The 57,671-nt window shown below is 43.8% G+C and carries 57 protein-coding genes (2 of these 57 cut by a window edge); 1 reads left to right on the top strand and 56 read right to left on the bottom strand.

Annotated features, from left to right (window positions below; translation table 11 throughout):
• The 52 genes from codY to NQ095_RS09300 all read right to left on the bottom strand — a co-directional run.
• Positions 1-644: the 5' portion of a GTP-sensing pleiotropic transcriptional regulator CodY gene (codY, locus tag NQ095_RS09555; RefSeq protein ID WP_258263249.1), read on the bottom strand. It extends 136 nt beyond the left edge of the window; 644 of the gene's 780 nt are visible here — the first part of the coding sequence; its start codon is at positions 642-644; its stop codon lies beyond the left edge, outside the window.
• Between the two features lie 96 nt (positions 645-740).
• Positions 741-2,153 carry an ATP-dependent protease ATPase subunit HslU gene (hslU, locus tag NQ095_RS09550; protein ID WP_258263381.1) on the bottom strand — a complete coding sequence of 471 codons (1,413 nt, stop codon included), beginning with the start codon at positions 2,151-2,153 and terminating at the stop codon, positions 741-743.
• A 65-nt stretch (positions 2,154-2,218) separates the two neighbouring features.
• Positions 2,219-2,761 carry an ATP-dependent protease subunit HslV gene (gene hslV, locus NQ095_RS09545; RefSeq protein ID WP_060669750.1) on the bottom strand — a complete coding sequence of 181 codons (543 nt, stop codon included), beginning with the start codon at positions 2,759-2,761 and terminating at the stop codon, positions 2,219-2,221.
• A 20-nt stretch (positions 2,762-2,781) separates the two neighbouring features.
• On the bottom strand, positions 2,782-3,681 hold the full coding sequence (gene xerC, locus NQ095_RS09540; protein WP_258263248.1) for a tyrosine recombinase XerC: 900 nt from the start codon (positions 3,679-3,681) through the stop codon (positions 2,782-2,784).
• Between the two features lie 61 nt (positions 3,682-3,742).
• Positions 3,743-5,041, bottom strand: coding sequence for an FADH(2)-oxidizing methylenetetrahydrofolate--tRNA-(uracil(54)-C(5))-methyltransferase TrmFO (gene trmFO, locus NQ095_RS09535; protein WP_258263247.1), 1,299 nt, complete (start codon positions 5,039-5,041; stop codon positions 3,743-3,745).
• Between the two features lie 327 nt (positions 5,042-5,368).
• A complete protein-coding gene (gene topA / locus NQ095_RS09530; RefSeq protein WP_258263246.1) occupies positions 5,369-7,444 on the bottom strand; it encodes a type I DNA topoisomerase in 2,076 nt (691 codons plus the stop codon).
• Between the two features lie 299 nt (positions 7,445-7,743).
• The gene (gene dprA, locus NQ095_RS09525; RefSeq protein ID WP_258263245.1) at positions 7,744-8,619 is read right to left on the bottom strand and encodes a DNA-processing protein DprA; all 876 of its coding nucleotides are present in this window, start codon (positions 8,617-8,619) and stop codon (positions 7,744-7,746) included.
• A 73-nt stretch (positions 8,620-8,692) separates the two neighbouring features.
• Positions 8,693-9,595, bottom strand: coding sequence for a succinate--CoA ligase subunit alpha (gene sucD / locus NQ095_RS09520; protein WP_098351794.1), 903 nt, complete (start codon positions 9,593-9,595; stop codon positions 8,693-8,695).
• A 16-nt stretch (positions 9,596-9,611) separates the two neighbouring features.
• Entirely contained in the window at positions 9,612-10,772 is a 1,161-nt protein-coding gene (gene sucC, locus NQ095_RS09515; protein ID WP_258263244.1) for an ADP-forming succinate--CoA ligase subunit beta, read from the bottom strand.
• A gap of 246 nt (positions 10,773-11,018) precedes the next feature.
• On the bottom strand, positions 11,019-11,300 hold the full coding sequence (locus tag NQ095_RS09510; protein WP_258263243.1) for an EscU/YscU/HrcU family type III secretion system export apparatus switch protein: 282 nt from the start codon (positions 11,298-11,300) through the stop codon (positions 11,019-11,021).
• Positions 11,297-13,057 (bottom strand): hypothetical protein, encoded by a 1,761-nt coding sequence (locus NQ095_RS09505; RefSeq protein WP_258263242.1) that lies wholly within the window; start codon positions 13,055-13,057, stop codon positions 11,297-11,299. Before NQ095_RS09505 ends, NQ095_RS09510 begins: the two co-directional genes overlap by 4 nt.
• A 52-nt stretch (positions 13,058-13,109) precedes the next feature.
• The gene (locus tag NQ095_RS09500; RefSeq protein ID WP_258263241.1) at positions 13,110-13,892 is read right to left on the bottom strand and encodes a ribonuclease HII; all 783 of its coding nucleotides are present in this window, start codon (positions 13,890-13,892) and stop codon (positions 13,110-13,112) included.
• Positions 13,893-13,981: 89 nt separating this feature from the next.
• Positions 13,982-14,848 (bottom strand): ribosome biogenesis GTPase YlqF, encoded by an 867-nt coding sequence (gene ylqF, locus NQ095_RS09495; RefSeq protein WP_258263240.1) that lies wholly within the window; start codon positions 14,846-14,848, stop codon positions 13,982-13,984.
• Between the two features lie 27 nt (positions 14,849-14,875).
• Entirely contained in the window at positions 14,876-15,415 is a 540-nt protein-coding gene (gene lepB, locus NQ095_RS09490; RefSeq protein ID WP_098440792.1) for a signal peptidase I, read from the bottom strand.
• A 175-nt stretch (positions 15,416-15,590) separates the two neighbouring features.
• A complete protein-coding gene (gene rplS, locus NQ095_RS09485) occupies positions 15,591-15,935 on the bottom strand; it encodes a 50S ribosomal protein L19 (protein ID WP_032088854.1) in 345 nt (114 codons plus the stop codon).
• A gap of 137 nt (positions 15,936-16,072) precedes the next feature.
• Entirely contained in the window at positions 16,073-16,807 is a 735-nt protein-coding gene (gene trmD / locus NQ095_RS09480) for a tRNA (guanosine(37)-N1)-methyltransferase TrmD (RefSeq protein WP_258263380.1), read from the bottom strand.
• On the bottom strand, positions 16,807-17,322 hold the full coding sequence (gene rimM / locus NQ095_RS09475) for a ribosome maturation factor RimM (RefSeq protein ID WP_258263239.1): 516 nt from the start codon (positions 17,320-17,322) through the stop codon (positions 16,807-16,809). The genes trmD and rimM overlap by 1 nt, the downstream gene beginning before the upstream one ends.
• Positions 17,323-17,339: 17 nt before the next feature.
• Positions 17,340-17,726 carry a YlqD family protein gene (locus tag NQ095_RS09470; protein WP_258263238.1) on the bottom strand — a complete coding sequence of 129 codons (387 nt, stop codon included), beginning with the start codon at positions 17,724-17,726 and terminating at the stop codon, positions 17,340-17,342.
• Between the two features lie 228 nt (positions 17,727-17,954).
• Positions 17,955-18,188, bottom strand: a complete 234-nt coding sequence (locus NQ095_RS09465) for a KH domain-containing protein (RefSeq protein ID WP_034755686.1) — start codon at positions 18,186-18,188, stop codon at positions 17,955-17,957.
• 12 nt (positions 18,189-18,200) lie between these two features.
• Entirely contained in the window at positions 18,201-18,473 is a 273-nt protein-coding gene (gene rpsP / locus NQ095_RS09460; RefSeq protein ID WP_034755689.1) for a 30S ribosomal protein S16, read from the bottom strand.
• A gap of 118 nt (positions 18,474-18,591) precedes the next feature.
• On the bottom strand, positions 18,592-19,935 hold the full coding sequence (gene ffh / locus NQ095_RS09455) for a signal recognition particle protein (RefSeq protein WP_034755693.1): 1,344 nt from the start codon (positions 19,933-19,935) through the stop codon (positions 18,592-18,594).
• 12 nt (positions 19,936-19,947) lie between these two features.
• Positions 19,948-20,259, bottom strand: a complete 312-nt coding sequence (locus tag NQ095_RS09450; RefSeq protein WP_375162830.1) for a putative DNA-binding protein — start codon at positions 20,257-20,259, stop codon at positions 19,948-19,950.
• Between the two features lie 183 nt (positions 20,260-20,442).
• Positions 20,443-21,429 (bottom strand): signal recognition particle-docking protein FtsY, encoded by a 987-nt coding sequence (gene ftsY / locus NQ095_RS09445; RefSeq protein ID WP_258263235.1) that lies wholly within the window; start codon positions 21,427-21,429, stop codon positions 20,443-20,445.
• A 16-nt stretch (positions 21,430-21,445) separates the two neighbouring features.
• Positions 21,446-25,012 (bottom strand): chromosome segregation protein SMC, encoded by a 3,567-nt coding sequence (gene smc, locus NQ095_RS09440; RefSeq protein WP_258263234.1) that lies wholly within the window; start codon positions 25,010-25,012, stop codon positions 21,446-21,448.
• 11 nt (positions 25,013-25,023) lie between these two features.
• Positions 25,024-25,770 carry a ribonuclease III gene (rnc, locus tag NQ095_RS09435; RefSeq protein WP_258263233.1) on the bottom strand — a complete coding sequence of 249 codons (747 nt, stop codon included), beginning with the start codon at positions 25,768-25,770 and terminating at the stop codon, positions 25,024-25,026.
• 192 nt (positions 25,771-25,962) lie between these two features.
• Positions 25,963-26,196 carry an acyl carrier protein gene (acpP, locus tag NQ095_RS09430; protein WP_034755712.1) on the bottom strand — a complete coding sequence of 78 codons (234 nt, stop codon included), beginning with the start codon at positions 26,194-26,196 and terminating at the stop codon, positions 25,963-25,965.
• A 93-nt stretch (positions 26,197-26,289) separates the two neighbouring features.
• Positions 26,290-27,033 carry a 3-oxoacyl-[acyl-carrier-protein] reductase gene (gene fabG, locus NQ095_RS09425; RefSeq protein WP_258263232.1) on the bottom strand — a complete coding sequence of 248 codons (744 nt, stop codon included), beginning with the start codon at positions 27,031-27,033 and terminating at the stop codon, positions 26,290-26,292.
• On the bottom strand, positions 27,034-27,978 hold the full coding sequence (gene fabD / locus NQ095_RS09420; RefSeq protein ID WP_258263231.1) for an ACP S-malonyltransferase: 945 nt from the start codon (positions 27,976-27,978) through the stop codon (positions 27,034-27,036).
• 1 nt (position 27,979) lies between these two features.
• Entirely contained in the window at positions 27,980-28,969 is a 990-nt protein-coding gene (gene plsX / locus NQ095_RS09415; protein ID WP_258263230.1) for a phosphate acyltransferase PlsX, read from the bottom strand.
• On the bottom strand, positions 28,970-29,551 hold the full coding sequence (gene fapR, locus NQ095_RS09410) for a transcription factor FapR (RefSeq protein ID WP_060669794.1): 582 nt from the start codon (positions 29,549-29,551) through the stop codon (positions 28,970-28,972).
• 92 nt (positions 29,552-29,643) lie between these two features.
• Positions 29,644-31,695 carry an ATP-dependent DNA helicase RecG gene (gene recG, locus NQ095_RS09405; protein ID WP_258263229.1) on the bottom strand — a complete coding sequence of 684 codons (2,052 nt, stop codon included), beginning with the start codon at positions 31,693-31,695 and terminating at the stop codon, positions 29,644-29,646.
• Positions 31,682-32,575, bottom strand: a complete 894-nt coding sequence (gene sdaAA, locus NQ095_RS09400; RefSeq protein WP_258263228.1) for an L-serine ammonia-lyase, iron-sulfur-dependent, subunit alpha — start codon at positions 32,573-32,575, stop codon at positions 31,682-31,684. The genes recG and sdaAA overlap by 14 nt, the downstream gene beginning before the upstream one ends.
• A gap of 46 nt (positions 32,576-32,621) precedes the next feature.
• Complete coding sequence (gene sdaAB, locus NQ095_RS09395) at positions 32,622-33,284, bottom strand: L-serine ammonia-lyase, iron-sulfur-dependent subunit beta (RefSeq protein ID WP_258263227.1); 663 nt, start codon at positions 33,282-33,284, stop codon at positions 32,622-32,624.
• Between the two features lie 96 nt (positions 33,285-33,380).
• On the bottom strand, positions 33,381-35,045 hold the full coding sequence (locus tag NQ095_RS09390) for a DAK2 domain-containing protein (protein WP_258263226.1): 1,665 nt from the start codon (positions 35,043-35,045) through the stop codon (positions 33,381-33,383).
• Positions 35,046-35,060: 15 nt separating this feature from the next.
• Entirely contained in the window at positions 35,061-35,423 is a 363-nt protein-coding gene (locus tag NQ095_RS09385) for an Asp23/Gls24 family envelope stress response protein (RefSeq protein ID WP_034755738.1), read from the bottom strand.
• 209 nt (positions 35,424-35,632) lie between these two features.
• On the bottom strand, positions 35,633-35,821 hold the full coding sequence (gene rpmB / locus NQ095_RS09380; RefSeq protein ID WP_034755741.1) for a 50S ribosomal protein L28: 189 nt from the start codon (positions 35,819-35,821) through the stop codon (positions 35,633-35,635).
• A 607-nt stretch (positions 35,822-36,428) separates the two neighbouring features.
• Positions 36,429-36,509, bottom strand: a complete 81-nt coding sequence (gene spoVM / locus NQ095_RS09375; protein ID WP_032088878.1) for a stage V sporulation protein SpoVM — start codon at positions 36,507-36,509, stop codon at positions 36,429-36,431.
• A gap of 113 nt (positions 36,510-36,622) precedes the next feature.
• A complete protein-coding gene (locus tag NQ095_RS09370; protein WP_258263225.1) occupies positions 36,623-37,270 on the bottom strand; it encodes a thiamine diphosphokinase in 648 nt (215 codons plus the stop codon).
• A 57-nt stretch (positions 37,271-37,327) separates the two neighbouring features.
• The gene (rpe, locus tag NQ095_RS09365) at positions 37,328-37,978 is read right to left on the bottom strand and encodes a ribulose-phosphate 3-epimerase (RefSeq protein ID WP_258263224.1); all 651 of its coding nucleotides are present in this window, start codon (positions 37,976-37,978) and stop codon (positions 37,328-37,330) included.
• A 2-nt stretch (positions 37,979-37,980) separates the two neighbouring features.
• Positions 37,981-38,862: a ribosome small subunit-dependent GTPase A gene (gene rsgA / locus NQ095_RS09360; protein WP_258263223.1), complete on the bottom strand. Its 882-nt coding sequence runs from the start codon at positions 38,860-38,862 to the stop codon at positions 37,981-37,983.
• Positions 38,863-38,999: 137 nt separating this feature from the next.
• Positions 39,000-41,018 carry a Stk1 family PASTA domain-containing Ser/Thr kinase gene (gene pknB, locus NQ095_RS09355; protein WP_258263222.1) on the bottom strand — a complete coding sequence of 673 codons (2,019 nt, stop codon included), beginning with the start codon at positions 41,016-41,018 and terminating at the stop codon, positions 39,000-39,002.
• A 4-nt stretch (positions 41,019-41,022) separates the two neighbouring features.
• Complete coding sequence (locus tag NQ095_RS09350; protein WP_258263220.1) at positions 41,023-41,772, bottom strand: Stp1/IreP family PP2C-type Ser/Thr phosphatase; 750 nt, start codon at positions 41,770-41,772, stop codon at positions 41,023-41,025.
• A gap of 133 nt (positions 41,773-41,905) precedes the next feature.
• Entirely contained in the window at positions 41,906-43,240 is a 1,335-nt protein-coding gene (rsmB, locus tag NQ095_RS09345) for a 16S rRNA (cytosine(967)-C(5))-methyltransferase RsmB (protein ID WP_258263219.1), read from the bottom strand.
• On the bottom strand, positions 43,227-44,183 hold the full coding sequence (gene fmt, locus NQ095_RS09340) for a methionyl-tRNA formyltransferase (RefSeq protein WP_258263218.1): 957 nt from the start codon (positions 44,181-44,183) through the stop codon (positions 43,227-43,229). Before fmt ends, rsmB begins: the two co-directional genes overlap by 14 nt.
• Positions 44,183-44,665: a peptide deformylase gene (gene def / locus NQ095_RS09335; RefSeq protein ID WP_258263217.1), complete on the bottom strand. Its 483-nt coding sequence runs from the start codon at positions 44,663-44,665 to the stop codon at positions 44,183-44,185. Before def ends, fmt begins: the two co-directional genes overlap by 1 nt.
• A 31-nt stretch (positions 44,666-44,696) precedes the next feature.
• The gene (priA, locus tag NQ095_RS09330; protein WP_258263216.1) at positions 44,697-47,120 is read right to left on the bottom strand and encodes a primosomal protein N'; all 2,424 of its coding nucleotides are present in this window, start codon (positions 47,118-47,120) and stop codon (positions 44,697-44,699) included.
• On the bottom strand, positions 47,107-48,336 hold the full coding sequence (coaBC, locus tag NQ095_RS09325) for a bifunctional phosphopantothenoylcysteine decarboxylase/phosphopantothenate--cysteine ligase CoaBC (protein ID WP_258263379.1): 1,230 nt from the start codon (positions 48,334-48,336) through the stop codon (positions 47,107-47,109). Before coaBC ends, priA begins: the two co-directional genes overlap by 14 nt.
• A gap of 134 nt (positions 48,337-48,470) precedes the next feature.
• A complete protein-coding gene (rpoZ, locus tag NQ095_RS09320; protein ID WP_258263215.1) occupies positions 48,471-48,692 on the bottom strand; it encodes a DNA-directed RNA polymerase subunit omega in 222 nt (73 codons plus the stop codon).
• Positions 48,693-49,307, bottom strand: a complete 615-nt coding sequence (gene gmk, locus NQ095_RS09315; RefSeq protein WP_258263214.1) for a guanylate kinase — start codon at positions 49,305-49,307, stop codon at positions 48,693-48,695.
• On the bottom strand, positions 49,308-49,580 hold the full coding sequence (gene remA, locus NQ095_RS09310) for an extracellular matrix/biofilm regulator RemA (RefSeq protein WP_034755776.1): 273 nt from the start codon (positions 49,578-49,580) through the stop codon (positions 49,308-49,310).
• Between the two features lie 56 nt (positions 49,581-49,636).
• A complete protein-coding gene (locus NQ095_RS09305; protein ID WP_258263378.1) occupies positions 49,637-50,512 on the bottom strand; it encodes a YicC/YloC family endoribonuclease in 876 nt (291 codons plus the stop codon).
• Positions 50,513-50,670: 158 nt separating this feature from the next.
• A complete protein-coding gene (locus NQ095_RS09300; protein WP_258263213.1) occupies positions 50,671-53,352 on the bottom strand; it encodes a cation-translocating P-type ATPase in 2,682 nt (893 codons plus the stop codon).
• Between the two features lie 200 nt (positions 53,353-53,552).
• Between NQ095_RS09300 and NQ095_RS09295 the strand changes: the two genes are divergently transcribed.
• A complete protein-coding gene (locus NQ095_RS09295; RefSeq protein WP_258263212.1) occupies positions 53,553-55,256 on the top strand; it encodes an Rqc2 family fibronectin-binding protein in 1,704 nt (567 codons plus the stop codon).
• A gap of 104 nt (positions 55,257-55,360) precedes the next feature.
• Here NQ095_RS09295 and pyrE read toward each other — a convergent pair whose 3' ends face one another.
• The 4 genes in view from pyrE to NQ095_RS09275 are tightly spaced (each overlapping or abutting the next) and all read right to left on the bottom strand, a layout consistent with a single transcriptional unit that may run on beyond the window.
• On the bottom strand, positions 55,361-55,984 hold the full coding sequence (pyrE, locus tag NQ095_RS09290) for an orotate phosphoribosyltransferase (protein WP_258263211.1): 624 nt from the start codon (positions 55,982-55,984) through the stop codon (positions 55,361-55,363).
• A complete protein-coding gene (gene pyrF, locus NQ095_RS09285) occupies positions 55,981-56,691 on the bottom strand; it encodes an orotidine-5'-phosphate decarboxylase (protein WP_258263210.1) in 711 nt (236 codons plus the stop codon). The genes pyrE and pyrF overlap by 4 nt, the downstream gene beginning before the upstream one ends.
• Positions 56,663-57,604 (bottom strand): dihydroorotate dehydrogenase, encoded by a 942-nt coding sequence (locus NQ095_RS09280; RefSeq protein WP_258263209.1) that lies wholly within the window; start codon positions 57,602-57,604, stop codon positions 56,663-56,665. The genes pyrF and NQ095_RS09280 overlap by 29 nt, the downstream gene beginning before the upstream one ends.
• Positions 57,601-57,671, bottom strand: the final stretch of a protein-coding gene (locus NQ095_RS09275) for a dihydroorotate dehydrogenase electron transfer subunit (RefSeq protein WP_258263208.1). 703 nt of this gene lie beyond the right edge of the window; 71 of the gene's 774 nt are visible here — the last part of the coding sequence; the start codon falls outside the window, past its right edge; its stop codon occupies positions 57,601-57,603. The genes NQ095_RS09280 and NQ095_RS09275 overlap by 4 nt, the downstream gene beginning before the upstream one ends.

Below are 57,671 nucleotides of genomic sequence, written 5' to 3'. Positions count from 1 at the left end.
GAGCGCGTAATTCCGACTCTATCGGCAATTTTAGAAGCAACCAGAAGTCCTTCATTTCCATTTAGCTCTTCAAAGATGTGTTCAATGGCCTCTAACTCACTGTATGATAATGAGCTGATTGCCATTTGGACGACAGCCTTGCTTCTCGCTTCCACTTCGATTTCTTCGGCTTTTTCACGAAGGATCTCCATCCCTACTACCGTTGCACCATATTCAGCAAGAATCAGATCATCATCTTCAAAGCTTGCTTCAAGTCTTGCAAGGATTAATGTTCCCAATCTTTCCCCCCCACCGATGATAGGGACGATGGTCGTTAAACCATTCTTGAAGAACTCTCTATTTTCAACAGGGAAAGCCGTATATTGGCTATTCACATCCAGGTTGGGAGACGTTTCTTGTACATTGAATAAATTTTGAGTATATTCCTCAGGGAATTGACGGTCAGCAAGCATTTGCTTCATCCGCTCATTTTCAATTTGTTGATTGATGGCATAGCCAAGTAGTTTCCCACGACGGCTAACCACGAACACATTCGCTTCAATCACCTGACTTAACGTTTCTGACATTTCCTTAAAGTTCACCGGTTTCCCAGCTGCTTTTTGCAGCATGGCATTGATCGTTCTTGTTTTACCTAATAAATTCATTACGTTTCCTCCTACTACAACTAAAGTGTATCTATTATTTAATTTTATATAATCCTTAATCCATCTACCTATACCCTATAAAGGGTAAGGGAAAACTTAAAGAATGAACTGACTCAAATCTTTATCTTTTGAAATGGCGCCGAGTTTATCATCCACATATTGCGGTGTGATCTTTACCGTATCCAGGGTGATATCAGGAGCTTCAAAGGATAGGTCTTCAAGTAGTTTTTCCATGATCGTATGAAGCCTTCTTGCACCGATATTATCGGTATTTTGATTTACATCATAGGCGATTTCAGCGAGTCTACGAATAGCATCGTCAGAAAATTCAATTTGTATACCTTCTGTTTCCATTAAAGCGATATATTGTTTAATGATGGCATTATCCGGTTCAATGAGGATTCGCACGAAGTCGTCCGTAGACAACTTCTGAAGTTCCACCCTGATTGGAAAACGTCCCTGCAATTCAGGGATAAGATCCGAAGGTTTACTCATGTGGAAGGCACCGGCAGCAATGAATAGGACATGATCCGTCTTCACTGATCCATATTTCGTGACAATGGTCGATCCTTCTACCACTGGAAGGATATCCCTTTGAACGCCTTCCCTGGATACATCTGCAGAAGACTGGCCAGAGCTTTTGCTGGCAATTTTATCGATTTCATCAATGAAGATGATCCCGGATTGCTCTGCACGAATGATTGCCTCCTGGGTTACTTCATCCATGTCAATCAGCTTTTGAGCTTCCTCATTTGTCAGCACCACTCTTGCTTCCTTCACCTTCAATTTACGCTTTTTCTTTTTCTTCGGCATGAAATTACTTAGGGCATCCTGCATATTCATCCCCATTTGTTCCATTCCTGAACCTTGCAGCATATCAAACATGGATGCTTGCTGCTCCTCGACTTCAATCGTGATGAATTCCTCTTCCAATTCACCATTTTCGAGTCTTTTTTCCATTCTTCTTCTTTGCTCTTGTAGTGAAATCTCTTCCTGCTTTTCTTCCTCTTCTTCAGATGTACCTTGTGCCCCGTTGCCGCCGAAGATCATTTCGAATGGATTCTTATAAGAAGAGGATTTCTTTTTGGACGGCACCACAAGCTCTACCAGACGGCGACTTGCATTCTCAGCTGCTCTTTCCCTGACACCGACCATTTTTTCTTCTTTCACCAGACGTACGGATGTCTCAACCAGATCTCTGACCATCGATTCCACATCACGTCCAACATAACCCACTTCCGTAAACTTGGTAGCCTCCACTTTCACAAATGGAGCACGGACCAATTTTGCGATCCTTCTGGCTATTTCCGTTTTACCGACACCGGTCGGCCCCATCATCAGGATATTCTTTGGAATCACTTCATCTTTCAATTCATCGGACAGGAGGCTTCGTCTATAACGATTTCTCAGCGCAACGGCAACCGCTCTCTTGGCGTCCTTTTGGCCGACAATATATTGATCCAATCGTTCAACTATTTGCCTCGGAGTTAAGTGATCAGTACTCTTCATCAAATGGCACACTCCTTACTTTCTATAGTGTGAGAGAATATCAATTCTTACCTGGACTTCCTGGTTTAAAGCTCTTCAACGATAATTTGGTTATTCGTATATACACATATATCGGCAGCGATTTGAAGGGAAGAACGGGCGATTTCCTTAGCAGTCAAGTGGTCTCCGGCATACTGCTTTAATGCCCTGCCGGCAGATAATGCGTAATTCCCACCGGATCCGATGGCCAGAATTCCATCATCCGGTTCAATCACTTCACCAGTACCTGAAATTAAAAGAAGGTGGCTTTCATCCATCACAATCAACATCGCTTCAAGCTTTCTAAGGACTTTATCGCTCCTCCATTGTTTCGCGAGCTCGACTGCTGCTCTTGGAAGATTCCCGTTGAACTCCTGAAGCTTCCCTTCAAACATTTCAGACAAAGTAAACGCATCGGCAACAGATCCCGCGAACCCAGCCAATACCTTACCATTAAAAAGCTTCCGTACCTTTTTTGCTGTATGCTTCATGACAACTGAATTACCGAATGTTACCTGCCCGTCACCGGACATCGCACACTTGCCATTATGCTGTACAGCAAATATAGTGGTTGCGTGGAATTGTTCCATTTCCTATACCTCCAACTCTTCTAAGCACGTGGGTGATGTGCTAAATACGTTTTTCGTAACTGATCCTTGGTTACATGGGTATACAGCTGTGTGGATGAAAGCTGAGCGTGTCCAAGAAGTTCCTGAACCGTCCTTAAATCGGCGCCATTATTCAATAAATGGGTTGCAAAGGTGTGACGCAACATATGGGGGTGTATCTTCCCCGTCAAAGATGCTCTCTCGATAATCTTATTTAAAATGAGACGGATGCCTCTTTGGGTTAATGCTCCACCACGATGGTTGACCAGCAATTGAGTATGGGAGACATCCTTCGCAAGCTTCGGCCGGGAATGTAATATGTATTGTTCTAGGGCATCATGTGCAAAGCTTCCAAATGGGACATACCTCTCTTTTTTCCCTTTTCCTTTTACCAGGAGTGTAGACATCCCAAGGTCCACGTCACCCAACTGTATATTCGTACACTCACTTACACGGATTCCCGTCGCATAAAGAAGTTCGAATATGGCCAGGTTACGCATCTCTAATGGGGTGTCCCCGTCACAAGCATCCAGCAATGCCTGTATTTCCTCCTCATAAAAAAAGGCAGGCAATCGCTGTTCCTTCTTCGGAAGATTAACAAACGAAAAGGGGTTATCGAGCAGTTGTTTTTCCCGATTTAAATAACGGTAAAAGCTTCTTATGCTTGAAACCTTCCTTGAGACGGAAGACCTCTTTAAACCTTGATCATGCAGCTTAGTTAAAAAGAGTCGTGCATCAGAATACTCGACATCTTTTAATGAACGTAAACCTTGTTCTTTCATAAATACGTAAAACTCTTCAATATCATGACGATATTGTTCAAATGTATGAACAGAATAATGTTTTTCTATTTGTAAATATTCAGTAAAGGAATGTAATTGTTCATCTAATTGCTTATTCATGTTTAACACCTCACAAGGGCTACTAAATAGTAACACAACGGGGGGGTCCTTGCAATGAATTTTACACTTTTTTCACAAAGTTCTGAATTGTTTCCAAGGCCCTGTTTGCATGTTCCTCATTGCGTTCCTTCTTCCCTTTTACCTTTTTGGGCAATTCAGGGAAAAGACCGAAATTGGCATTCATCGGCTGAAAGTTATGTTTATTCGCTGTAGTGATATATCTTGCCATACTTCCCATGGCCGTCTCATAAGGAAACACAACCGGCTCTTCTCCTACTGCAAGTTTGGCTGCATTGATTCCTGCAATCAATCCGCTTGCAGCAGATTCCACATATCCTTCCACCCCTGTCATTTGTCCCGCAAAAAACAGGTTCTCATGATTCTTTAACTGATACGTATCTTTCAGGACATTAGGTGAATTGATGAAGGTATTCCTGTGCATGACGCCGTATCGGACAATATCGGCATTCTGGAGTCCAGGAATCAATTGAAGAACCTCTTTCTGTGGCCCCCACTTTAAATGGGTCTGGAATCCAACAATATTATAAAGGGTCCCCGCTGCATCATCCTGCCTTAATTGTACAACAGCATACGGACGTTTACCTGTTTTAGGATCTTCAAGTCCAACTGGCTTAAGGGGGCCGAATAACATCGTCTTCTTCCCTCGTGAAGCCATAACCTCAATTGGCATGCAACCTTCAAAGAATACTTCTTTCTCAAATTCCTTCAACGGAACCGTCTCCGCGGAAATAAGGGCTTCATAGAATCGATTGAACTCAGCCTCGGTCATCGGGCAATTTAAGTATGCAGCTTCTCCTTTGTCATATCGGGACTTTAAATATACTTTGTCCATATCGATGGAATCCTTCTCTATGATCGGGGCAGCCGCGTCATAGAAGTATAGATGTTCTTCCCCTGTCAATCGTTTGATTTGTTTCGAAAGACCTTCACTCGTCAAGGGACCGGTAGCAACAATGGTGATCCCCTCAGGTAAATCCGTTACTTCCTCATTAAATACGGTCACATTCGGGTGGTTTTTCACTTTATCTGTGACAAGCGCTGCAAATTCATGGCGATCCACGGCGAGAGCACCTCCAGCCGGCACAGAGCAGGCATCCGCCGCTGACATGATGACTGAATCCAAACGTCTCATTTCTTCTTTTAATACTCCGACTGCATTTGTAAGTGTATTCGCTCTAAGTGAATTGCTGCACACCAGTTCTGCAAATTTATCTGTATGGTGGGCAGGGGTTTTAATGATGGGTCGCATTTCAAAAAGGTTGACCTTTATCCCCCTTTTTGCAATCTGCCATGCCGCTTCACTTCCTGCCAACCCTGCTCCAATAACATTTACTGACATCTGTCTTTAAACCTCCTACATTCCGAACGCTTTATCCAATGTGCATTGTACACCAAGGGACAATGATAAGAAAGATAATTGTATATTGAAAATATGTATCGTTTGTTACAAAGTTTAAGAGAAAATACAAAAGGGCTGACCCACTAGGTAATAGAGAAATCACCTGTTGGGACAGTCCCTCGTTCCATTGTATTCGTTCATTGTTCAACAATCAATCGTTTTTTATTGCCATTATGCATAATGATCGGTTGTTAAGGGGGTTAAAGAGTAGTCCCTGACAATACTTCACAATAGCGGTAACAGGGGATTGGAACTCCCATCCCAGTACTATTTCTGAGGTTCTTCTTTATAATCACAGTTCGTACATTGGATTTGATTACCCTTTTTAAGCTTCTTCTCCACGAGCAACTCCGAACATTTCGGACATTTCCGTTCAATCGGTTTATCCCATGATAAGAAATCACATTCGGGATACTGGTCACATCCGTAGAAAATACGCTTCTTCTTGCTTTTACGCTCAATGATATTCCCTTTTTCACATTTAGGGCATTTCACACCGATCTCTTTTACGATCGGCTTGGTATTACGACAATCAGGAAAATTGCTGCAGGCCATGAACTTACCGTATCGTCCCATTTTGAATACCATTGCGTGACCGCATTCTTCACAGTCTTCCCCGGCAGGTTCATCGCGGATTTCAATTTTCTCCATTTCATTTTCCGCTTTTTCCAGATGTTTTTCAAAATCCTGATAAAATCGGTCAATGATTCTTTCCCACTTCACGTTGCCATCCTCGATGTCATCCAGGCTCCGCTCCATGTTCGCTGTGAACTCGACATCGATGATATCGGGGAAGAATTCCCTCACTAACTCTAACACGATTTCTCCAAGCTCCGTCGGGATAAATCGCTTGTTATCCAGAGTAACGTATCCTCTCCTTTGAATCGTATCAAGGGTCGGAGCGTATGTGGACGGCCTTCCGATACCGAGTTCTTCCAATGTTTTCACAAGTCTTGCCTCGGTATATCTTGGCGGCGGCTGGGTGAAATGCTGATTCGGGTCAATGTTTTCACTTTTCACTTTATCTTTTTCTTCCAATGCAGGAAGGAAATTGTCTTTTTCTTCTTTCTGATCATCCGATCCCTCAACATATACCTTCATGAAGCCGGGGAATTTCACTTTCGAACCAGATGCCCTGAACATGACGGATCCATTTACGAGATCTACGCTCATCGTGTCCATGATCGCAGGTGCCATTTCACTTGCCACGAATCGTTCCCAGATCAATTTATAAAGGCGATATTGGTCTCTTGAAAGGAACTGTTTAACCGATGAAGGATCCCTTAAGGTACTGGTCGGCCGGACAGCTTCATGGGCATCCTGAGCTTTTTGTTGTTTTTTCTCTTTACGCTCAGACTGCTTGATAAAATCCTCGCCATATTTATTTACGATATATTCATTGGCCTCTTTCTGAGCTACTTCAGAAATCCGGGTGGAGTCCGTTCTCATATATGTGATAAATCCGACGGTTCCCTGTTTCCCCATTTCGATTCCTTCGTATAATTGCTGTGCAAGCATCATCGTCTTCTTTGCCCGGAAATTTAATTTACGCGCTGCTTCCTGTTGAAGGGAAGAAGTGGTGAAAGGAGGTGCGGGATTTCTCTTTCTTTCCTTCTTTGTGACTTTATTCACTTCGAAAGACTTCCCTTTCACCATACCGAGAACATCTTTCACTTCTTCTTCCGTCTTCAATTCCACCTTTTTACCGTCAATTCCATAAAAAGATGCCTGGAATGTATCATTTCCCTTGGTGAATTCTGCTTCGATGGACCAATACTCTTCAGGAGTGAAGGCTTTGATTTCATTTTCCCTGTCAATGATCAACCGGACTGCGACGGATTGGACCCGTCCTGCACTTAGTCCCTTTTTAACCTTTTTCCATAATAACGGGCTGATGTTGTATCCAACTAACCGGTCTAAAATTCTACGTGCCTGCTGAGCATCAACCAGGTCCATATTGATTGCACGGGGGTGCTTAAATGATTCTTTGATAGCATCCTTCGTGATTTCGTTGAATACGACCCGGCATTCCGAAGTGGTATCCATATCAAGGCTGTGAGCCAAGTGCCACGCAATCGCTTCCCCTTCTCTGTCGGGGTCGGCTGCCAGAAATATTCTTTTCACTTTTTTTGCAGCGGTTTTTAATTCTTTTAATACGGGACCTTTACCGCGTATGGTGATATACTTCGGTTCGAATTCATTCTCAACATCCACGCCCATCTGACTTTTTGGCAAGTCCCTGACGTGGCCCATTGAGGCCCTGACCTTATATTTCTTCCCTAAATAACGTTCAATCGTTTTCGCCTTAGCCGGCGATTCCACTATTACTAAATAATCTGCCATCCAATAAGCCTCCTTAAAGAGGAAATAATCACTGTTTTATAGCACCTTGGAATGTTCTTTAACAAGCACAAACGGAAACGTTTACACTTACATTCACATAGGTGTAAGATTGATTTCAGTGTAGAGAAGTACTGCTCTTATCTAGTTATTTCTCATATATACAGTTTTTGATACCTGTTGCAAAATGTATAACAGTTTTACCATAAATGCAACCATTTTGTATGAATTACATGTGATATTCACCCTTTTATGTTCAAAAAACCCCTTTATTAATAGATTTTACATCTTATTTTTGAAGTTTATACCCTGAGCTCTGAGAATATGTCTTCTACTGTCAGGACCATTTTGGCTCCTTCTTGTATAAGGGAGTTTGTTCCTTCTGCCAACGGATCGTGTAGGGACCCCGGTAAGCAAAGGACTTCCCTCCCTTCGTTCAATGCATAATCAGCCGTGATAAATGTACCGCTCTTTTTTCTGGCTTCTGTTACAAGGACCGCCTCACTGATACCGCTGATGATTCGATTTCTAAATGGAAAATGCCATTTTTCCGGTTTGATATAAGGGGGATATTCCGAAAGGAGAAGTTGGTGATCCATCATATGGTTGGCCAAGTCGACATTTTGTTTAGGATAAATATGTTGGAATCCTCCTCCCAGCACACCTATTGTTCTGCCGCCCGATCTTATCGCTTCTTTATGGGCGATCGTATCAGCCCCTTTTGCGAGTCCACTTACGATTACAACTTCATGTTTGACCAGCTCTGGAATCATCGTGTGAAGAACTTTCTCAGTGTATGAGGTGGCGTTTCTCGAACCTATCACAGCCAATTTTGGGGAGGCTTGGAGCAGTTTCCTGTCCCCTTTTAAAAAGAGGAGAAAAGGGGGATCATATACATTTTTCAACAAGGCGGGATATTCATCATCAAAAATGGTGATCCATTCTATGTTGTTCTCAGCATAGAGTTGCATATAGCGTTGTGAAGAAAAGGAATGGAGATCTTTATAGAAGGTTTCTGCATTCGGGGGAGTGGCATGGGTTATCTGCTGGAGCTTTGATAAAGGGAGTTCAAGGACAGCGTGAAGGTCCTGATAAGTTTCAAACAATCGTTTGGTTCCTTTTAAACCAATTCCCCGGCAGTGATGAATATGAAAAACTAGGTTACGATTTCCTTTCATTAAAAGCCTCCTAACTATCATTTGAATAGATAAAACTGAGACTGACAGCCAGGCCGTCAGTCTCAGTAAAAGATTAATGTGTTTTACATTTGTCGAGGATTCCCTCTTCTTTAAGAACCTTGATCAATGTTTCACCCATATCTGATGGAGTTGGCGCAACTTGAATTCCACATTCGTTCATAACGCGGATTTTCTCATCTGCCGTTCCTTTACCACCTGAAATAATCGCACCGGCATGGCCCATACGTTTCCCTGGAGGTGCAGTACGTCCACCGATGAATCCTACTACCGGCTTTGTCATATTAGCCTTGATCCACTCCGCTGCTTCTTCTTCTGCAGTACCGCCGATTTCACCGATCATGATCACAGCATACGTATCCTCATCTTCATTGAATGCTTTCAATACGTCGATGAAATCTGTACCGTTTACAGGGTCTCCACCGATACCGACTGCCGTTGACTGTCCGATTCCAGCTTGTGAAAGTTGGTGAACAGCTTCATACGTCAGTGTACCAGAACGGGAAACAACCCCCACGTGACCTTTTGTATGGATGTAACCAGGCATGATCCCGATCTTACATTCGTCAGGAGTGATGACTCCAGGACAGTTCGGTCCGACAAGGCGTGTTTTCTTGCCTTCCATATAACGCTTAACCTTCACCATATCCAATACAGGGATATGCTCTGTGATACAAATGGCCAGATCAAGCTCGGCATCGACCGCTTCCATGATTGCATCTGCTGCAAATGGAGCAGGAACATAAATGACGGATGCATTTACGCCAGTTGCTTTCTTTGCTTCTTCCACAGTATTGAAAACTGGTACGCCTTCAACCTCTGTTCCGCCTTTTCCAGGTGTAACACCTGCCACGATCTGTGTACCGTATTCAAGCATTTGCTTCGTATGGAAAAGAGCTGTTGATCCTGTGATTCCTTGTACAACAACCTTGGTATCTTTATTAATAAATACGCTCATTAGTCCCCCGCCTTTCTCAGCCTACTTGCTCAACGATTTTTTGTGCGCCGTCTGCCATGGATTCAGCTGCAATGATATTCAATCCTGATTGATTCAGGATTTCTTTACCTAAGTCTACATTCGTACCTTCAAGACGTACGACAAGAGGTACTTGAAGACCGATTTGCTTAGCTGCTTCTACAACACCCGTTGCGATGACATCACATTTCATGATTCCACCGAAGATATTGACGAAAATACCTTTTACGTTTTCATCAGAAAGGATGATTTTGAATGCTTCTGTTACCTTTTCAGCTGTGGCACCGCCCCCAACATCAAGGAAGTTAGCGGGATCTCCGCCATAATGCTTCACGATGTCCATCGTGGCCATGGCAAGACCAGCGCCATTTACCATGCAGCCGATATTTCCATCAAGGGAAATATAGCTCAGATCATATTTTGAAGCTTCGATTTCTTTCGCATCTTCTTCTTCAAGATCGCGTAATTCGATGACGTCTTTTTGACGGTATAATGCATTTGAATCGAAGTTGAACTTTGCATCAAGTGCCATTACATCTCCGTCACCTGTCACAACCAACGGGTTGATTTCGACAATCGAAGCATCCTTTTGGATGTACACATTGTAAAGACCCATCATGAACTTAGCTGCTTTCCCCACAAGTTTTTGAGGGATATTGATATTGAATGCAATACGTCTCGCCTGGAAACCTGTTAATCCAACAACTGGATCGATATACTCTTTAAAGATTTTTTCAGGTGTTTGTTCTGCTACTTCTTCGATTTCCGTTCCGCCTTCTTCAGAAGCCATCAGGACAACCTGGGAAGTTGCACGGTCGAGTACAAGACCTACATAATACTCTTTCTTGATATCACAGCCTTCTTCGATAAGTAAGCGCTTTACTTCCTTACCTTCAGGACCCGTTTGGTGAGTAACTAAAGTTTTTCCGATTAATTCCTCTGCATATGTACGCACTTCTTCAAGGCTCTTGGCGATTTTGACTCCGCCTGCCTTGCCCCGTCCACCTGCGTGGATTTGCGCCTTTACAACATATACGCTAGAATCTAACGTCTTCGCCGCTTCTACTGCCTCTTCAGCTGTAAAAGCCACTTTACCATTTGGTACGGATACCCCGTAATTTCTGAGGATTTCTTTACCTTGATATTCATGGATATTCATTTTCCATCCTCCTATCAAACTCTTCAAAAAATAGACTGCGCTTTCATTGTATAAAATGACAGTATATATGTCTACCATTATGCTAAAAATATTATATTAATTTAAAAATTCTGAACATATTTTGATAGAATTCATCCACATCACGCCATTTTAACAGGGAGAACCGCGTAAAAATTATTATACTCAAAAAATATATTTCACCTAACCACTCTATCTGCCTCAATCTTCACCGTGAGTTCCTTTTGTTTATTCTTTCCTGGATATGTCCCTGTCCAAACGGTAGATAAATGCAAACACTTCTGCTACGGCCCCGTATAATTCCTCCGGGATGGATTCACCAATATCCAGGTTGCCGAGCAGGGATAACAGGCTCTTATCCTCTTGAACAGGTACGCCATGCTCCATTGCTTTTGCCAGGATGTTTTCAGCGATCATCCCTTTTCCTTTTGCCACGACTTTTGGCGCTGATCCGTCCTGCTGATCATAACCCAGAGCAATGGCTTCTTTCCTCTCGTGCCTGCTTTTCATATCTTTACATCAACTCCGGAAAATGTTCGATTGGACGCGTCACCTAATATCTTTTCTGAGAGGTTTTCGTGTTTATCGGGTTTCTTCACCTTTACGGCGGATAGCTGATATCCCAATTTCTCGAGTCCTTTTTTCAGATCAGGAATGAGCGGTTGGGACAAAGCTTCTACTGCTGGATGGTCATTCCATACGGTCAGGGAAATGACACGGTGTTGAACCTGCATATCGATCAAGGTCTCATCCAATTCCTTCATATTCAGATAAAATAATACTCGGCAGTAGTCACCATCTATAACACCCTCTTCTTTCTCTTTTCCTGTCCATTGTAAGGTGATATCCGTATTTCGTCCAAACAAATACATCGGAAACTGTTGTACGATTGTAAGGAGGGGGGATGGATCTTGAGAGTGAAGAACTTGATGATTCATTCTCAGAACAATGTCATCGGCTAATTGACGAATGTCTGATGCCGGGTGGTGCTGGCTTAACCCGATAAGATGCTCCTTCAATGTCTGGCCCTGGATCTCATATCCTTTGTGGAACCGAGCTTCATAGTTGATTCCAAAGTCCCCGATCACCCTTTTTAATACTTTTGACAATTCATCTCCCCTGAGCTTTTCCGTCAAGTCCAATATCGTTTGGTGGTGAAGCATCTGAAAGATTTTTTCCTGATTGGATGAAGGGACACCTTTCCCCCATATCTGTTCAAGCCTGCTGAAGTTCATTTCCACAAGCTTTTCCTTCCCTGCTAATCCGACCAGCTGTTTTGCCGCTGCTTCTGGTGTCTCTTCTTTGCTTCCCTGCAGGCGGGTCTCAGTGCCAGATAGGATGTCCATCCATTTGTTGATAAGGGAGAAAGCTGACTTAATGGATTCATGGCCTGATCCATTTTTGCCAGCAACCTGGTCCCGGCCGTTTCCAACCCCTTCAGTCGACGCCTTAAATAGCTCCCCCTCCCCATCTGAAGTCACCCTATCATGGATCATACCCGCTAATCCTTCCTTCCATTGATTCATAACCGTTTCGTTCGGAATGAATCCCAGGGATTTTAGTAAATCAAAATGCCCCAAACGGTTTGCATAGGTTTGGGAAGAATCCGCTAAACCCGTCAAGGCTTTGATGACAAGATTTTCGGATATATTCCTTCTTAAAGGTTCCTGCAGTCTTCGAATGAATTGAAGAGTGCTTCCATCTCCTCCCGTTTCATTTAACTTCGAAGAAAGAGTATCCAGCATGGAAATAAAATCCCCCTTTTCACCGGCTTTCATCGAAAGGAATATCCTGTCTGTAAATGGCATGTTCCTCTTCGCCATTTCCATGATGATTTTTAAATGAAGAGAGGCCTCTTTCCCGGTAGCATACTTCCCCGCAAACAACAACATCTCTTTATGAATGGGTATCTTATCCTTCACAAGGTCCGTAACCAAAGAAGTCAATTCTTTCTCATCTGTCGAAATTGATAGGTGATGTAAGAGCTTAGAAGCCATACCCTCACCAGCTCCTTGGCGGGACGGGATCAATTGGAGGCTAATCCCTGTCCCTGTCTGCTTCACTTCCACCCATTGACGCTCTCCTGCTTTCAAAGGAGTTTCAAGCTTTGCCAAGAACCGCTGACCGTTTGCAGATACTTCTGCCAGATCATCACCCAACAACTTATGTACCCTTATATAGATAACCTTTCCATCCTGGACCGAAAATGGTTGTCCGCCAAGAGAGGACAGTGCCTGGTTCCTTGCAGTACCGTGAATGTGGGTCATTTCTCTCCCCCCTGTCCCTTGTTATTCATCTTCCAACTGTTGCTGAAAACGCTTATCCCTTTGTTTGCAGAAGCTCTTTTACCGGTGCGAAGCTTTTCCGGTGAAGAGGGGTTACTCCCAGTTTCCCAAGCCCATTTAAGTGGTCTTTTGTTCCATACCCTGCATTTTTCTCGAACGCATAACCGGGGTATTTTTCAGCATATTCTTTCATCATCCTGTCTCTCGTAACCTTTGCGATTATAGAAGCTGCAGCAATGGATATGCTTTTCGAATCTCCTTTGATAATGGACTGACTAGGGTATGGCGATTGAAGTTTCATTGCATCGATCAATAAGTAATCCGGCTGAACAGGCAGATGGATAATCGCGTCATTCATCGCTTTCTTCGTCGCTTGATAAATATTGATGGAATCAATCTCCTCCGCGTGGACCATTCCAACTCCAATTGAAATCGCATGATCTTGGATATATCCATAATACTCTTCTCTTTTTCCTTCTGAAAGTTTCTTGCTGTCATTCAATCCTGCTAAATAGAAGTCATGGGGAAGGATGACGGCTGCCGTTACGACCGGCCCGGCAAGGGGCCCTCTTCCCACCTCATCTATGCCGGCGATACGGGTAAATCCTTGAAGACGCAGCTCCTTCTCATATCTTGTAAGGTCTTGAAACTCCTTTTTCTCCTTAGCCTGCTTCATTCGTTCCCTTTCAAGCTGAAGCAGAAGTTTCTGAACCCCTTTCCTCTCATCCTGTTTCAATTCTTCCAAAATCGGATCCGACTCTGTCAGTGTCCCGATCAATTGTTTAATTTCACTGATCGTTCTATGTACTTTCGTCACGTAGGTTCCTCCTCGTATATATCGGATATCCCGCACAAAAATAAAGAGGCTGTGTCAAAGAGATTCATCCCTTAATACAGCCTCTGCCGCTATTCACTATCTTTTTCAGCTTCACCTATAAAATCAAATGTCATAGGTCCTAACTGAACATTCCGAATATCCCTGACTATGATTTCAGAAGTCTTGTCATAATTGACTTCTCCACCTGTCATCAGACAGCCTCTTTTAGCACCGATCGTATCAAAGCTATCCACAACCTCTTCGGATATCCCTTCGAGGCCATAACGCTCCTCTAATCGCTCTGGATAATGCTCTGCAAGAAAACGCAGGCCATAGACGGCAATATCCTGCAAATTCAGGATGGTATCTTTGATTGCTCCGGTTAATGCCAGTTTATAGCCTACCTTGGGATCCTCGAACTTCGGCCATAAAATGCCGGGGGTATCGAGTAACTCAAGCTCTTTTCCGACCTTTATCCATTGCTGGGCCTTCGTCACACCAGGTGTATTTCCTGTTTTGGCGATATTCTTCTTCGCCAGCCTGTTGATCAGCGTCGATTTACCTACATTCGGAATTCCAACAATCATCGCCCTGATGGCCCGGGGTCTCATTCCCCTAGACTTCATCCGGTCGAATTTATCTTTCAGGATTTCTTTAGCAGCCTGCACGATGACTTGAAGACCTTTGCCGGCCTGTGCATTTACCGCAAGTGCTGTGATTCCCTGCTCTTTGAAGTAGGCAATCCACTGATTGGTCCTGTTCGTGTCTGCCATGTCTGCTTTATTTAATAAAACAAGTCGTGGCTTTTGACCGATGATTTCTTCAATCATCGGGTTTCTGGATGATAACGGGATTCTTGCATCTACTAATTCAATCACTATGTCTACAAGTTTTAATTTCTCAGTAACTTGTCTACGAGCTTTAGCCATATGTCCCGGAAACCATTGTATCGTCATATGACCACCTCCAAACACTTTTTTCTATTATTTCACTAAACCGAAATCTTTAACAGGCCAATAGATCACTTTCGTGTCCCCGATTACTTCATCGGTCGAGACCGTCCCGATATGACGGCTGTCTTTACTGAATCGACGGTTATCCCCCATAACGAAGATTTCTCCATCTGGAACTGTTTCTTCACCGGTTATATCCTTTAATGAAAAATCTTCGGTCAAGACACCGCCGTTCAATTGATCTTTGTATTCCTTGAGATATGGTTCAGTATAGGCTTTCCCATTTATATATAATGTATCATTTTTATACTCTACCTTATCCCCCGGGAGGCCGATGACCCGTTTAATATAATCCTTTTGCTCGGGAGCATGGAAAACAACGATATCGAACCGCTCAGGCTCTCCCAGTTTACTTACAATCATGCGGTCACCATTATGTAAAGTAGGCATCATTGATAATCCGTCAACTACGATGGGGGCAAATAAAAAGAATCTGATAATAGCTGCTAACCCGACTGCAATTAACAGGGCCTTCATCCATTCCCACCACTCGTTTTTTTCTTTAACCACATCTCCACCACCCATGATTTTTTCTATCTTTTTCTATTCTACTAGAAATTCTTCTAATTCTCATTAAAAATTGGTGGTTTCCCGAAAATAGTCGATACCCGCTTTCTACTCCCTTGAACGAAAGGTTTTAGAAAAAGGAAAAGGAGCTTGTCTCCAAGCTCCTTTACTTACGTTCTTATCGAATTTCTTTAATACGAGCCGCTTTACCACGCAGATTACGCAGGTAATAAAGTTTCGCACGACGGACTTTACCGCGACGAATAACTTCTAATTTAGCGATTTTAGGTGTGTGTACTGGGAAAGTACGCTCAACACCTACACCGTAAGAAATTTTACGAACAGTAAATGTTTCGCTGATACCGCCACCGCGGCGTTTGATTACTACTCCTTCGTATACCTGAATACGTTCACGAGTACCCTCAACGATGTTAACGTGTACACGTACTGTATCACCAGGACGGAAAGATGGTAGATCAGAGCGAAGTTGTTCTTTCGTAATATCTTCGATTAATTTGTGCATCTTTTTCAACTCCTTCCAACAGATGCTCTTACAAAAGCAATTGATTGCAGCGGAACATCGGGATCAATGACTTCAGAAGCTAACTCCTGGAAACCACAAAGAATATAATACCATACAGGCATGCAGGATGCAATAGCCTATTTAGAGTTTCTCCATTCCTCTATCCACGCCTTTTGTCGATCTGTGAGTGGATAACTCTCCAATAAATCCGGTCTTCTCTCATAGGTCCTTTTCAGGCTCTCTTTCTCTCTCCATTCATCGATCAGACGATGGTTTCCTGAAATCAACTCTCCAGGTACCTTCATCCCTCTGAAATCCGCAGGACGGGTGTAATGAGGATGTTCTAAGAGACCTGAAGAGAACGAATCGAGTATGGGGGAATCCTCATTCCCAAGTACTCCCGGAAGCAGGCGGACAACACTATCTATAACCACCATCGCCCCGAGTTCCCCGCCGGTCAACACATAGTCACCAATGGAAATTTCGTCGGTTACCACGTGCTCTCTGATTCGTTCATCATAACCTTCATAATGACCGCAAATAAATACGAGATGATCTTCTTTCGAAAGCTCCTCAGCCTTTTGCTGGGTATATCGTTCTCCCTGCGGGCACATAAGGATGACCCGCGGCGTAGATTCTTCTTCTTTTCTCAAGGCATCGACTGCATCAAATATAGGCTGAGGCTTCAAAACCATTCCTGCCCCCCCGCCGTAAGGGTAATCATCTACCTGATTATGCTTGTTGTCAGCGTACTCACGGAAGTTAATGACATTGTACATGACGGCTCTTTTCTCATTGGCCTTTTTTAAGATGGAATCACCGAAGATCCCTTCGAACATACCAGGGAATAAAGAGAGGACATCAATTCTCATCATGATAAGAGCCCTTCCATCGGCTCAATGGTAATAAGCTGCCCTTCAACATCGACAGTTTTCACGATATCCTCTATGTATGGGATGAGGTACTCTTTCCCCCGCTCACCCTTTACTACCCATACATCGTTCGCCCCCGGGCTTAAAATCTCTTTGACGGTACCCAGCTCTTCCCCTGCGGTCGTCACAACCTTACAGCCGACGATTTCATGGAGATAGTATTCCCCTTCGTCAAGTTCCTGCAGCTGGTCTTCCTGGACCTTCAGGATACCTTCTTTAAACTTCTCGACCTCATTGATATTTTCATATCCTTCAAATGTAAGCAAATCAAAACTTTTATGATTTCTGTGAGATGTGATCACGAGACCGAGGGGTTCCTGGCCATTCCGGAACAAATAGAGAGTGTTCCCTTTCTGATAACGTTCTTCAGGGAAATCTGTCGTCGATACGACCTTCACTTCCCCCTTAACTCCATGAGTGTTGACAATCTTTCCTACATTAAACCACTTTTCCATCGCTTTCACCTCTTGCATTAACGTATTTCTTTCACTATACCGTCTTCTATTACAATCGTCTTTGAAAGGGTTTCTTCCTCCCAATTGTCACCAACTTGAATGTCCATCATACCCTGGACTTCCTTTTCTTTTAGCTCGCTACCAATCGGGAGGATATTCAGCTGTTCCATCTGAAATTCCAACAGCTTGATTTTTTCTGCCCTTTCATTCAATTCTCTTTCAAAATGCTGATTTAATTTATGAGTGGGGTATTTCTTGCCACGTTCGATTTTTTTCATTTCGAATTGAAGCTGATCACTTTCTTTTTTCAAATGAAACGTTTGATTTTCATAGCGTTTCATTAACAGGTCCTTACTCTTTTCTGTGAGGACTTGTTTAATTGTTATCGTATGTATCACGTTCAACGTCTTTCTCCTCCTTCTATTCACCCCTCACTGAAGTCATGACCCTAGGGTGTTCTTAGGGGAGAAACGGCTATTATGCGGGCATAGAACCCATCTGATGCTAGTATACCATTGTATGTCCATCAACCCTATGAAAAAGGAGACTGACGTCATAAGGCTAAGTAGTAACCTTTGTGGGTCAGTCCCCTGATTCTTAGAGCTTGTTGTAATGAGCTTAAGGAAGCTTTCTTACTCCACTATCTCTAAAAAGATTTTCTTCTGTTGTGAAGATCCTGCTGCAGCGTATACCACAGTTCGAATCGATTTAGCTACTCGCCCCTGTTTCCCAATGACCTTACCCATATCCTCGGGATGAACGGATAACTTATAAGTTAAACCGTTCGTTCCTTCATCCAAGTCGACGCGGACAGAGTCCGGATGGTCAACCAGGGGTTTCACAATCGTTAGAATAAGATCTTTCATCGATCTAATCGATTACTTGCTGTTTTTAGCATTGTGGAATTTTTCCATAATGCCTTGGTTTGAGAATAGGTTACGAACTGTGTCAGATGGCTTAGCACCATTTGATAACCATTTAAGAGCTAACTCTTCATCGATTTTCACTTCAGCTGGTTTAGCAACCGGGTTGTAAGTTCCAACTGTTTCGATTTGACGTCCATCACGTGGTGAACGAGAATCTGCAACTACGATACGATAGAAAGGAGATTTTTTTGCTCCCATACGTTTTAATCTGATTTTTACTGCCATAATTAAAGCACCTCCGAATAGTTTCACACAAGTTAGTATAATATCAAATGTGTATTTTGTTTGTAAAGTGTTTTTTCTTAACAGTTCAATTTTTTTTGTGAAAAATCGAACGAATTGCTTACATAAATGGGAATTTCATCCCTTTTTTCTTACCTTTTCCTTGCATCCCGCTCATCTGTTTCATCATTTTCTTCATGTCCTCGAATTGTTTCAGAAGGCGGTTCACCTCTTGAATGGATGTCCCGCTCCCTTTTGCAATCCGTTTACGACGGGAAGCATTGATCGTTTCAGGATGGGTTTTTTCATCACCGGTCATGGATTGGATGATGGCCTCAACATGACTGATCTGTTTGTCATCGACTTGAATCTTGTCCAGACCCTTCATCTTGTTTGCTCCAGGCATCATTTTGAGAAGTTCATCCAGTGGACCCATCTGCCTCACTTGACCTAGTTGATCAAGGAAATCATCAAATGTGAAAGACATTGTGCGCATTTTTTGTTCCAGTTCTTTGGCCTTCTCTTCATCCACATTAGCCTGCGCCTTTTCAATGAGGGATAATACATCTCCCATACCGAGAATCCGTGATGCCATACGCTCAGGATGGAAGGCTTCCAAGGCATCCATCTTCTCACCCATACCGACAAATTTAATAGGCTTTTCAGTGACGGAACGGATGGATAACGCTGCACCACCACGGGTATCACCATCGAGTTTTGTCAGGACAACACCCGATATGCCAAGAGCATCATTGAAGCTTTGAGCGACATTTACTGCATCTTGACCAGTCATGGCATCCACCACGAGGAAAATCTCGTCCGGATTGGAGAGTTCTTTGATTTCTTTCAGCTCTCCCATCAGGTTTTCATCAATGTGAAGTCGACCTGCCGTATCAATCAGAACATAATCGTGATGTTCTTCTTTTGCCTTTTCTATGGCTTTTTTCGCAATTTCAACCGGACTTACCTGATCCCCGAGGGAAAACACAGGAAGGCTTAATTGCTTCCCGATGGTTTCCAACTGCTTGATGGCAGCGGGACGATAAATATCAGCAGCCACCAACAGCGGTTTGCGGTTATGTTTCTTTCGAAGCAGGTTCGCAAGCTTACCAGTGGTCGTCGTTTTACCTGCACCTTGTAAACCGACCATCATTATGACTGTCGGTGGACGTTTAGCGACGGCAATCTGACTTTGTTCGCCACCCATCAAGTTTGTAAGCTCTTCCTGAACAACTTTAATGACCTGTTGACCCGGTGTAAGGCTCTTCATGACTTCTTGTCCGACAGCCCGTTCACTTACTTTCTTGACGAATTGCTTCACCACTTTAAAATTAACGTCTGCTTCTAAAAGAGCAAGACGAACTTCACGCATCATTTCTTTAACATCCGCTTCTGAGATCTTTCCTTTTCCACGGATTTTTTGTATTGTACCTTGCAGTCGGTCGGCTAATCCTTCAAATGCCATTCATGCCGCCTCCTAATCCAATATTTCAAGATCATCAATGAGTTTTAAACAATGAGAAGAATCGATTGATGGCTCTTCTATTTTTTGTCTGAGTTGGTCAAGAATCTCGTTGCGTTCTTGGAATTTTTTAAATAATAAAAGCTTTTCTTCGTACTCCTCGATCATGGCCTCTGTCCGCTTAATGTTATCGTACACTGCCTGACGGCTAATATTATATTCCTCAGCGATTTCACCTAAGGAGAAATCATCCAGATAATAAAGGGACATATAGCTTCTTTGTTTAGGAGTTAACAAAGATTGATAAAAATCGTAGAGATAATTCATTCTGGTCGTTTTCTCCAGCACGTATATCCCTCCTTGTTAAGTGAAAAACCTTTACATATGAAGAATACAGTGTTTACGGGCGATTGTCAAGGATACTTATGGACTTTTCATAGAGAAAAGTAGAGCTGCCTGCCGGGATTATATGATGTAGTCTTTAAAGCAGGCTGCCCTATGGATCATGATTTATTCTTCTTCATCAACGAGGGTTGAGAACAAGCCATATACATACTTTTCAGCATCGAACGGTTGAAGGTCATCCATTTTTTCTCCCAGACCCACATATTTTACAGGAATCTCGAGCTCGTTCCTGATCGCAAGGACAATCCCTCCTTTAGCAGTCCCATCCAGCTTCGTCAGGACAATTCCTGAGACGTTTGTTGCTTCTTTAAAGGTTTTCGCCTGTACCATGGCATTTTGCCCTGTTGTTGCGTCAAGAACGAGTAATACTTCGTGAGGGGCTCCTGGAATTTCCCTTTCAATCACCCGTTTTACCTTTTCAAGCTCTTTCATCAAATTCACTTTGTTTTGCAATCTTCCTGCCGTATCACAAATAAGTATGTCTGCTTTTTTCGCTTTGGCAGATTGGACGGCATCAAACATAACAGCTGCAGGATCGCTTCCCGCCGCCTGTTTGATGACCGGAACCCCTACCCGTTCACCCCATACTTCAAGCTGCTCGATGGCTCCTGCCCGGAAGGTGTCCCCTGCTGCAAGAACAACATTTTTGCCCTGTTCCTTGAACATATGAGCCATTTTTCCGATGGTCGTCGTCTTCCCTACCCCATTTACACCGACAAATAGTAAAACCGTCAGTTGGTCGTCTTGAATATTCAGGCTGCTGTCCTCATCGCGATCACCCTGGTAGATTTCTACGAGCTTCTCTGAGATGACAGATTGAACATCTTCCGTGTCTTGAATATTCTTTCGCTTCACTTCAAGCTTTAATTCGTCAATAAGCTCCATGACTGTATCAAAGCCGACATCCGCTCCAATCAGGATTTCTTCCAGCTCTTCAAAGAAGTCTTCATCGACTTTGCGGTATCTGGCCACCAGGTCATTCATCTTTGTAGTGAAATTGTTCCTTGTTTTACTTAACCCATCTTTAAATTTCTCTGTAACATTATCACTGGACTGTGTAAATTTATCTTTAAGCTTCTTAAAAAAACTCACTTTCCCACACCCTTATTTAAGTTTCAAGTAGTTGCTTCGTCTCCTGTAGTCTGACTGATACCAGTTTAGACACTCCGGATTCCTGCATCGTTACCCCATACAGTACATGGGCTTCTTCCATGGTACCTTTACGATGAGTGATGACGATGAATTGTGTTTCATCACTGAATTTCTTTAAATATTGACTGAATCTCTGCACATTCGCTTCGTCCAGGGCCGCTTCCACTTCATCGAGTATGCAGAATGGGACAGGGCGGATCTTCAGAATCGAAAACAGCAGGGCAATGGCCGTCAAAGCCCTTTCCCCACCCGACATCAGCCCCAGGTTCTGAAGCTTTTTCCCGGGCGGCTGGGCTACTATATCCACACCGGTGTTAAGGAGATCAGACGGATCGGTAAGCTTCAACTCTGCTCTACCGCCGCCAAATAAGGCTTTGAATACACCTTCAAATTCCTCTTGTATGCTCGTGAAGGTTTGATCAAAACGTTTGATCATTTCGGTGTCCATTTCATTAATGACCAGGTACAGAGTGTCCTTCGCTTCCGTCAGATCATTCTTCTGATCAACTAAAAATTCGTATCTTTCCTTCACTCGTTCGTATTCATCAATCGCACCCAGATTGACGGTCCCAAGCTCTTCCAATGCTAATTTCACAAGTTTCACTTTTTTCCTTGCTTCTTCCACTTCAATTGAAAGAGGGTAGTCCTGCTTTGCTGCTTCAAACGAAAGCATATATTCATCCCTCAAATGATCAAGACGGTTCTCGAGTTCTACATCAAGACGATTGATTTTCACTTCCTCATCCCTTAGGGCACCAACCAATCCTTTATGCAGACGCTTCAACTCTTTAAGCTCCAGTTCCTCGTCATCGACTGTATGTTGAAGGTTGGAGCGCTCGTCCCTGCGAACAGCAATCAACTTGGACGTTTCTTCCTTTTGCAAGGCACACTCTTCTGCTTTTATTCCAAGCTTCTCTTCACCCGAGAAGTTATCCTTCATTTCTGTCTGCAACCATTCCAGGTCATCCTGGAGACTTATCTTTCGCCTGTTTGTCTCAGCCATCGTATCCTGCACCCGGTTCAATTGCTGTCGGCTGTTCACCAGCTGTTCATTCCGTGCAGCGAGATTCGCTTTAATGTCACTGATTTCATTCAACAAAGCGTCTTTGGACGTTCGTTCACTATTTTTCTGAAGAGTCAGCTCATTAATCTTTTGATCAAGCTGTGTAACCTCTTCCCCTATCTCCTTGAGTGAAGCTTCCAATTCTTTCGTTCTGGAATCATGTTTTTCTTTGATTGTTGTAAAATCCTTTTTCTCCAGGTCATACAAGGACAGCCTTTCATCCAGATTTTGCTGGGAAAGTTCAATTTCTCGAAGTTGGGAGAAGAGTTCTTGTTCTTTGAAACGCAAGCTCTCCCCCTTCACTCTCATTTCTTCCAGCTTCTTCTCACGAAAACCGCTTTCTTCTTTAAGCGCTTTTACTTGAGATTGAAGCTGTTCTGTCTGAGTTTCCATACTGGAAAGCTTTTCTTTCATCTCTTCCAGTTCCCCTTTTCTTGAAAGAAGGGAATTTTTCTTCTGTTTCACAGTACCTCCGGACATGGATCCCCCGGGATTGACAACGTCCCCATCCAGCGTAACGAGTCGATAACGATATTGAACAAGCTTCGCAATTTCGTTTGCACCCTTTAGATCCCTTGCGATGATGACATTGCCCACTAGGCTTGACATCACCATTTGAAAGCGTTCATCAAAATGTAACAGATCAGCTCCCACACCTACAAAGGAAGGATGCCCTTTCAGCATATTCTTTTGGCTTTCGGGTATCGATTTCCCTTTGATCACGTTCATCGGCAAGAATGTGGCCCGGCCATATTGATGTTTCTTCAAAAAGGCAATGGCTTTACGGCCGTCTTCTTCTGTATCGACTACAATATGCTGCATCGATGCAGCCAGGGCCGTTTCCATAGCCGTTTCATATGATTTAGGAACCGTAATAAGCTCCGCTACCGCCCCTTGAATGCCGGTTAATTGACCCGAACGTTCTTTAAGGACTTCTTTTACCCCCTGGAAGAAACCTGAATAGTCTTCTTCCATTTCTTCGAGCATTTCTTTCCTGGACTTCGCTTGTTGCAGGAATTGAAATGCCTGATAAAGTGTTTTTTCCTGCTTTTCATATTTGGCTTTCACGGATTCAAGCTTTTTTTGTTCCTCGCGATACAAGAAGAGATGCTCATCGATCTGTTCTTTTTGCACCTGAAGTTCTTTCGATCGTTCCTTGTGACGCAAATGTAATTCTTCACGTTGAGAGACGTATTTTTCATTTTCCGCTTCTAATCGACCGCTGCGACTGGATTGCTGTTCAAGCTGCTGTTTAAGATACTGAATTTCATTTTTTGCAGAAGCCTGTTGATTTAGCTTTTCAATGTAATCACTTTTATATGATTCAATGACTTCTTCAATATTTTCGTTATAGTGCTTGAATTGATTCTGTTTCGTGACAAGGAGTTCTTTTAACCCGGCCACCTCAGAATCGATCCGCTTGAAGTCGCGTTTTGCTTTTTCTTTTTCAGAAACTAAACGTTGAATTTGATTTTCAGCTTCTTCGATGGATTGCTTCAGCTGTGATTCATTGGTGGACGAATTTTTCTTCCGCTCTACCAGCACTTGTTTTCTACCCTCAAGTTTCTCTAATTCTTCACTTGTGGAAAGGAGCACTTCCTGCAGGCTTGAAATCGACTCATCGAGAGCCGCTATTTTATCCCTTGTTTGTGTCAGGAGGGCTTCTTTCTTCTGAATGCGGGAGGAAAGGACCAATTCTTCTTGTCCATGCTGTTCGAATTCTCCACTCAGCTTTTCCCACTGCTTATGTAAATCTTCTATATCATAGACAGTCAAGGCAACTTCGAACTTCTCAAGCTCCTCTTTCTTCTCCAGATAATCACGTGCCATGGAAGCCTGAAGCTTCAGTGGTTCCACTTGTCCTTCCAATTCATGAAGGATATCATTCACACGATTAAGATTTTCTTGTGTTTCAAATAACTTATTTTCAGCTTTTTTCTTCCGTGATTTATACTTCAACACCCCGGCAGCCTCTTCGAAGATGGTTCTTCTTTCTTCCGGCTTACTGTTCAGGATTTCTTCCACTTTGCCCTGACTGATAATCGAGAAAGCTTCTTTTCCTAACCCTGAATCCATGAACAGTTCGATGATATCCTTTAACCTGCATGGCTGTTTATTCAGTAAATATTCACTATCTCCCGAACGGTAGACTCTTCTTGTGACACTGACCTCACTATAATCGATGGGCAGTGCGCCGTCTTCGTTATCTAAAACCAGGGTCACTTCCGCTATATTGAGAGCTTTCCTGGAATCACTTCCGGCAAAAATGACGTCTTCCATTTTCGACCCGCGCAGGCTTTTTGCTGATTGTTCACCAAGGACCCACCTGATTGCGTCTATAATATTGCTTTTCCCGCTGCCGTTCGGTCCTACGACAGCGGTGACACCCGGGACAAACTCCACGGATATTCTTTCTGCAAAAGATTTAAACCCCATTACTTCTAGTTGTTTGAGGAACATCTTCTTTCCCCCTATTTCGCGTCCAGCTTTTGTTTTAACTTTTCCAGAGCTTTCTGTGCGGCTTTTTGTTCAGCCTCTTTTTTTGACCGGCCATTTCCAATGCCCAATTCTTCATCATTTAAACTCACTCTTGAAATAAACTGACGATTATGGGCAGGGCCGCTTTCTTCTAAGATACTATACTCGATCATTCCAGCACTGCCCCTTTGAACCAGCTCTTGTAACTGACTCTTATAATCCATCACATGAGAAAAAGCACCGACATTAATTTTGGGGTAGACCACTTTTTCAAGGATTGAAATGACTGTTTCTAATCCTTGATCCAGGTATACCGCCCCGATAAACGCTTCAAAGACATCGGCGAGTAAAGCCGGTCTCTCACGTCCCCCCGTCATTTCTTCACCCTTACCCAACAGAATGAGTTCACCGAAATTCAGTTCAATCGAGAACTTCACCAGGGATGGTTCGCATACGATGGCCGCCCTTAACTTGGTAAGTTCCCCTTCACTCATCATGGGGTATTTCTTGAAAAGAAATTGAGATACCGTTAATTCCAGAACGGCGTCCCCGAGAAATTCTAAGCGTTCGTTATCTTCATATGGTTTTCGACGATGCTCATTCACATAAGATGAATGAGTAAAAGCTTGTTTAAGGAGTTTTTCATCTTTAAATTGAATTCCCATTTGATTTTGAAATGTCTTGAATTTCAAATCATTTTTATGTTTCGATAATCCATTACTTCTGTTTTGCTTCCGCATCAGGCACTCCACCTTGCTAATATGTTCTCAATGTATACTAATCAAGTTTATTCTAAAAAAATCATTTACGCAAAAATTTCTTGAACAAAGAAGTTAGAACACAAATAAACTTGGTAGGGAGTTACGTCCCTACCAAGTTTAAAATGGTTAGAATATAAGATGGATCTCCCATCTCTCTATTCAATCTAACGATTAAGCCTTTGCTTGTATGTAGTTCACAGCATCACCTACTGTGCCGATTTTTTCAGCATCATCGTCAGAAATTTCCATGTCAAATTCATCTTCAAGTTCCATAACCAGCTCAACTACATCAAGGGAGTCAGCACCTAGATCTTCTTTAAAAGAAGCTTCAAGAGTTACTTGAGATTCATCTACACCTAGACGATCAACGATAATTTTTGTTACACGATCTAATACTTCTGCCATTTTTGTCACCTCCCCTCAAGTATTATAGAGCATTTTCACCTCTAATGAAAAGAGTATACATGAAAACATGTATAAATTATTTCATTCTGTCCCTTACATGACCATTCCACCATCAATATGGAGAGTTTGACCAGTCATATACGATGCGGAGTCGGACGCAACAAATGTCACTATTTTTGCAATATCCCCGGGAGCGCCAAAACGGCTTAACGGGATTTGTTTTAACATTTCATCCCGTACATCTTCCGTAAGCTTATCGGTCATATCAGTGGAAATGAAGCCAGGAGCAATGGCATTCACGGTAATTCCACGGGGGGCAAGCTCTCTCGCAGTCGTTTTAGTCAATCCGATCACACCTGATTTGGCTGCTACATAGTTTGCTTGTCCTGGATTCCCGCTCACTCCGACAATAGAAGAAATATTGATGATCCGGCCACTGCGTTGTTTCATCATTTGACGTGTTACGGCCTTCGTACACAGGAATACACCTTTAAGGTTGATGTTGATGACATCATCCCATTCTGTTTCTTTCATTCTCATCAACAAATTATCCTTGGTGATGCCGGCATTGTTCACAAGAATATCAATGGAACCAAATTCAGCAATCGTTTCCTTCACCATAGCCTGAACACTTTCAGCATCCGATACATCACATTGTACGGCGATTGCTTCTCTGCCCAAACCTTTGATTTCATCCACAACTTCGTTTGCTTTCTGTTCACTACCCGCAAAATTCACGGCCACATTACAACCTTCACGTGCAAGTTCAAGAGCGATCTCCCGTCCGATTCCACGGGATGCTCCTGTCACCAGTGCCACTTTACCTTCTAAATTCATTTAAGCTTCCTCCTTCAGCGCTTGAATGGTTTGTTGCAAGGATGCTTCATCTTGAATAGCATATGTCTTCACTCGTCTGTTCACTTTTTTCACCAAACCTGAAAGCACTTTCCCAGGTCCCACTTCGATAAATGTGTCTACACCTAACTCCAGAAGCTTCTCAACAGTATCTTCCCACTGAACTGGTGAGTACAATTGTTCTATTAATAAACGCTTGATTTCCTCACGTCCTGTTACCGGCTCTGCTGTCACATTCGCAATGACAGGTACTTCTGCATCTTTGATCGTGATCGAATCCAATATTGAAACGAACTGTTCGGCAGCCGGTTTCATTAATTGGGAATGGAAAGGACCACTCACCTGAAGTGGGATGACCCGCTTCGCTCCGGCTTCCTTCGCTTTCTCTGAAGCCATTTCCACTCCGCGCACCGTCCCTGAAATGACAATTTGACCGGGACAATTCAAGTTCGCAAGTCCAACGGGATGGCCCTCATCTGTCACAAGGTCTGTCACTTCTTTCAATGGTTCTCTGCCCAAACCAAGGACGGCAGCCATCGTTCCTTCTCCGCTTGGTACTGCTTCTTCCATGAATTCCCCTCTTTTACGAACGGTATACACAGCATCTTCAAATCCGATTGCACCTGCAGCCACGAGGGCAGAGTATTCCCCTAAGCTGTGACCCGCCGTATAATCTGCCGTAACCCCCTGGGCTGTCAAGCGGTCCAGAATGGCCATACTTGTCGTCAGAAGGGCAGGCTGAGCGTTCGTTGTCTGGGTAAGCTCTTCCTGGGGACCTTCAAATATAATTGTTGAGAGCTTTGTATCCAATCGGTCATCGGCTTTATTAAAATATGATTGCACATCAGGGTATTGCCCGGCTAATTCTTTCCCCATCCCCACTGTTTGGGAACCTTGTCCAGGAAAGATAAACGCAATTTTACTCATATTATTCCACACTCCCCTTAATAGCATCTTTTATCGTGTTGGAAACGTCGTGCTTCACCATTTCCCTTGCTTGTCTCATGGCATTATACAGAGCCACTTCATTAGACGAACCATGGGCTTTGATGACCGGTGCCTTCAGGCCGAACAGGCCTGCCCCTCCGTACTCTGTATAATCGAGCATATTCTTCAATTGTTTCAGATCATTCTTCACCAGTCCTGCTGCAAGTTTGTTTTTCGTTGAGGCCGTGAACGTTTTTTTCAACATGGAGAAGACGGACAGGGCCGTCCCTTCTATGGTCTTCAGTACCATGTTCCCGGTAAAACCGTCCGTTACGACAACATCGGCCGGTCCATCCAATAAGTCTCTGGACTCTACATTCCCCACAAAATTGATAGGCAGTTCTTTTAATAATTTGAATGTGTTCTTTGTTAATTCATTTCCCTTTTTATCTTCCGTTCCAATGTTCAATAAGCCGACGCGCGGGTTTTTGATTCCTCTCACTTTCTCAGAATAAATGCTTCCCATGACTGCGTATTGTGCCAGATGCTCGGGTTTAGCATCGACATTCGCCCCAAGGTCAAGCATAAGGAATCCTTTTCCATCAAGTGTTGGAAGGGTCGGTGCCAACGCAGGCCGTTCAATCCCGTCAATCCTCCCTACGATGAACAATCCTGCCGTCATCAGGGCACCCGTATTGCCAGCTGAAATACAGGCATCAGCTTCCCCATCTTTCACTGCCTGAGCCATCAGTACCATCGAAGCATTCTTCTTTCGTTTTACCGCTCTGACAGGCTCATCCGTACCTTCGATCACTTCATCGGTGTGGACGATCGTCAGGCGATCTTCGGGGGTGATATACTCTTTAATCTGCTTTTCATCCCCGTATAGGAGCACTTCAATATCATTAAATTCACGTAACGCCCGCTTCACTCCTAGAACGATTTCTTTCGGGGCGTGATCCCCGCCCATTGCATCAACGGCTAATCTCATCTACTCTTCATCCTTTACAGATTTTTTAGAGCGATACATTTCAAATTCACCTGTAAAAACGAGCTCACCACCGACTAAACTTTGAACTTCTACCGTTGTTCGGTCTTTTTGATCTTTCATATGTATCACTTTCGCTTTCGCAACCACCCTTTCCCCTTCCTTGACGGGTCGGGTAAAACGGATGTTTGACTTAGCAGTTAATGCCAAGTCGTCATTTATGACAGCCACTGCAAGGGAATTCGCCTGAGCAAACAAGTGGTGCCCCCTCGCAATTCCATTCCTGATAAAGACATGCTCCCGTTTCACATCAAAAATGGATATCGCACTTTGATCCAGCTCTATATCAATAATTTCTCCAATAATCTCTTCAATAGGCAACGACTTCACTTCGTCTTCAAACGATTTCTCCGCAACGTATTTGATGCGTTCACGAAGTTCTGGGATCGACAATTCCATCCGGTCCAACCGGATTGTCTGGACGCTTACCCGAAACCGTTCAGCCAATTCTTCATCTGTTATAAAAGGATTCACTTTGATTGTGTCAGTAAGGTTTCCCTGTCTTTCCTTTTTCGAAAGTCTCAATTTTAACACCGTCCAGTATTAGTACTAGGTACTAATAGTAGTATATAATCTAAAAAAGCAGATTGCAAGAAATAATCTCACAATCTGCCTTTCTAGTCCAGCTTTTCGCCGTCTAATATTCCCGATCCGGATAAATACGCCCTGAGCGGTTCAAACTCTGGATCACTCCAGAATTGAGCGGATGCAATCAACGCTTGAGCATCGTCCCTTGCCACTTCCAGAGCACGGTAGTCATGCACCATGTCTGCCACCTTAAACTCAGGGAGCCCGCTCTGCTTTCTGCCGAAAAAGTCACCAGGACCCCTTAATTCAAGATCTTTTTCACTAAGGACAAATCCATCATTCGTTTCTGTCATGATTTTCATGCGCTCTTTCCCGACTTCGGTCTTTGGTTCCGCAAGGAGGATACAATACGATTGATGTTCACCACGACCTACCCTTCCTCTCAGTTGATGAAGCTGACTCAACCCGAATCGTTCCGCATCATAGATGAGCATGAATGTAGCATTGGGCACGTTCACGCCAACCTCAACCACTGTGGTGGAAACAAGCACTTGAAGGTGGTTCGCACTGAATTCCCTCATGACTCCATCCTTATCTTCCGGATGAAGTCTCCCGTGCATAAGACCGACCTTATAACGCCCTTCAAAATAATGGACCAATTGATTATAGACATCGATGGCATTTTGCACATCCAGTTTGTCCGACTCCTCAATCAATGGACAAATCACATATGCCTGGCGCCCCTGGTCCAACTCCTTATCCATAAACGAAAGGACTCTGGACAGCATATCCGCTTTCGCCCAATAGGTTTCAATCGACTTCCTTCCGGCAGGCATTTGATCGATGATACTCACATCCATCTCACCAAATACGGTGATGGCAAGTGTTCTCGGAATCGGGGTCGCTGTCATGAATAATACATCAGGACTTTCCCCTTTTTCCCTAAGTACCCTTCTTTGGTTGACACCGAACCTATGTTGTTCATCTGTGACCACGAGGCCAAGATGCTTGAATTCGACTTCATCCTGTATGAGGGCATGGGTACCAATGAGAATATCAATTTCACCATCTTTCAGTTTATCCAATAAAAGACGCCGCTTCTTCCCTTTTACAGAGCTGGTTAGAAGGGCAACGGACAGTCCCATCGACCCCAGCATATCGCTTAGGGAATTCGCATGCTGTTCTGCCAGTATTTCTGTCGGGACCATTAGTGCCCCCTGATAACCCGCTGTTACACTTGAATACAAGGCTATGGCGGATACGACGGTCTTACCGGATCCCACATCCCCTTGGAGAAGGCGATTCATCCGATAAGGAGATTTCATATCTGCCGAAATCTCATTCACCACCCGTTTTTGCGCATCGGTCAATGGAAATGGCAAAGATTCAATAAATGATTTGACTTTATCCAAATCATAATGTTGAGGCATGCCGTTTGAATGTTCCCTTTCGAACTTTCTCAAAGCCTGCATCTTCAACTGAAACAACAGGAATTCTTCATAAACAAACCGCCTTCTTGCCTGCTTCATATCTTCGGTGGAATCAGGAAAGTGAAGATGATATAGAGCATCTTTCCGGCTTGAAAGCTTATACTTCTCCATTAAATGGACAGGGAGGTTCTCATGGATCAGATGACCGTAATCACTGAAAGCCTTCTTGATGAATTTCCTGAGTGTATTGTTTTTCACTGAGCCTTTCAATGAATATACAGGTTCAAAATCGCCCTGTTTATCATGAGGACCCGTCTGAAAATACTGTGCCGTAATGATTTGCCTGTTTTTATCCCATTTTCCAGTCACCGTCACCGTGTCATGAAGATTGATCTTCTTTTTCAAGTAAGGCTGATTAAAAAACACCACTTGAACCAGATTCCTCCCTACGAGAATCCTCAGGGTCAATCGGGATTTTTTTCTCCCATAAAACATCAGTGCGGGTTCCGAATGAACTTTCCCCTCAACAGTGACGCGTTCTTCATGGGCTACTTCTTCCAGGTCCCTAAGTCGATAATCCTCATAGCGGTAAGGCAGGTATTCCAACAGATCCAGAACAGAATGTATCCCCATTGTATTCAGCTGTACAGCTGTTTCTTCACCAATCCCCTTAATGTTCTGGATTGTCAGTCCTTCATTACGAGTCTTCACGTTTATTCAGGGAAACCCCAAAGATTTTCGCTTCAAGCTCTCTGCCTGTCGGCGTAGCCGCCAGTCCCCCTTGAGCCGTTTCACGAAGCGCCACCGGCATGGTTTGACCGATTTTATACATGGCATCGATCACTTCATCACATGGAATACGGCTCGTTATACCTGCAAGGGCCATATCCGCCGCAACCATGGCATTGGCAGCCCCCATGGCATTCCGTTTCACACAGGGAACTTCCACCAGTCCCGCTACAGGATCACATACCAGACCTAACATGTTCTTCAACGTAATCGCCATGGCTTCCGCTGATTGACCAGGGGACCCCCCTGCCATTTCAACGATGGCAGCTGCTGCCATCCCGCTCGCGGATCCCACCTCTGCCTGACAACCGCCAGCTGCCCCTGAGATGGAAGCGTTATTCGCCACCACGAAACCAAAGGCACCTGATGCAAATAAAAAGCGGATCATTTCATCTTTTGTGGGATTCAACTTATTCTTCACAGCAAACAGTGTTCCGGGAACCACTCCGGCGGACCCTGCAGTAGGAGTGGCGCAGATCGTCCCCATCGCTGCATTCACTTCGTTTGTTGCAACGGCTTTACTGACCGCATCCAGAATCGTGTCCCCACAAAGGGAACGTCCTGAATCAATGTATTTCTGTAATAATACGGCATCGCCGCCTGTCAACCCGGAGTGGGACTTGACACCTTCGAGGCCCCTGGCTACTGCCTGCTCCATCACTTCCAGATTCTTTTCCATCTGACTATAAACCTCTTCAAATGTTTTTCCCGTAAACTCAATTTCCTGTTCGATCATAATATCAGATATTTTCTTGTTCTGACTTTCAGCAAGTTCAACCAATTCTGCTACATTTCGAAACATGTAAATAACCTCCTCTTTATGTAAACGCTATCATTATTGTAATTGATTAATCAGAAATCCGTGTTACTTGTGTAATGTTAGGCAATGATGTCAATTCGTTTATCACCGCTTCATCTATCGGTTGATCGACCTCTATGGTCATCAATGCCATTTGTCCTTTTTCTTTCCTGGACACATCCATATGCCCGATGTTCAGTTGATGCTTAGCAATGACATTGGAGACAGAAGCAATCGCTCCGAATCGGTCATCATGAACTACAAGTATTGCTGGATGATGACCTGAGAGTTTAAGTTCAAAGCCATTAAGTTCAATGATTTCAACTTTCCCTCCACCTATGGAAATACCGACCAGTTCGATATCGCCTTGATCATCTCCCATGTGGATACGTGCAGTATTCGGGTGATCCGTGATGGCATCTTCTTCTTGAAATTTGATCTTTATCCCTTTTTCCTTAGCTACATTGATCGATTCGATAATTCGTTCATCATATGTATCATAATCAAGGATACCACCGACTATGGCTACATCTGTTCCATGCCCCTTGTAGGTTTTTGCAAACGATCCATAAAAGGATATCGTCGCCCATTTTGGTTCCCTTCGAAACAGGCTTCTTGCTAATCTTCCTATTCTTGCAGCACCTGCCGTATGAGAACTTGAAGGACCGATCATCACAGGACCGATAATATCAAATACACTTTTGTATTTCACGACTTTTCCCCCTTACTTAACATCCTATTCATATTACCATTCTAACATAATTGAAGGGGACAAACTCCTTTTAGAGCTGCCCCCTTCCTTTAATCCTTATTCAACTGAGAATATATAGGAGTAAAGTGGTTGTTTACCATTATGAACTTCCACTTCGACGTCTTCATATTGCTGTTCTACATACTCTCTGAGTGACTCAACATCTTCTTCGCTGACATCTTCACCGTATAGAATGGTTAAAATCTCTGAGTCATCTTCCAACATTGTATCCAACAGGCTTTGAGCAGACTTTTGACGGTCAGAATCCGAGACGACAATCTTGCCTTCTTCTATGCCCATAAAGTCATCTTTTGAAATCGATACACCATCAATGGACGTATCTCTCACAGCGAACGTGACTTGACCCGTTTTCACCTGTTTCGAAGCCTCGGTCATTAACTGTTTGTTGTCTTCAACAGAAGCTGATGGATTAAAGGCAAGTAGTGCAGCCATCCCCTGCGGTACGGTCTTCGTAGGGACAACAGCCACCTCCATTTCAAGAACTTCAGCCGCTTGTTCAGCAGCCATGATGATATTCTTGTTATTCGGCATGATGATGACTTTCTTGGCATTCACTTCTTCTACAGCTTTCACGATATCCTCCGTACTTGGATTCATCGTTTGACCGCCTTCGATCACAGCCGTAGCACCGATGCTTTTGAACAAGTCGGAAATCCCTTCACCCATAGCAACCGTAACAATGGCAAAGTCAACTTCTTTTGGTGCAGCAGGAGCCTGAGCTTTCACTGGCTTTGTTTCACCAACGATGCTGCTGTGCTGTTGTCTCATGTTTTCAATCTTTATATTGATGAGACTTCCGTATTTATGACCATACGTCAATACATCCCCGGGCTTTTCGGAGTGGATATGTACTTTGGCTAATTCATCGTCACTGATGACAAGCAGGGAATCACCGAACTTGCTTAAATCCTGACGAAAGTCTTCTTCCACAAACGACTGCTTATCACTTTCAAATCGGACCATGAATTCTGTACAATATCCAAATTCAATATCCTCTGTACTCATGAAATCCTGTGCCGTCTTATGATGCTCTGCACTTACAAGGTCATTCATGGATGGCAGTGACGCCTGATTCGAAACCTTTTCCCCTTTAAGCTCAGCAAGGAATCCTTCATAAACGCATAGAAGTCCCTGACCTCCACTATCGACTACTCCCACTTCCTTCAATACAGGAAGTAAATCAGGTGTACGATTCAATGAAGCCTGCGCTTCGTCGACAATTGCCTGCATAAGCTTCACGAAATCACTTTCAGTCTCGGCTACAGAAACACCTTTTCTCGCAGCGTCTTTCGCAACCGTTAGAATCGTTCCTTCCACAGGTTTCATTACCGCTTTATAAGCCGTTTCCACCCCTGTTTGAAGTGCATTGGCAAACTCTGCACCGGATAAGGATTCTTTCCCTTCAATCGCTTTACCAAAGCCTCTGAACAATTGGGATAAGATAACACCTGAGTTACCTCTTGCTCCCATCAATAACCCTTTTGAAAGGGCAGCAGCCACATTTCCAATATGATCTTGAATATGGTTTTGAACTTCCTTAGCACCGGAAGTCATTGATAAATTCATATTTGTTCCAGTATCACCATCAGGAACAGGAAAAACGTTGAGCGCGTCAACCAGCTGCGCGTTGGCAGATAATTGGGTGGCACCCTGTATCACCATTTTGGCAAAACGTTTTCCTTCCAAAGATGTAATCGACACGAATCTTCCTCCTCACTACGGGTTCGTAACACGAACCCCCTGCACAAAAATATTTACTGAATCTACCGCCAAGCCGACGGTCTTATCAAGAGTATATTTAACCTTGGATTGTACATTATGGGCAATCTCAGAAATTTTTGTACCATAACTCACAATAATATACATATCAATATGTACTTCCTCTTCATCTTGACGAACAATCACTCCGCGAGTGAAGTTTTCTTTACGTAAGATATCTGTGAAACCGTCTTTAATTTGGTTCTTTGAAGCCATTCCAACAATTCCGTAGCAATCCACCGCTGCACCTCCAGCAATCATTGCAATGACATCATTCGTAATATCAATTTGTCCGTACTGCGTTTTCAATTCGATGGACATGGAATGTTTTCCCCCTTTAATTACATGCTTGGCTAAAAACATTTTACTATAAGTATACTGTTTTTGAAAGCTAAACTATTATCACAAGCGTCATTTCTTGGGTTTACCCTCTATTTTTTCCTTATTATTCAAAGATTAATCATTGGCTTACTTAATGGAGCTGCTAATGAAAAAAGACGCCTGAATTAGGCGCCTTCCCATTTTAAGTATTATACGCGTTCTACTTTACCAGATTTCAACGCTCTTGCAGAAACCCATACTTTCTTAGGCTTTCCGTCCACAAGAATTCGAACTTTTTGCAGGTTTGCACCCCAAGTACGCTTGTTCGCATTCATTGCGTGAGAGCGAGCGTTACCTGAGCTGGCTTTACGGCCTGTTACTACGCATTGTTTTGCCATAATATATTCCCTCCTCACTAACAAGAAGCTGAAGTTAATTTCAGTTCCACATTTCGCTTATTATCATAAAGATACTTTAATAATTTATCACACAACTTTCTATAATGCAATACTACAATTAAAACCTTTCAAGAAAAAATACTTTACAGCAAGAAAAGCGGAGGCGGCTTGGGTAGGCCCGACAAGCATAGGATGAATTGACCGGAAAGGCGTTCTTTGCCTTTTTGGTCAATTTAGCTTATGACCTCGAGCCTCAAGCCCTTCAAGAGTGGTCGTACTTCGGTTGTGAATCATGTTAAGCACCAGAGCTGATAAATAGATGGAAAAATTCCGCTTAATTCGAAATGACTATATAAAAAATCTTAAATAGAAGGAAATATTCCGCCTATTAATCTCAAAACACATAAAAATGGGTGATTTTTGTTGCGTAAGCGGAATACCTCCCCTTATCAACCCTAAAACAAGTTTTATTCTGAATGTAACGGGAAAAACTCCGCTTATTTTCTGCCCTGCCTGGCTCAAAAAAAAACCACTAGCCCCCTCTTTCATCTCTAGATCTACCGCTTAAAAAAAGAAGATGGCATCAATGCCATCCCCACCAAAAGATTTATTCTTTTTTAAACGTTCCTAACATCGCCCTCACAAGTCCACCCAAGAATTTTGGTAATTTAATTGTATAAAAGCGCATTTAAAGTCCCTCCCCACAATCTAAAGAACGTAATGTTTCGCTTGACAACAGTGTAGTTTATTCAAGCAGTTTCAGTTAAGTACGTCTTCTTTTCTGCCTGGTCACGTGAAGCTTTAATCACTGCTTCTTATCACCATTAATATGCCATTTGAAAAGGAAAAAGTACCAGATGATTGTATAAGTTCATTACTAATACATAGTGTGGATCCTCTTGAAATATTCCGATTATTTAAGGGATATTTAAAGCCGGTGAGGGTGATCCCTTCGACATTTCCAGTGACGGGAACAAAGGAAATATACTGTAATTCCGGGCTTTTTTCAACGTTATGCTCCCCGGGTTCAGCAAGGGATAATCGATTTTGCACGTCGATCATTTCCACCTTTATTTCCGCTTCTAAGAGTGTCGGGGTCATTAATAACTGCAGGTTTCCCATGAAGTGATCAAGCCGTCCCCCCGTGGCACCGAAGATGGAAATTTTAGCAGGGTTCTGATTGATCGCCCAGTTCAAGGCAAGCTCCAGGTCCGTCTCGTCCTTTTCCGGCTTATAGCGATTGACTTCCCGGACTTTTTCCTGGATCAGTTCCCACTCTTCCGTGTTCACTGAATCAAAATCCCCGAATGCAATTTGGGGTTCGATCTTTTGTTTCAATAATGTATAAACACCGCGGTCTACGCCAACCCATTTGACTTCATCACTGCAATATTTGTTCAATTCCGGTATGTATCGATCCGGTCCGCCGGCAACGATATTTAGTTCCATTTCCTCCACTCCCAATTTATAAAAATAGGCTGACCCATAAGGATCAGCCTTCGTCTCTTATACGAGAGATTTCTTCAATTCTTCGATTGCTCCCCCTCGGTCACTCTTATTATAGATGGCAGATCCAGCTACAAATACGTCTGCACCCGCTTCAGCACAAACGGCAGCCGTTTCAGGGTTGATGCCACCGTCCACTTCGATTTCGAGTGAAGGATTGACTTCATTTGCCCATTCGCGGATCTGCTTGATTTTCGGTACGACCGACGGGATGAATGATTGCCCGCCGAAACCAGGGTTCACAGTCATCAAGAGGACCATGTCGACATCTTGCAAGACAGGTCTGATCGAGTCTGCAGGAGTACCCGGATTCAGGACGACACCCGCTTTGACTCCTTTGTTTTTAATCATTTGAATCGTTCTATGCAAATGGGGGTCTGCTTCTACATGGACGGTAATATAGTCCGCTCCCGCATCGGCAAAAGCTTCGATGTATTGACTTGGATTTTCAATCATGAGATGTACGTCCAAAGGCAACGTTGTTAGTGGACGGATCGCTTTTACGATCATTGGCCCGAGCGTAATATTCGGTACGAAGTGACCATCCATGACGTCTACATGGATATAGTCCGCTCCCCCTTTTTCAACATCTTTGATTTCATTTCCCAGCTCTGCAAAATTGGCAGAAAGAATGGATGGTGCGATTTTCATATTTAGTACCTCGGCTTTCTTTCTTTTATTTCTTGGTGGAAAGTCAAATAGTGGTCGTAGCGGTAATCAGGGATCCTTCCCGCTTCAACTGCGGATTTAACGGCACATTTCGGTTCATTGATATGAAGACAGCCCCTGAATTTACACTCATCTGCTACCTCGACCATTTCCGGGAAGCATCGCGGCAGTTCTTCTATTTCAAGCTCTGAAAACTCCAGTGAACTGAATCCCGGGGTATCTGCGACCAGCCCATCCTTTATATCGATGAGTTCCACATGGCGGGTCGTATGTTTCCCCCGGCCCAAGTGGGAGGAAATCATGGCCGTCTTCAGTTCCAGTTCGGGATTCAGGGCATTTAGCAAAGATGATTTCCCTACTCCTGATTGCCCGGCAAAAACGGAAATTTTATCCTTTAAGTAAGGGGTCAGTTCCTCCAGGCCATGCTCTGTTTTAGAAGAAGTCATCAGCACTTCATACCCAAATGAGCGGTAATCGGACACATATTGTTCGATCTTAGTTGCCTGCTCCGTGGAAAGGAGGTCCATCTTTGTCACGCAGATAAGCGGTTCAATTTCTTTGCTCTCTACCAACACAAGAAAACGATCCAGAAGCGCAGGACTGAAATTCGGTTCACTGGCTGAAAAGACCAGAATCGCCTGATCGACATTTGCGATGGGCGGGCGTACCAATTCATTCTTCCGTTCCAATACCTTCAGAATGTACCCATCCGTTTTGTTCTCTGCTTGAAACTCGACATAATCACCAACAAGGGGCGTAATTTTATTTTTTCGGAAATTGCCCCTGCCCCTGCATTGCGTCACACTGCCTTCTGAGAGCACATAGTAAAATCCACTCAATGCTTTTACGATTTTTCCTTCAGGCATTCGAAACCTCCTATTCAAAACGTTTATCTAAATTGTTCATTATCTTCATTATGTATCATTACCATTATAAATGAAAATAAGAGGACTGTCCCGTAGGTTCTTTAAAAACCCGGGTACAGCCCCTTGGCAAGTGAATGTTATTCTTCTTTAGGATAATCGACGGTACCTCTTTTATACTCTTTACCATCGACTAAAATAATATATTCCCCTTTTGTTCCTTCTTCTAACGTGAAGGTCATCGTAATGGTCGTATCTTCGTAAATTCCTTGGACTTGGTCTGCATCACTGTCGTCGAGATCACTGTCCTTATCGTCAATGAATATTTCCACGGATTGAGGCTTTCCTTCTTGTCCCTTATATGGGATTGTTACGTCTTCTGTAACCTCTTTAGTCGGCACTTCCTTCGGAGGTTCAGGGCCCTTAGACATGATCACATAAATTGTTTCCCCTTTGTAAGTCGGGGTTCCTTGTTGCGGTTCATGGGAAATCACTTTACCCGCTTCGATACTATCAGAGTATTTTTCGTCCCTCACTTCAATCTTTACACCATTTAAGGCTGCATATTGATCAAGTGCTGATTTGTCGAAGCCCTCTAAATTATCCATATTAAACGGCTCGGACCCCTTACTTACAGTCAGAGTTATCGTCGTCTCCTCAGCCACGACTTCTTCCCCTGGTGATGGATCCTGATCCGTGATCGTCCCTTGTGCCTCGTCCTCATTAAACTCTTCTTCTTTCTCTACAGTAAATCCCTTTTCTTCCAAATCAGCAGACACTTCTTCAAAGTCCTTGCCGACATAATCATCGACTTCCACTTTTTCTTTACCAGTACTGACATAGATATCGACAGCCGATCCTTCATTCGCCATTCGGCCTGCTTTCGGATTGGTCTTGATCACATATCCTTCAGGAATATCTTCATCGGGTACCTTCTTGGTTTCACCGACCACAAACCCAGCCGATATGATCGTCGAAATTGCTTCGGTTTGATCCATTTCAGCAACTTTCGGTACTTCTATCTCTTTCGGTCCCAGTAAACCAGGCACCATCGTGACAGCAGCGATTCCCAACAGAATCAATAAAAAGAATAAACCAATGATCACCATCGGCCACTTCTTCTTCCTTTTTCCCTTTGGTGCTTTCGTTTTATCTTTTTTACCCTTCTTCCCCTCTTTCACTGGTGGGGTAGGCTTGGTTTGCACGTCATCTGTATTGGTCTGGTGATGGACGATCGTATCATCTAAATTCGAGTACGCCTTTTGATCCGTGATGACAGGGATCGCTTTTGTCGCTTCATCATCGAGAGGAACGGCGAATTTAGGTTCGTTCATTCGATCGGCATCAAGGGCTGTTGACAAGTCTTCATCCATTTCTTCAAGGCTCTCGTAGCGTCTGAATGGGTCCTTCGCCGTTGCTTTTAAGACGATATTTTCTACACTTTGTGGAATGTCAGGATTCCATCTCTTTAAGGAAGGTGTTTCCGACTGCAAATGCTTTAAGGCAATCGAGACCGCCGACTCTCCGGAGAAAGGTAATCTGCCCGTCAACAATTCGAACATGACGATCCCAAGGGAATAGATGTCCGATTTCTTTGTGGCCATTCCACCTCTCGCCTGCTCAGGAGAAAGGTAGTGTACCGATCCGAGAACCGAATTGGTCTGTGTGATCGACGTGGCACTAAGGGCCATCGCAATCCCGAAATCGGTTATCTTCACATTTCCTTCTTCATCAAGAAGAATATTATGGGGCTTGATATCCCTGTGGACGATATGATTCTGATGAGCATGAGACATGGCGATTGTCAGTTGCTTCATGATATCGATCGCCTTGTCGACATTGACAGGCGAATGTTGCTGTATGTATTGCTTTAGCGTCATGCCATGAACATATTCCATGACGATATAATAGAGGTCATCCTCTTCTCCTACATCATAAATGCTCACAATATTAGGGTGGGCAAGACTAGTAGCAGATTGGGCTTCCCGTTGGAATCGTTTAATGAATTCCTCTTCATTGGCAAAGTCGATCCGGAGCATTTTAATGGCTACTTCACGATCAAGAATCACATCGTGAGCTAAATAGACGTTTGCCATTCCCCCTCCACCAATGAGTTTAATAATTCTGTAACGCCCACTAATGCGCTTACCTTCCATCATGTTATCACCCGCTTTCCGTTTCAGCGGCAAACTCGACAATTACTACGGTTATATTATCTTCACCGCCATATTCATTCGCTAAATGAACGAGCGACTCCCCTTTATTTTCCAGGGAGTGGTCCTTGGCCAATACCTCTTTCATTTCTTTCTCAGAGACTTTATTCGAAAGACCATCAGAACATAGAAGAATGACATCTTCTTCTTCGAACATGATCGTTTTAATATCCATCGTAATCGAAGCTTCCGTACCGATCGCTCTTAAGATTACATTTTTTCTCGGATGATGCTCTGCATCTTCCTTTGAAATTTCACCGCTCCTGACCAATTCATTCACAAGCGTATGATCTTCGGTCAGTTGATGAAATCCGTTTTCATTCAGGATATACCCTCTGCTGTCACCGATATTGACAATGGTTGCGAACAAAGAAGTACAAATGGCTCCGACGAGAGTCGTACCCATCCCTTCGCATTCGGAATTGGATTGAGAATAAGTATATACTTCTTTGTTTACTTCGTTAATAGTTGATTTTAACCAATTTTCTGCTTCATCAGCGGTGTGAAATTTCTCGGTTTTCTCCCATAAGTCCTTTAAGATGGAAATGGTAAGCTCACTGGCAACGTCCCCTGCTCTGTGGCCGCCCATCCCATCTGCTACAACTGCTAAATGATCTCCATGCTGATTCACGAATACACCGGCACTATCTTCATTCAGCTGCCGCACTTTCCCTTTGTCCGTAAAATAAACCGTCTTCACTTAGGTCACCTCTTCTCTTCTTCTGCACCTATTTCAAGTAGTTCCTTCTGCACATACAAAAAGGTCTGTTGTACTTTTACGACTCTTACAGCGGATTTTCCTGCTTTACTTTCAACAATTGATGAATATCGACTTAATCCTTTTTCAGAAAGCACGAAATATAGAAACCGTCGCCTCCGAAATCCTGAGGAAAGATTTGCATTTGGTTCCCGTCAATGAAAGGTCTCACCGCTTCCGGAAGCTGATCGAGTGCATGAAACTCAAACTCGGGGTGATCATTCAGAAATGCCGAAACGGTTCCTTCATTTTCATTACGATCCACCGTACATGTGCTATATACCAATAATCCACCTTTTTTCAGCAATGGCGCCACGGATGAGAGGATATCGAGCTGGATTTTTTGAAGGGATAAAAGATCACTTTCTTTTTTTGCATATTTAATATCCGGTTTTCTTCTAAGTACGCCTAAACCCGAACACGGTGCATCGACCAATATGCGATCGAAACTTCCCTTTTCAAATTGCTCTCCCGCTTTCCTGCTGTCGAGGACTGCAGTGTGTACATTGGAAAGACCTAGTCGGGAAGCATTTTCATCAATTAATTTGACTTTATGCTTATGGAGATCCAATGCATAAACTTCTCCGGTTCCGGAGAGTTTCTCTGCGATATGGGTCGTTTTCCCTCCAGGTGCTGCACACGCGTCCAATACTTTCAAGCCGTTTTCCAGCTTTAATGCGTAAGAAACAAGCATCGAGCTTTCATCCTGTATCGTACATAATCCATTTCGGTATGCATCTGTCTTGGCAAGGTTTCCCCGTAGCGATTGAACCGCCTCCGGGACGATCGGACTTTCTTTCACTTCATTACCGCTTTCCGCTAATGTTTGCATAAGCTCTTCACGGCTGATCCTGGTTGTATTCACTCGGGCCGTTTGATTTGGAGCGATCAAATTTGTTTCGCACATTTCTTTCGTTTTCTCTAAACCAAATTGTTCTTCCCATCTTTTTACAAGCCAGTATGGATGACTCGTTTCGATGGCGACCCTTTCCACCGGGTCCTTGATGGAATCAAGAGTCGGCAGGCCATTTCTCTGTACGGATCGCAATACCCCATTGACCAATCCTGAAATTCCTTTATGTCCTCTTTTTTTGGCGATTTCGACCGCTTCATAGAATACGGCCCGATCCGGTATCCGGTCCAAGTAGACTAGCTGATAAAGGGATAATCGTAACAATTGACGAACCCAATCGTCCAGCTTCCCTTTAATAAAAGGGGCCAGATAGAAATCCAGCGTCATTTTTCGTTGAATGGTCCCATATGTCAATTCCGTCAATAAACCGATATCCTTACTCGGAAGTTCATTTTTTTCAATCACGGAATGAAGCAGTAAATTGCTGTATGATTGATTTTTTTCCACTGCCTCGATGACATCGAGTGCTGCTTCCCGTACGGTTTTATTTCGTTTCATTTTCTTCTCCTAACATCATGCCTGCTTTTAAATGAGTGCCTGCTCCGCGAAGGTAGTCCTTTGCACTCATCCTTTTCTTCCCTGAAGGCTGTAAATCGGTGATTTTGACCCCAGTTGAATTCCCGGTCGAAACAATGAAACCATCCTCTTCAATCCCGATGATTTTTCCAGGTGATGAAGGGGTCACGCTTACTTTCTCCCCCCACCATACTTTCATGACCAAGCCTTCTAATGTTGTATACGCAACCGGCCACGGATGCAGTCCCCTGATATGGTTATAGATTTCTTCCCCGTCTTTCGTCCAGTCTATCTTCTCTTGTTCACGCTTGATATTCCGGGCAAAGGTCGCTTCTGAATCATCCTGTTTAACCGGGGAGATTTCCCCTGCAAGTAATGGAGGGATGGTGTCAATCAGTAATTTGGCACCTGCCACGCTCAGTTTGTCGTGAAGCGTACCGACATGATCATGCTCTTCAATCTCCACTTCCACTTGGCTGATGATGTCACCCGCATCCAGCTTTTCCACCATATACATAATGGTGATGCCCGTTTTCCCTTTTCCCTGGAGAATGGAGTAATGGATTGGAGCGCCTCCTCGAAGTTCCGGAAGCAGGGAAGCATGGACATTGATACATCCATATTTAGGAGCCTCAAGCAAAGCGTTCGGAAGAATCTGTCCGAATGCTGCCGTCACGATAAGATCCGGTTTTAACTCAAGCACTTGATTTAACTCTTCTTCATTCTTTATCTTTTCCGGCTGGTAGACCGGGATGCCGTGCTTTTCAGCGGCCACTTTAACGGGTGGTGGCGTGAGGATCCTTTTTCTTCCTACGGGGCGATCGGGTTGTGTCACCACCGCGATCACATCATATTTTTCATCTATCAGAGATTGGAGAACAGGAACCGAAAAATCGGGTGTTCCCATGAAAATCACTTTCGTCATTAAACTTCATACCCTTCTAATTCTTCTTCTGTAATATATTTTTCTACTTTTGTTGTAAATAAAATGCCATGCAGGTGATCGATTTCATGCTGGATGGCCCTGGCCAGAAAATCCTGGGCTTGAAAGTCAACCATTCTTCCTTTACGGTCTTGCGTACGGACCCTGATCGAATATGGGCGTGTCACTTCCCCGTAGAGACCCGGGAAGCTCAGGCATCCTTCCAGGTCGGTTTGAGACCCTTCTGACTCGATGATTTCCGGGTTAATCAGTTCGATCGTTCCTGAGTCATCGCCGATGTCGACGATCGCTACTTGAAGGTCGATGCCGACTTGAGGGGCTGCAAGCCCGACTCCGTCCGCTTCGATCATGGTATCATACATATTTGCGAGTAATTTCTTTAACTTTTTATCAAAATCCGTTACCTTCCCGCATTCTTTTTCGAGAATGGCATCCGGATGCATGACGATTGGAAGTATTGCCATAACTTTCCTCCATTTTTCTATATGAATAGTGTTACATCAACATATAAGGGTTCACATCAATGGAGATGGTTAACCCTTGTGATGCATATTGCTGCTGAAATTGATCCAGTACCGTTTTTAACGTACTGCCAAGATTTGGTTCACGCTTGTATTTTATCAAACATTGATAACGATATCTATTCTTGATCCTGGGAATGGGCGATGCAACCGGCCCAAGTATGATCGTTGTATCGGATAGCTTTGAACGAACGAAAGCCGTCATTTTCTCTGAAATATCAACAACCTTCATTAGATCTTCATGACTTAATGTAATCAGTGTGATGTAGTAAAAAGGAGGATAGGAACCCATTTTCCTCATCATCATTTCCTGCTGGTAGAAACGATTATAATCATGATTGGATGCTAATTCGATCGAGTAGTGCTCCGGTGTGTACGTTTGTATGACTACTTCCCCGGGGAGTGTATGCCTGCCAGCCCTTCCGCTTACTTGAGTCAATAATTGGAACGTCTTCTCTGCTGCCCTGAAATCCGGCAGATGGAGCATCGTATCGGCACTAAGGACGCCGACCAGGGTGATATTCGGAAAGTCCAGACCCTTTGCGATCATTTGCGTACCAAGAAGGATATCTGCCTTACCTTCCCCGAAAGCCGTTAACAGTTTTTCATGTGAGCCTTTCCGGGATGTGGTATCGACATCCATGCGAATGATCCTTGCATCGGGGAGGAGCTTCGTCAATTCCTCTTCTACCTTCTGTGTACCCGTCCCAAAATAACGGATATGCTCACTTGTACATTCAGGACATGAAGAAGGGACCCCCTCTTCATAACCACAATAATGGCATTTCATCCCGTTGGAAAATCTATGATAGGTCAAGGAGATGTCACAATTGGGACATTGCAGGACAAAGCCGCAATCTCTGCACATAATGAAGGATGAGTGGCCCCTGCGATTAAGAAAAAGGACGGTTTGCTCTCCCTTTTCAAGCCTGTCTTGAAGCTTTTCGAACAGGTTCGTTGAAAACATGGACCTGTTTCCCTTCCTGAGTTCCTCTCTCATATCCACGATATCGACGGATGGAAGCGGGCCATCATTCATCCGTTTATCAAGTGTCAATAGTCCGTACACACCTTTTGAAGCCCGGGCGAAGGATTCAAGTGAAGGGGTGGCACTGCCTAAGATCACTGGGCATTGATGGAATTCCCCTCGATAGATCGCAACGTCCCGTGCGTGATAACGAGGATTTTCCTCTTGCTTGTAGCTGTTTTCATGCTCTTCGTCGATGATGATGATCCCGATATTTTCAAAAGGGGCAAAAACGGCAGAGCGGGCTCCGACCACCACTTTCACTTCCTTGCGTTGGATTTTTCTCCATTCATCATATTTTTCCCCTACTGATAATCCGCTGTGAAGGACGGCGACGTCGTCACCAAATCTCCCTTTAAAGCGGTGTACCATCTGAGGGGTAAGGGAAATCTCCGGAACAAGCACAATCGCCTCTTTCCCCTCTTCCAGCACCCGTTGGATGGACTGCAGATAAATCTCTGTTTTCCCGCTGCCCGTTACACCGTAAAGAAGAAATGTGTGATGCTTCTCTTGATCAATGGTGCTCAAAATGGGACCAATCGCCTGATCCTGCTGGGAAGTCAATGAAAGGGGAAATGTCTTCTCAAATGTTCTATTTTCAAAAGGATCCCGGTACATTTCCACATTTTTCTCAACAAGGATCCCTTTATGGACTAGTGACTTAACGGTACTTGAAGTCGTGGCCATCACTTCCGTCAGGGTGGATGCCAGTATCCCATCACCACCAGGAGCAGCATCCATCATATATTCGATGATTTGTTTTTGTTTACTGGCCTGGGGTGGCAAACCTTCTTTCACTTCATCCACTTGATCGATTGGTACGTTCAGATAAAGCTTTCGTACGGTTTTCTTATTTCCTTTGGCTTTCACCCTGTAGATGACTTCAACAGAGCCTTTCTTTACCTCTTTATGTACGAGAGGGAGCATCCCGCTTTCTTCGATTGCATTCCAGGAAACTTCTCTTCCGTTCTGAAAAAAGCGTTGGAGGGAAAGATGAAGCTCATCGGGATTCCTGTTTTCTTCAAGTCGGAAGAATTTTTCATACTTCGCTTTCATGGCTGCGGGAAGCATGGCTTGGAAGGCTGAGATTTTAAAACAGAGGGTTTTCTCAGTCAACCAGTTGCCTAGTGTGAGTAATTCTTTGTTCAGGACGGGTACGAGATCCATCGGCTCCACAATCGATTTAAGTTTCGAGACTTCCCCTTTTTCCTTTAATTCAATGACAAAGCCTTGGATTTTCCTCGGACCAAAAGGCACGACGACCCTCATACCGGGAACGATGCTGCCTTTCCATTCATCCGGGATACTGTAGTCATACGTTCGGTCCGTCTGCATGGCAGGAACGTCGACAATGACGCTAGCTACGTTCATGTGAGGAACCCTTCTTTATGTGCCGCATGGCTTCTTTATAGATTTCTTTGGCTACCTCTACCTTTGATAATAAAGGAAGCTCGCGAGCGTCTCCCCCACTAGTGACAATCGATACTTTGTTTGTATCTGTTCCAAACCCGGATCCCGTTTCTTTTACGTTATTGGCCACGATCATATCTGCCTGTTTTTTTACAAGCTTCGCTTTAGCATACTCTTCTACGTTTGTCGTCTCGGCTGCAAATCCGATGAGGTATTGGTGTGTCTTTCTTTCACCAAGGCTCATTAATATATCCTTTGTACGCTCAAATTCAATCACTAGGTTTCCATCTTTTTTCTTTAACTTATCTTCAAATATTTCTTTAGGGCGGTAATCGGCAACTGCCGCACTCTTTACGACGATATCTGCAGATGGAAATACTTCATGCACCCTATGATACATTTCTTCAGCAGTCGTCACGGAGACAAATTCAACACCCGCTGGAATCGTTAATCCGGAAGGTCCTGAGATCAATACTACTTCCGCTCCAAGGGAAACGGCGGCTTCCGCAAGGGCATACCCCATCTTCCCGGTTGAGCGGTTGGAGAAGAAACGCACAGGGTCCACCATCTCCCTCGTGGGACCAGCTGTGATCACTACTTTTTTCCCCTCAAGCAGATTCCTTTCACTGTCACGCTCCCGGAAAAAACGATCCACAAGCTCCACTACCTTCTCCGGTTCTTCCAATCTTCCTTTACCAATATACCCACAAGCTAAATACCCTTCGCTTGGTTCGACAAATTGATAGCCAAACCCAAAGAGGGTTTCGATATTCCGTTTTACCGCTGGATGATCATACATATGTACATTCATGGCCGGGGCGATCCATACTTGTGACGTCGTTGCAAGAATCGTCGTGGAAATCATGTCATCTGCAATCCCGTTTGCAAGCTTCCCGATCATGTTTGCCGTTGCAGGTGCCACCAGTACGAGGTCAGCCCAATCCGCCAAGTCGATATGAGCAATTTTTGATGAATCTTTTTCATCAAAGGTGTCCCAATGCACATCTTGACGGGATAATGCCTGAAACGTAAGCGGAGCGACAAATTTCCTTGCCGACTCCGTCATGATCACCTTCACTTCAGCACCGCCTTGAACCAGTTTGCTTGTCAAGGCTGCCGCTTTATATACAGCTATTCCACCAGATACACATAATAGTATTCTTTTCCCCTGCATCATTCTACTTTCCCCCATTACTCTTTATCCTTCTTATATTATGAAGGATATTGATAGAAAAAGAAAATAGGGTTGTCCCGAAAGATGATGAAATCTTCCGAGTCAACCCCTGGAGTTATTCAATAAGATCCGCCAGTCTATTCATCAGAATAAACTGCTTTAGCATCTCTTTCTTTCATAGATAATTGACCGGCTTGAATTTCTTCAAGGGCCTTACCTACGAATTTATGGGAATCATATCGGTTCAGACGGTATTCCCCCGTGTCTTGCAGGTTTCTTGCGCGCTTTGCCGCAATACTGACTAACGAATATTTGGAATCAATCTTCTTCATTAATGAATCAATGGATGGGTTTAACATTTATTCAGCCTCCAGCATATTTAAGTATCGTTGTTGCACTCGTTCCCGTTTGCAATGTTCTGCCTGAACGATTGATTTAATCTTATCTACCGCATGTTCAATCTGATCATTTTCAACAATGTAATCGTATAAATTCATCATTTCGATTTCTTTTCTCGCGGTATTCATTCTGCCCCTGATCAAATCGTCTGTCTCAGTGCCTCTTGTAACGAGGCGGTTCTGAAGTTCAGAAAGACTAGGGGGTGCCAGGAAAATAAATAAACCTTCGGGAAATTTATCTCTGACCTGTTGTGCACCTCGTACTTCGATTTCAAGAAAGACATCTCTTCCTGCATCCAGGGTTTCCCTGACATAATCTACAGGGGTTCCATAATAGTTACCTACAAACTCTGCATACTCCAATAGTTTCCCCTGCTCGATCAACACTTCGAAATCCTCTCTTGATTTAAAGAAATAATCTACACCATCCACTTCTCCTTCACGGGGGTTCCGCGTAGTCATGGAGATGGAATATTCAAATTTTGTATCCTCCTGGGAAAAAATCGCTTTACGAACTGTCCCTTTCCCTACACCTGATGGTCCGGAAAGAACGATCAGCAATCCTTTTTCTTTCATTTATTTACCCTGCCCTTCTTCTACTAAATCCTCTTTATCTGTCAAACGATGAGCAACGGTTTCGGGTTGAACAGCTGAAAGAATAACGTGATCGCTATCCGTAATGATGACCGCTCTTGTTCTTCTTCCGTATGTAGCATCAACGAGTGTTCCCCTGTCTCTTGCATCTTGTATCAAACGTTTGATCGGGGCTGATTCCGGACTTACGATTGAAATGATCCGGTTGGCTGAAACAATATTTCCAAATCCTATATTGATGAGCTTGATCGACATAACGCTCCTCCTAATCAATAGTTTAGTTTCGCCTGAATGAAAGGAAACTAAACTTCTTATTCTACATTTTGCACTTGTTCCCTCAGCTTCTCAAGTGTTGATTTCAGTTCCACAACAATGGTGGCAATGAGGGAATCATTTGCTTTCGAACCAATCGTATTCACTTCCCTGTTCATTTCCTGGATCATGAAATCCAGTTTCCTGCCTACAGGTCCACAATCGATTAATGTGGAGTGAAAGTACTGAATATGACTATTAAGTCTTGTCAATTCTTCCGTTATGTCAGACTTATCGGCAAAGATGGCCACTTCCGTAAGCAATCGGCTTTCATCGAAAGATGTTTCATTGTATTCGGCAATCCTTTTTCTTAATCGTTCTCTATATTGATTGACCACTTCCGGAGAATGACTGGACAGTTCAATGATATTCTTCTCAAACTGACTAAGATGAATGAGAAAATCTTTCTTGAGAAGTTCCCCTTCTTTCTCCCGCATCTTTCTAAGGTCCAGCGCTGCTTCATCCACAGCTTTTAATACCAGATTCTCAAGCTCTTCATTTTCTTCTTCCATTTCTTCAATCATGATAAATTCTTCTCTGTTCAAGAGATGGGATAATTGCACTTCATCTTTCAAAGAAAAGGTTTCTTTCACTTTATTTACTAACTGATAATAATCTTGAATGAGCTTCCAGTCAATATGAAGATTTTTATGCACAAGGCCGTCCCCTGTGATGGTAATGAAAATATCAACTTTCCCTCTTTTAACAATTTGGGATACCTGTTTCTTGATTTTATCCTCTAGCTTCATTAATTGTCGCGGCATTCTTATGTAACATTCACTGAATCTGTGATTCACGGATTTCATTTCAACCGTTACAGTATGTTGTTCAGAGTCTGATTTGCTTCTTCCAAAGCCTGTCATACTGACAACCATTACGATCACATCCAATCCTTTGACGGTATTCGTATGTAAGATAACCGATTTCACTTTATATGTTGTAAAGGGAAGCACTCACTAATGAACAACATATCCTTTTATATAAAAAAGGTAATAGAGGATTTTCTCTATTACCTTTTGGATTATACCACATTTCACTGTTTTTTTCTTGCAAAAAATGACCCTGCCAGTAAAAAGGTTGGAACGGAGCTTAAACCAATGATCAAAAGCCAATCCTTAAATACAATCGGTACAGTATGGAAGATCGGTTGCAGAGAAGGGATATAGATGACCAAGAGCATCAATATGAGTGAAGATAATACGGCAAAAACGAGATACATGTTCCCGAATGGATTTCTTGAAAATACCGATACTTCACTTCGGCAGTCGAACACATGGATCAGTTGTGCCATGACCAGAGTTGCGAACGCTACTGTTTGGGCATACGCCAGGTGATCTGGATGAGTCTTATACGATAGCATGAACGCAAGGAGCGTCGCCCCGCCGATCAAGAATCCCCTGGATACCACTTTCCACCCGAGCCCCCTTGCAAACACACCTTCCTTTGGATGTCTCGGTTTCCTTCTCATGACATCATCTTCCGGCTTATCAAGGCCAAGTGCCATGGCAGGGAGACCATCAGTCACAAGGTTCACCCATAGGATCTGAATGGGTACCAATGGAAGCGGGAGCGCCAGAATCATGGCAAATAACATGACGAGAATTTCACCGACGTTCGAAGCTAACAGATATCGAATGAACTTGCGGATATTTTCATAGATGTTCCTCCCTTCCTGAATGGCTGACTTAATCGTAGCGAAGTTATCATCCAACAGGACTAACGATGAAGATTCCTTTGATACGTCCGTGCCGGTAATCCCCATGGCGACTCCAATATCCGAGGATTTTATGGCAGGGGCATCGTTGACCCCATCCCCTGTCATCGCCACGACATGTCCCCTGTTTTGCAGGGCTTTGACGATTTTCAGCTTATGCTCTGGCGATACACGTGCAAACACCGATACTTCATCCACTATTTCTTCCAGTTCATGCACTTCCATTAGGTTTAGTTCTTTTCCATCCATGACGCGGTCTTTATTTTTCAAAATGCCCAGCTGTTTGGCTATGGCTTTCGCCGTCAGGACATGGTCCCCGGTGATCATGACCGTCTTGATCCCGGCAGCACGACACTCTTTTACCGCCTGCTTTACCTCAGGTCTCGGGGGATCGATCATTCCTTGTAAACCGATGAAGGTCACCCCTTCTTCGACGTCTTGTTCCACCAGCGTTTCAACAGCCCGATCCTTGATCGGTTTATACCCAATCGCAATGTTTCGTAAAGCGTTTGATGACATCTCACTGATAGCACCTTCTACTTTTTCGGAGATCTCAGGTGATTTTGGTTGAAGTCTTCCCTCCCACAGGATTGATTCGCTTTTCCCGACCAATACGTCAGGAGCACCTTTCGTTACGGAGAAGTGCTTTCCATTCTGGTCGACCACGATGATACTCATCATCTTCCTTGTGGAATCAAAAGGGAACTCTTTGACAATCGTGAATTTCTTCTGCAACGATTCCCTGGAAAGCCCGGCCTTTAATCCTGCTACAAGAAGTGCCCCTTCAGTGGGATCACCATCGACGATAAATGTTTTTTCACGTGTTACAAGTTCTGCATGATTGCAGAGCATTCCGAAAGTCAGCAGTTGTTGCAGTGCATTCTCACTGTGAGGCGTCACCCTTTTTTCCCCGGTATAAAATTGTCCATCAGGTTCATACCCTGTGCCTGTGACGGTCCACGTCCTTCCACCACTCCACAGATGTGTGACCGTCATCTTGTTCTGGGTCAAGGTTCCGGTTTTATCAGAACAAATCACTGATGCACAGCCTAATGTTTCCACCGCCGGCAGCTTTCGGACGATGGCTTTCTTCTTGATCATCCTCTGAACACCAAGGGAAAGGGCAACCGTCACAATGGCAGGTAACCCTTCAGGTATGGCTGCTACGGCCAATGAAACCCCGGCTAAGAACATCGTATACATATCATGGCCCTGGATCACGCCGATTCCTACTACCAATCCCGTCAGTACAAGAGCAACCGTAATGAGGATCTTCCCTAACTCTTCCAGTCTTCTTTGAAGAGGGGTCGTCATGGTTTCTGCGTTTTGGATCATATCGGCGATTTGCCCCATTGCTGTTTTCATACCAATCGATGTCACAACACCAATTCCATTCCCCCTCGTGACCATCGTCCCCATAAATGCCATGTTTTCCAAGTCTCCGAGACTCATATTTTCTCCATTTACAGGGTTTGTGGATTTGGTGACGGGTAAAGACTCCCCGGTCAGGGCGGATTCCTCTATTTCCAGGTTATTCGCTTCAATGAGACGTACATCCGCTCCGATCCGGTCTCCACTTGCAAAACGGATGACATCTCCAATAATGACATCCTTAGAAACGATCTTCACCCACTTACCGTCCCTTAAAACCGAAACCTGGGGTGCAGAAAGTTCCTTTAATGCCTGAAGCGACCTCTCGGCTTTTCGCTCCTGAAAAAAACCTAAAAAGCCGTTAATGAACACAATGGCAATAATCGCGATGGCATCGATGTATTCACCAAGTAAACCTGAAATAAGCGTGGCTGCCAATAACACGAGAACCATAAAGTCCTTGAACTGACTAAAAAACAATAATAAAGCTGACTGCTTCTCAGCTTCTTCTAATTGATTGTACCCAAATTGTTTCCGTCTGATTGCTACCTCTTCTGTTGAAAGTCCTTCTTGATAATTGGTATTTAATGACTGCTCTATGTCCTCTTGTCTCATCTCATGAAATTTCATGCAACCATGTCACTCTCCTCCTACGATACGAAAAGTTGTCCTTCTCATAGCATTCTTATTCAGACTTGTCCTAAAAAATGATATGATTTAAGTATGTTTTGCATTTTCCCTTTCAGGGGGATAAAATCGGTTACATTTGATACACTTAGTCGGATAGAATCAAACTATACTGAAATCGCATGAAGCAGAGGATGTTATATATGTCATTTGATGGATTATTCACTAGAAACATGACGAAAGAATTGAATGAAAACCTATTACACGGACGCATTAATAAAATACATCAACCTTATAAAAATGAAATCATCATGGTCATCCGTGCGAATGGAAAGAACCATAAAGTGCTCTTATCCGCTCACCCAAGTTACTCACGTGTGCAATTAACCGCTGAGAATTATGACAATCCACCGGTTCCCCCGATGTTTTGTATGTTGCTGCGAAAACATCTGGAAGGGTCGATCATCGAAGGGATCAAGCAGATCGAACTGGATCGGATGATTGTATTCGAAGTGAAAGGCAGGAACGAAATCGGGGATATTTCGTATAAACAACTGATCATTGAAATAATGGGCCGGCACAGCAATATCATTCTGATCGATAAAGAACGGAATATGATTCTTGACAGCATCAAGCATATTTCTCCAAGCATGAATACGCATCGTACTGTATTGCCTGGACATACCTACGTGTTGCCGCCTCAACAGGATAAAATTGATCCACTTGAAGCAGGTACTTTAGATGTGTTACGTGCCCTTGACTTCAATTCAGGCAAGCTTGATAAACAGATCGTCCAATCTTTCGCCGGTATCTCACCGCTTTATGCGAAGGAAGTCGTACACCGCGCCGGCATCGGAAGCGGGGCAGCCATTGCAGAGTCATTCGTATCTTTGATTGAACATGCAAAGAACTATGACATAACGCCGACCCTTATCACAGCAGATAAGGAAACGTTCTACTGGATGGACCTTCTACATCTTCAGGGTGAAAAACAAACATTCCCTTCCTTAAGTGAACTGCTTGACCGGTTCTTTTACCAGAAGGCTGCACGTGATCGCGTCAAGCAACAAGGAAATGACCTGGAGCGATTCATTCGAAATGAAAGGGATAAAAATGTCAACAAAATTACGAAACTTGAGCAGACGCTTGAAGATGCACAACAGGCTGACCGCTATCAACTGCTCGGTGAACTCCTTACTTCGAATCTATATGCCGTAGAGCGTGGTATGACGGAAGTCAGCGTTGTCAATTATTATGACGAAAACGGAGAAAGTATTACGATTCCATTAAACCCTCAAAAGTCGCCTTCCGATAACGCTCAGAATTATTTCTCACGTTATCAAAAAGCGAAGAATGCGATCAAGATCGTCCATGAGCAAATAGAAAAAGCGGAGGAAGAGATCGTGTATCTCGAACAATTGCTACAGCAATTAGAATCTGCTTCGACGAAAGATGTGGAGGAAATCAGGGAGGAACTTGAAGAAGAAGGTTACCTGAGGGTCCGCAAGCAGGCAAAAAAGAAAAAGGCCAATACGAAGCCTGTACTCGAACACTACACGTCAACTGACGGGACCCAAATCCTGGTCGGTAAAAACAATAAGCAAAACGACTACTTGACCAACCGTGTCGCAGGTAGAGACGAAATCTGGCTTCATACGAAGGATATTCCCGGTTCTCACGTTGTCATCAAGAGTCATAAGCCTTCTGATGAGACGATCAAGGAAGCGGCCAATATTGCCGCCTACTTCAGTAAGGCCCGCGAATCAAGCTCCGTGCCCGTTGATTTCACCGAAGTCAAACAGGTTAAGAAACCTAAAGGTGCCAAACCCGGATTTGTCATTTATGAAGGACAGCAAACCGTTTACGTGACACCGGATCTGGATTTGGTCCGATCGTTAAAAGACTGATATAGGACAAGATGCACTTTCATTCAGTAAAGAGTTGACTGGATGGAAGTGTTTTATTTTGAACAATGACAAAAAGCAACTCATAAAACGAGTTGCTTTCCCCCTTACATCCCCCATGTTTCAGGGTCTTGTCTCCAAAGCTTTAATTGTTCCAACTCACCTTCACGGATGATCTCATTTTGGACCGCTACCTCCAGTAAGCTTGAATAATCGGATAGGGAATAGGACGTAATGTTTTGTTCTTCAAGCTTCTTCTTCCCTTTATCCAATTCATATGTGAAGATCGCGACCACTCCTAAAACGTCACATCCCGCTTCTCTTAAGGCTTCAACCGCTGTTATGCAGCTACCTCCCGTGGAGATGAGATCTTCGACGACGACAACCTTTTGTCCTGGTGCCGCTATCCCTTCAATCTGCTTTCCTTTTCCATGGGCTTTAGGCTTTGACCTGACATAACACATGGGGAGATCTAATTTCTCACTCACCCAGGCGGCGTGGGGAATTCCCGCTGTTGCTGTTCCGGCGATTACTTCCGCCTCCGGAAAATGCTTTTGAATTAACTCGGACAGTCCTGTAGATATACTGTTCCGAACTGAAGGATACGATAGTGTCAGTCGATTATCACAATAAATCGGTGACTTTATCCCGGATGACCAAGTAAATGGCTCCGTCGGGTTTAAAAATACGGCTTCTATGTCCAGTAATTTTTTTGCGATTTCATGTTTCATTCTTTGCCCTCCCATTCATGTACGATCCGTTCATATGCAAGGACCGGATTCACAGCACCTGTAATACTTCTTCCAACGACTATGTAGGAAGAACCCATTTCTTTTGCCATTTGTGGTGTAGTGACTCTTTTTTGATCTGCTAAATGATCTTCTGCTAACCTGATCCCGGGAGTGACCCGTAAAAAATCATTCCCGCAATGTTCTTTAATCAGACGGGCTTCGTGGGGAGAGCATACCACTCCATCAAGTCCGGCATGCTTCGCAAGAGTGGCATAATGCAGGACAGACTCATTAATGGTGGTAGGGATAAGCTGTTCCTTTCGCATCTGTTCCTCCGTTGTCGAGGTCAGTTGTGTGACGGCAATCAAATTTGGCCGTTTATGATTGGCAGGAGTTCCCGCATGGAGACCCTCCAGCGCCTTTTCCATCATCATGCTGCCACCTGCCGCATGGACGTTGATCAGCTCCAGGTTGAATCCTGCAAGTCCTTTCATGGCTCCGTACACTGTATTAGGGATATCGTGAAGCTTCAAATCCAGGAAAATCCGATGATTCTTATTTAATATTTTCTCAATGATTTCCGGACCATTTTGAAGGTATAACTCCATACCGACTTTCACGTTCAGACTTTCTGAAAATTGATCCAGGAAGGTAGATGTCATCTCCCATGTCGGGAAATCAAGAGCTATGAACGGTGCTCGATTCATGTTTCCCCCAGCTCCTTCCGGTTAATTGAGATATATGCTCGACACCGAGCTCTTCAAGTAGAGACGGTAACTCGTGTATGATTCGTTGACATATAAATGGATCAACGAAATTCGCCGTCCCGACTGCGATGGCACTGGCTCCGGCATAGAAGTACTCAATCACATCTTCAGCTGATTGTATACCACCCATCCCGATAATCGGCAGGTCCACCTGTTGACTCACTTCATAGATCATCCGGATGGCAACCGGTTTGATGGCAGGGCCGGATAATCCCCCGGTCTTGTTCGCAAGAACCGGCATACCCGTCTTCATATCCAATCTCATCCCGAGAAGTGTATTGATCATTGTCAGTCCGTCTGCCCCTCCCGCTTCAACCGCCTTGGCCATGTCGACGATATTGGAGACATTCGGTGATAATTTCACATACAGGGGAACCTGTGAGACTTGTTTAACCTTCTCAGTTAATTCCTTAGCCACTTCAGGGATGGTCCCAAAAGCGATTCCACCCGTTTTTACATTTGGACATGAGATATTGAGTTCCAGTGCGGATACGTTCTTAGCAGAAGAGATGACTCTTGCCACTTCCACATAATCTTCCACTTGTGAACCTGCCACGTTTGCAATGATCGGTACATCAAATTGTGAAAGCCATGGAAGCTCGTTTTCCATCACACCGGTGAGTCCGGGATTTTGCAACCCGATTGCGTTCAGCATACCGCCGTTTGTTTCAGCAACCCTTGGAGTCGGATTTCCAAAGCGTGCCTCTTCAGTCGTCGCTTTGATCATGATCGCCCCAAGCTCGTTCAAATCATAGAACTGACTATATTCACGACCGAAGCCAAAGCAGCCTGATGCCGGCATGACCGGGTTCTTTAAAGACAATCCTGGCAATTCGATTTGTAATGATTTCATAAAAGCACCACCCCTACTGGAAATACCGGTCCGTCACTGCAAACCTTAACGTAGCTGGACCCTTCCG

The sequence above is a fragment of the Rossellomorea sp. SC111 genome (genome assembly GCF_024733565.1).
In the GTDB taxonomy this organism is placed as follows: domain Bacteria; phylum Bacillota; class Bacilli; order Bacillales; family Bacillaceae_B; genus Rossellomorea.
Note: the sequence above shows the minus strand (reverse complement) of the source record. Positions and strands in the feature narration are given on the sequence as shown.

Bases quoted from the DNA above. Each gene is read 5' to 3' on its own strand.
- remA (WP_034755776.1), bottom strand. From the start codon at position 49,580: ATGTCGATCAAGCTCATCAATATAGGATTTGGAAATATTGTTTCAGCC.
- pyrF (WP_258263210.1), bottom strand. From the start codon at position 56,691: ATGAATCGAGCACCGTTCATAGCTCTTGATTTCCCGACATGGGAGATG.
- rpoZ (WP_258263215.1), bottom strand. From the start codon at position 48,692: ATGTTAAACCCATCCATTGATTCATTAATGAAGAAGATTGATTCCAAA.
- NQ095_RS09505 (WP_258263242.1), bottom strand. From the start codon at position 13,057: ATGACCCACATTCACGGTACTGCAAGGAACCAGGCACTGTCCTCTCTT.
- spoVM (WP_032088878.1), bottom strand. From the start codon at position 36,509: ATGCGCTTTTATACAATTAAATTACCAAAATTCTTGGGTGGACTTGTG.
- xerC (WP_258263248.1), bottom strand. From the start codon at position 3,681: ATGAATAAGCAATTAGATGAACAATTACATTCCTTTACTGAATATTTA.
- rpe (WP_258263224.1), bottom strand. From the start codon at position 37,978: ATGAAAATCGCACCATCCATTCTTTCTGCCAATTTTGCAGAGCTGGGA.
- dprA (WP_258263245.1), bottom strand. From the start codon at position 8,619: ATGAAAGGAAATCGTAACCTAGTTTTTCATATTCATCACTGCCGGGGA.
- NQ095_RS09295 (WP_258263212.1), top strand. From the start codon at position 53,553: ATGTCATTTGATGGATTATTCACTAGAAACATGACGAAAGAATTGAAT.
- priA (WP_258263216.1), bottom strand. From the start codon at position 47,120: ATGAACGTAGCTAGCGTCATTGTCGACGTTCCTGCCATGCAGACGGAC.
- gmk (WP_258263214.1), bottom strand. From the start codon at position 49,307: ATGAAAGAAAAAGGATTGCTGATCGTTCTTTCCGGACCATCAGGTGTA.
- acpP (WP_034755712.1), bottom strand. From the start codon at position 26,196: ATGGCAGAAGTATTAGATCGTGTAACAAAAATTATCGTTGATCGTCTA.
- rimM (WP_258263239.1), bottom strand. From the start codon at position 17,322: ATGGAAAAGTGGTTTAATGTAGGAAAGATTGTCAACACTCATGGAGTT.
- hslU (WP_258263381.1), bottom strand. From the start codon at position 2,153: ATGAAGAGTACTGATCACTTAACTCCGAGGCAAATAGTTGAACGATTG.
- rsgA (WP_258263223.1), bottom strand. From the start codon at position 38,862: ATGCCTGAAGGAAAAATCGTAAAAGCATTGAGTGGATTTTACTATGTG.
- rnc (WP_258263233.1), bottom strand. From the start codon at position 25,770: ATGCGGAAGCAAAACAGAAGTAATGGATTATCGAAACATAAAAATGAT.
- NQ095_RS09450 (WP_375162830.1), bottom strand. From the start codon at position 20,259: ATGAATTATCTCTACGATTTTTATCAATCTTTGTTAACTCCTAAACAA.
- trmFO (WP_258263247.1), bottom strand. From the start codon at position 5,041: ATGTCAGTAAATGTTATTGGAGCAGGGTTGGCAGGAAGTGAAGCGGCA.
- NQ095_RS09280 (WP_258263209.1), bottom strand. From the start codon at position 57,604: ATGAAATCATTACAAATCGAATTGCCAGGATTGTCTTTAAAGAACCCG.
- NQ095_RS09510 (WP_258263243.1), bottom strand. From the start codon at position 11,300: ATGAAAAGCAGGCACGAGAGGAAAGAAGCCATTGCTCTGGGTTATGAT.
- NQ095_RS09370 (WP_258263225.1), bottom strand. From the start codon at position 37,270: ATGGAACTAAATATCGTTGCCGGCGGACCGGATCGATACATACCGGAA.
- ylqF (WP_258263240.1), bottom strand. From the start codon at position 14,848: ATGACGATACAATGGTTTCCGGGACATATGGCTAAAGCTCGTAGACAA.
- smc (WP_258263234.1), bottom strand. From the start codon at position 25,012: ATGTTCCTCAAACAACTAGAAGTAATGGGGTTTAAATCTTTTGCAGAA.
- fabG (WP_258263232.1), bottom strand. From the start codon at position 27,033: ATGAATTTAGAAGGTAAAGTGGCACTGGTGACAGGAGCATCCCGTGGA.
- pknB (WP_258263222.1), bottom strand. From the start codon at position 41,018: ATGATGGAAGGTAAGCGCATTAGTGGGCGTTACAGAATTATTAAACTC.
- sucC (WP_258263244.1), bottom strand. From the start codon at position 10,772: ATGAATATCCATGAATATCAAGGTAAAGAAATCCTCAGAAATTACGGG.
- topA (WP_258263246.1), bottom strand. From the start codon at position 7,444: ATGGCAGATTATTTAGTAATAGTGGAATCGCCGGCTAAGGCGAAAACG.
- pyrE (WP_258263211.1), bottom strand. From the start codon at position 55,984: ATGAAACATGAAATCGCAAAAAAATTACTGGACATAGAAGCCGTATTT.
- rpsP (WP_034755689.1), bottom strand. From the start codon at position 18,473: ATGGCAGTAAAAATCAGATTAAAACGTATGGGAGCAAAAAAATCTCCT.
- ffh (WP_034755693.1), bottom strand. From the start codon at position 19,935: ATGGCATTTGAAGGATTAGCCGACCGACTGCAAGGTACAATACAAAAA.
- fabD (WP_258263231.1), bottom strand. From the start codon at position 27,978: ATGAGTAAAATTGCGTTTATCTTTCCTGGACAAGGTTCCCAAACAGTG.
- NQ095_RS09385 (WP_034755738.1), bottom strand. From the start codon at position 35,423: ATGTCCATCGAATTGAAAACGCAGTACGGACAAATTGATATTACGAAT.
- sucD (WP_098351794.1), bottom strand. From the start codon at position 9,595: ATGAGCGTATTTATTAATAAAGATACCAAGGTTGTTGTACAAGGAATC.
- rpmB (WP_034755741.1), bottom strand. From the start codon at position 35,821: ATGGCAAAACAATGCGTAGTAACAGGCCGTAAAGCCAGCTCAGGTAAC.
- NQ095_RS09465 (WP_034755686.1), bottom strand. From the start codon at position 18,188: ATGAAAGATCTTATTCTAACGATTGTGAAACCCCTGGTTGACCATCCG.
- rplS (WP_032088854.1), bottom strand. From the start codon at position 15,935: ATGCACAAATTAATCGAAGATATTACGAAAGAACAACTTCGCTCTGAT.
- fmt (WP_258263218.1), bottom strand. From the start codon at position 44,183: ATGACGAAAGTGATTTTCATGGGAACACCCGATTTTTCGGTTCCTGTT.
- sdaAA (WP_258263228.1), bottom strand. From the start codon at position 32,575: ATGTTTCGAAATGTAGCAGAATTGGTTGAACTTGCTGAAAGTCAGAAC.
- trmD (WP_258263380.1), bottom strand. From the start codon at position 16,807: ATGAGAATTGATGTCCTCTCTTTATTCCCTGGTATGTTCGAAGGGATC.
- coaBC (WP_258263379.1), bottom strand. From the start codon at position 48,336: ATGATGCAGGGGAAAAGAATACTATTATGTGTATCTGGTGGAATAGCT.
- rsmB (WP_258263219.1), bottom strand. From the start codon at position 43,240: ATGAAACGAAATAAAACCGTACGGGAAGCAGCACTCGATGTCATCGAG.
- NQ095_RS09305 (WP_258263378.1), bottom strand. From the start codon at position 50,512: ATGGTTGTCAGTATGACAGGCTTTGGAAGAAGCAAATCAGACTCTGAA.
- def (WP_258263217.1), bottom strand. From the start codon at position 44,665: ATGGCAATACTTCCAATCGTCATGCATCCGGATGCCATTCTCGAAAAA.
- NQ095_RS09300 (WP_258263213.1), bottom strand. From the start codon at position 53,352: ATGAAATTTCATGAGATGAGACAAGAGGACATAGAGCAGTCATTAAAT.
- plsX (WP_258263230.1), bottom strand. From the start codon at position 28,969: ATGAGATTAGCCGTTGATGCAATGGGCGGGGATCACGCCCCGAAAGAA.
- hslV (WP_060669750.1), bottom strand. From the start codon at position 2,761: ATGGAACAATTCCACGCAACCACTATATTTGCTGTACAGCATAATGGC.